We start from the raw sequence: 57671 nt of genomic DNA, 5'->3' as shown, positions 1-57671 counted from the left end.
CCTGACTGAGACGAAACTCATAGAGACTGCCGTTATCCCGCGACAACTGAATGCTCTCGCTGTCCTGCAGAATATTCAATTGGCTCATCTGTTGATAGGTATAGTAGGCCAGTTTCAGGTCCCTACGAAAGGTTAGAAAATCCTTCAGGTAGCGTATCGCGTAGCCCTGTTGCTTGATTGCCGGCATGCGGCGGATATACCCATGCACCACGTCAAGTGCCTTGACAACCGATGCACCTTTGTCGGCTGTTGATGAGAGCTTTTTCAGTAGCGTTCTTTTCGGAAGCGCATCCACCAGGTAGTGATAAATATCCCGATTTGAGATCAAACCGTTAAATTGCCGATAGAGTTTTTCAGTACGATAGGCCGCAATCGCACGACGCGTCAGTCCGGATCGGTCAAACTGTTTAAGCAGGTTCGACTTCAACTGTTGCTGTACTTTGTTGTACTCGGAATTATCCCAAAGCCCTTTGTCCTGTTTCACCGGAGCACGGGAAAACCATCCACTCCTGGCGTCGCCACTCTGCTTAAGCAGCATCTCCATATTTCTCGGATCATCCAACCAACTGACATAAATCTCTTTGAACTCTTCTGCAGAGAGATTGCGTTCCAGCAATCGTTGACCCTCAAGAAAATCTGAAAACCCGCTATGACGCTCTCGCTGGGTGATTTGAAACTGAGTCGTATCGCCCGATTTCGGGTTATCGGCTTCAGACGCTTGAGGCTTTGCCCATTCTGGAAGATAGTCGCTGTAGGTTGTGGTGATATAGCGATTGGCCAGATCAAAGTAGTTGCCGCCTTCCCGGTCGACACAAAGCAACGGATAGTGATTTAGCAGATACTCTTCGCTGGTAAGGTCCGGAAGATGCAGTAACGGATTGAACAAAATTCGTTTGGAAACCACCCAGGAGCTACCTACAACGGATTTACGCATTTTGCGCAGCTCCTTCGATTCAAGGCGCTGTACGATCTTGAACAGTCGACTCAAGGTACGGTAACGAATCCCTGGTTCGAGGCGGGCGAGACCGACAATCCGATCATGCATCTCCATGGCTCGGCCACTGTGCAGATCGGCAGCGGATTCGACGTCCTGCTGTAACTGTCCCCGCAGCTTCGATAGCGCACTCTGCGGTGCATCCAACATCAACTTGATTAGCACCAGATGCAGCAATTGCAGCAGTTCCTTGACTGCCGCATTCGCATGAATCTGTTCCAGCGCACCTTGCAGAACATTGCGATAGTTTGATTTAAAACTCTCGATATCCGCACCGGACGAGAATTGTCCGGTATGGGCCCAACCATGTTTAGCCAGATCTTCGTGGACAATCTTCTCAACCAATGATAACAACGAGCTACGGAATTGATGACTGATCGCCACATCGATACGGCGATTATCGATGCCGATTTGAAACTGCTCCAGACTGACCTGCCATGAGGGACAGCGTCGTAGCGGCGCAAGAAATTCTCCAACATTCGGTTGAACGCCCAAGGTAATACAAATCCTCAATGTATTGGTGGATTGACGGTCTGGTGGATCAGCCCAAAAAGCATTTGCCGATATGAACTTCGTATCCAACCAGGCTAGGGCCTGTTAACACTAATCCAATATACCCTGCTGGGACTGTTTTTGTGCCCAGCAAGGCAGAATGAGCGTGGTGTAGTGATTCTACATGAGCGAATGATAACGCCGCTGGGTGCAAAAACAGACCCAGCCCTTCGGGTTGCGCCTGAAAAAGCGCCACTCGGCGTTGCTCGTCACTCATTTGGAACAACCAAACTACGCTCCTCGCGCCTTGATTGGCGCTTTTTCAGGCACAACAGGGCATATTGGATTAGTGTTAACAGGCCCTAGAGTAAAACTATCATGAAACTCAGCAAGTTACATAGAGTGAGTCTAGATGAAGAGGTTAATTAATTAAATATTACAAAATGAGATTTATTCACATCGGAACAGAAATGTGAACAGCGTTTTAATATTACAACGATCAATTATTGTTCCGACTACCTGCTTTGCAGGCAGCTCAATAGCTTACGGGGAGTAATCAGATGGATGAGTGGCAGTTCTGTGATGTCATTTATCCCAAGTAGGGCATCACTTTTTGTACAAGCAATGGGTTACACCAAGGCTTGGCCAATCCGGACTATCGATCAAGCATGGTTGCCAGAAGCTGATCTTCCAGTTCGATACGCACAGCCAGCTCTTCACCAAGTTGACAAAGATCTTCCGATAAATGGTCCAGCTGTAACTCATGGTCAGACAGATCATAGCGGTCATTGAAACTGACTGCGACTTCACTCGCCCTGACAAACTCCGGATAGATTTTTTCGGCGACCTGCAGGACGCCGCTGCGTCGCTCATTGCCGTTACTCACATAACCGAAGACTTCAAAGTGGCCAAATGCGGTATAGTCGATCAGTACCTGACAAAAGGTCTGTAACTGCTGATCCAATGAAGCAGACCGATGGTATGGCTCCAGACCGGCCACTTCACAAAATAAGACCAACATCTCTTGTCGCTCTTTCAAGAGCTTGTCAATCAAATCTCGAGTGACGGTTCTGCGCTCTTCTGCTGCTCCCCCTTGAGAACTCATCAAAAGCCTCCGTAACGGCATAGTATTTTGGGCAATCTCAAACTGGCCAGATCAAAATGCAGCCACCGGCCAGAGTGAACATTCGATTGCGAAGCGCATCCTGTATCGAGGATGACACTTCACACAAAACCAAAACCCGTAGAAATCGTCTAAAAGACAGGAACAGGCTCTGAAAGAAATTACAATATCACAACAATCGTCATTAATGTATGTCGCGAACTGTAAAGTATAATCCGATGATATCATGCATTTTTGCAGTGTGGCGACCGTTATTAGGTCAAGTTAACGCCAATCCAACAGACCCAGCTGCATCATCGCTCGCTCATCCGGCCGGGCTTCACCGCACCCATCCCACCTGACTGGACATTAAACGACCCCAGCGGGATCGATTGGATTGGTGTTAATACCCCCAAGTCCATAACCTGGCCGATGGATTGCAATTATCTATCCGCAGCCATAGTATGTTCAGAGTGTGGCTTGCTCATCAGTATGAAACGATTGGCGTGACAAGATTGTGCTGCAATCGGACTGAACTGATGCGAAGCTTCATACAGGCGCTTGTTCAGCGAGTTACAATCCAGCGAAACCTATCGATTTCATCGCGGAATATCGGAATCTCAAAAAATGCCCTCCATCACCATCAAGCTGGATCTTGTTTAAGGAATCTGCGAACAAGTCATGGACCATCATCCTGTTGAAAAAAAAGTGTGTTTGTTGCCTGTAAATCTTGACATAAACGGGCAATCTCATGGCTTGTACAACGCCAAACGTTCCAATTTGAAACGCAAAAAGTGTGCTATGGGTTGGCTGAGGAACAGCTTGATCTGGTTGATCCTGCTGCTTCCGATGGGCCTATCCCAAAGCCATGCGGGAAGTTCAGCAGCAAGCATCATGAGCAGCGCCATGCTCACCATGATGGACACCATGGGTGATCTGGCTCATCGCTATAAACGGGGAGACGACTGGCATAGCGATAACTACCGGGTCAACCCGAATCCCTACTCCTACTGGGCCTCACCAACCTATCCGGAGTACTATCCACCGACACAACCTCCCGGGCCTTACCCCATGCCTCCCCATTACACAACCGAGCCTCGCTCTGAAGTCGATGGCATCTGGATTGGTCAAGGTGGAGAGATCGTACTGGTGATGTATGGCTATTTTCGGGTCTATGCCGACACTGAGACATACCGTGACGGGCGTTACCAGATCGATGGGGATCTTTTACACATGCACGACCTGGAGAATGGTATGAGCCAGACCTACCAGTATGCACTCGATAGCGGCCGCATGATCATGCGTAACCGGGAAGGTGTATTGCTGCTGTTCAAACAGCTGCCTATCCCGATTCCCCCGCAAACCCTGATCCCGCCCCCCCAACCACAAATCGAACCACCCAGTGATACGGATCTGCTCGAAGAGCCCGACAATCTTCCGGAAAAGTAACCTGTCAGGCAACAATCCGGACAATCAAAACGATCCAGGCAATCAAATAGTTTGATTTCTACCGGGTTGATTGGCCGTCTGGGTATTGCCATCTTCGTCAATCTGGTTAATATTTCGCAGCCAAGCACAGGTTGTCTTGCCTAGCCTGTCAAACTATTCACAACTCTGTAAGAGCCTTTCCAGGCACAGATAAAGAGACCAGGCTCTGATTATCAACCCGCTATTCCGATATCAAGGAACAGACTATGAATCGAATTTGTATACTTGGTGGTAGTGGATTTGTCGGTCACCGACTGGTATCGGTATTGAGTAAGCGGGGTTACCCATGCCGCTTGCTATCCCGCCATCCACAACGCCATGCCGGATTGAAAGTCTACCCAGGTGTGGAACTGGTTAAAGTCACTCAATTTGACTCACCCAGCCTGCAGCAACACTTTGCCGGTTGTCAGTGCATAATCAATCTTATAGGCATCCTCAACGAGACAAACAAAGCCAGTTTCATGGATACTCATGTGGCACTGGTGGATCAGATCGTTGAGGCTGCGATCAAAAGCGGAGCGACCCGGCTGCTGCATATGAGTGCACTCCACGCCGATGCAGGCAAGGGTTCCAGTGAATATCTACGTAGTAAGGGAGAGGGTGAAAATCGCGCTCATACCCATGGTGGCTCAGCGCTGACTGTAACCAGCTTTCGACCGTCTGTGATCTTTGGCCCGGGAGACGGACTTTTCAACCGCTTTGCCTCTCTGTTGAGCCTTTCTCCCGGAATATTTCCACTCGCCTCCCCTGACAGTCGTTTCGCCCCTGTCTATGTAGGTGATGTAGCGGAAGCCTTTGCCCGCGCACTTGAGGACTCATCGACGGCCGGGGCCCACTATGACCTGTGTGGTCCGGAGGTCTACAGCTTGAAAGAGTTGGTCCGGTATTGCGCCAGACAGCTGGGGCTCCGCCGTTTGATTATACCGCTCAATCCCAGCCTCTCGCGCCTGCAGGCCAGGCTGCTTGGCCTGCTACCTGGCAAGCCCTTTACCATGGACAACTACCTCTCACTGCAGACAGACAGTGTCTGCAAAAACAACGGCCTCCTTACCTTGGGCATCTCGCCCCAATCCATCCAGAGTCATGTTCCTCGCTACCTGGCCGACCAGGGCTACCGAAAGCGCTTCGACCGTTACCGGCAAGTCGTTGAGTGAATCAGGGCTGACAGCCGGGCCTGACTAAAACGGCTCAGGGATTCCTGCGGATACCTGCACAAGTTTTACCACGATGCTCATCAGCTATAGCATACTGCTATCTTTTTAACACCGATACTTCAATAAAAGTGAAATGTTTCACATACGGAATCAATACTGAGTATATATAAACCGTATATATTGCAATATTAGAAAATTTGTATATACTACCTTTCCAAGTCATCAATCATGTAGTAAATTCTGATGATAAAGAAGTTATTGATCTCGATGTTTCTTCTCTTCGGCAGCGGTCTGAGTGTTGCCGAATCCCTCAACTCCACTATCAATTGGGCGGATACCTCAGCCCTGGCCCGACAAAACCATACGGTTATCATGGTGGTGTTCGAATCCGAGGATTGCGGCTATTGCGTCCGCTTGAAGCAGGAAGTTCTCAAACCCTTTTCGGATTCAACCGAGCAAAATCCACCGGTGATCAAAGAGATTGATATCTATGCCGGTGGAAAAATCACCGACTTCAACGGTGATCTGATTCGCAGCCGTCAATTCAAGGATCGCTACCAGGTGTTTGCGGTACCGACTCTGCTGATTCTGGATCCGGATGGAAATCTGCTCGCCGACCCGATTGTTGGTTATAATTCCCAGGAAGAGTACGAGAGGCTGTTGCAGGACTCTCTGCTGGTATCCTACGAAGCCCTCGACTGACCGGGCGAATCAACAGGCGCTTTGCTGCATCGGGGATTCCTGAAGCCCAAGCTTGTTGATCATCTGTGAGGACGCCGCACGCCTGTCTGTACACGGCGGCTGAAAGCGATATACTGATTTTCCCGCCCTATACGCCATAGCAATCATTCAATCCATGCCAATCCGATCCAAGTTGCCTCTTTCGATCACGCTCATACTCTGTTTGTTGCTCCTTAGCCCGGCGTTTGCGGATCAAAGCGCCATTCCACAGGTCCACGATTTTCAAAGACTCGCAATAGAGGCCAACCAGAAAAAGCTACCCATTGTATTACTGATCTCACAATACCATTGCGGGTATTGTGACCGGATGAAAGAGGAGGTGCTCTACCCGATGAGCATCAGCGGAGACTTTGAACAGACAGCCCTGGTGAGAGAGCTGTTGATCGATGAGGGTGAAATGGTCAACGACTTCCAGGGTAACCGTGTCGCCGCCTCGGCTTTTTCGCAACGATACAGCGTGTTTGTCACCCCTACCCTACTGTTTCTCGACAGCCGCGGAGAAGAGGCGGCAGAGCGGATACTCGGCATCAACACCATGGATTATCTGCTGTTTTATATTCTCAATGCTGCGGAAACCGCCGCCGAAAAGCTCACTGACATCTGACGGTGCCAGCCACACCCCAGAGCTATTGAGCGGATTGCCAGCTCTGCAGGGATTTCGGCAACGGATAGTCAGGATAGGTCACCATAAAAGCATCCAGTGATCGCCTGGCTGCCTGATCCTGACCGGCTTCGATCAGCGCTTCAATCTCGGTCAGCCAGAGTTGCGGCGTCCTGTGGGCTTTCTCAGAATCAATCGACTGCAAGATTGTCTCTGGCGCTTCTTGCAGCTGTTTTCTTTCAGCTGCGCCTTCCCGGGCTTTTGCCCTGGCGCGTTGCTCCATCAGGGGGGGTCTAGTCAACTCGGCCTGAGGAACCGGCTCAGACCGTTTTTGCAGCTCAATTGCACTGCTGGCTGGTGCTTGAGCGGGTATTTGTAAGGTTTGATCACTTTCAAAGCGCGATTCAGCCTGCGGTGCCGGGGCTGGTAGACGCGGTGGTTGATCGTAAATGTCATTGCGCAGATCGATCAACGGCAACGACAAACCGATCCCAAGCAACAGCAGAGCGGCTGATGAGAGCGGTACTATCCAGCGGTTGCGATGCTTTGCTGTCGCTTTGCGTGCCTGGTTCAAAACAGCCTGATCAAGTGCTTCACTTGGCGCTTCATGCCGACCGGCATGATAGAGTCTGTTGAGCCCCGAATCCTCCGGGAGCTTGTCTGATTCGCTCACAAGCACTCCTCCAGCCGTTGGCGTAACTGTTTCAGGGCATATCGCATTCTACTTTTTACCGTCTCTCGACCCGTATCAATCATTGCCGCAATCTGTACCAGTGTTAAACCCGCCTCCTCTTTCAGCAGAAACACCTCCCGCTGCTCAATCGGGAGTTGACCGATATGACGTTTCATGCGTTCACTGCACTCCTCATCCTGCATCTGCTCTTCCACAGACTTACCCGGCTGGACCGGCTCATGCAACTCTCCCTGATCGGTGACCAAGGTGAGATGTGCACGACGATGTCGATCGATGATCAGGTTACGGGCAATACGAAACGCATAGGCCTTGAATGAACCGCCATCAAACGGTTTAGCGGCAGAGATGATTCTCGACCAGACATCCTGATAGAGCTCATCCGCATCCCCCGTGCAGTGGGTGCTGCGTAACAAAAACAGATAAAGCGTTTGACGATAGCGCTGATAAAGGGTTTCGAATGCTCTGTCATCCCCGTTGCAGAACAGTCGAAACAGCGCTTCATCACTCTGCTCCTTGTCACTCATGCCTTTGAGACCTTATTCATGGGATTTTAAAACTAAAATATAGTCCGCCGATGAACCCTAACCGATGCAAATCCTTTACTGCCTTGTTTCAACGATATGGAATTCGCCACTGAGCAGGAGCAGATCATATCAGCCGAAAGCAAATTTGTGATCATTAGCGTTCATTTGCGGACGCAACTCAAACATTCACTCGTTCAGGCTCAGAGGTGCTGCAAGTGAACCCGCCAATCTGACCAATCGGATAAACTCACCGCGATAGCCAAACCGATCCTCACCCCGGGCCGAATTGGCCAACGCCACTGCATCATCAAAATCGAAAGCTTCGGTATAGCGCCCACCCCTGAGCAGTTGGGCGAAGCCGGCAACCGCAGCACTGAAGCGATAGGCTTCACTGGTAGTCGACAGTTGCTCTCGATCGGATAAAAAAATCGGCTGGGTGATCAATTGTGACCGGTGTTGATCGGGCTGTTTGTAGCGCAGCCTTAAAAAGGCGAGTTCCCCCGCCTTCTCATGACTTTCGGCAGGGGTCGAATGGTAACGTCGTGGTGAGAGACGCTGCCCATCACTGTCATGCAACGCAATCTCATACAGAGCTGTCACGTTATGTCCGGCACCAATATCTCCTGCATCAACCTTATCGTTATTGAAATCCTCAGCAGCCAATAAGCGGTTCTCATATCCGATCAGGCGATATTCAGCCACCAGTGCCGGATTCCATTCAACCTCGATCTTCACATCCTTGGCAATGGTTTCAAGGGTCGCACTCAGCTCCTCCACCAGAACTTTTCTGGCCTCGTTGATGTTGTCGATGTAGGCGTAGTTGCCATTGCCTTTATCTGCCAGCTGCTCCATCAGATGGTCGTTGTAGTTACCCTGCCCAAAGCCCAATGTGGTCAATGAGATGCCCCGTTGGCGTTGCTGTTCGATCATCTCCACAAGGCGCCTGTGATCCACCGTACCGACATTGAAGTCTCCATCGGTCGCCAGAATCACCCGGTTGATGCCACCCTCGATGCGGGCCTGATCCGCCATCTCATAAGCGAGTTTGATACCGGCCGAGCCATGGGTCGAGCCACCCGCCTCCAACTGCGCCAGGGCTGAGACGATTTTGCCCCGCTGATCCCCGGCCGTCGGCTCCAACACCACACCGGATGCACCGGCATAGACCACCAGACTGACCCGGTCTTCCGCGGTGAGCTGGTTAAGCAGAAGTTTGAAGGCGGATTTGAGCAATGGGAGTTTGTTTTGATCACTCATCGAACCGGAGACATCGACCAGAAACACCAGATTGGCGGCCGGTCGCAGATCGGCGGCCGTGGCGATACCCTGAATACCGATATGGACCAGACGGGTATCCCTGTTCCAGGGAGTTGCTCCCACTTCGGTAGTCAGGCTGAAAGGGTGCTCTGCCGAATGAGGAGCGGGATAGTGATAGTTGAAATAGTTGATCAGCTCTTCCGCTCGCACCAGGTCTCTGGGCGGCATCCTCCCCTGATTGAGAAACCGCCTGACCAATGCATAGGCACCACTATCCACGTCGACACTGAAGGTGGAGACAGGCCTATCGGCCACCGAATGAATCCCATTTTCATCCAGTTCACCATAGCGTTCCCGGTCAACTTCGGCGGTTGGCCTGTGCCGCTGCGGCAGGGCTGCGATTTTTGCCTTGGAGTAAGCCTGTCCGGTGAGAGATAACCGGGCCGGGGCCTGTGTCGCCATCTCGGCTTGATCCTGATGCATGGATTGAACAGGTGCCGGACTCTGTACCGCTTCATTTAACGTCTGCTGATGCCGCTTCGCAGAGGCATCGGTAACCCGATCCCTTTCCGCCTCCGGTGCCGAACCACAGGCCGCCAGCAGCCCGCTCAATATGGCGGCAGAGAGAGTTAGGCTCAATTGTCGTAATTTCATTGTTTGCTCCCAAACGAGTTGTGTTTCATTAGGGCTAACGCAGAGAAGTCGACAGTGGGGTTAAATTAATTTAAAAAACACGAATGGGTCTTTTTTCAGTCCGTAAATGGATAATCTTTGATTACTTTTTGCCAGGGCGGTCAAGACGAATTCAATTGACCCTAAAAGGCTGATCAGAAAAAAATAACCAATCAGTGAGATGCTGACACAGAATGTGCCCGGAACATCCGGTAAAAAACACGCGCGTTCATTTGAGGTAAAAAAACAATTGATCGTCAAACAGCTTGTGACTACAGACGCTCGCACATATCCCGCATGGAGAAGCCCTGAAGATTGAGTTGTAACCCTTTCAGTAGGCCCAGCACTTTGAAGCGCTCGCCCATTTCGGCCGGCAATGTCAGCCGTTTGACCCCCTGCATCAGAGACATGTGTCGGGCTACATCCTCAGGATCGGAATCCGCCAGCAGGCTATCGAGTCCGTTGGCCAGCAGAAAATGCGCCTGGGTTGTATAACCCCCAAGGCTGAACCCCGACTCAACCGCCACTTTGGCAGCGGTGGTAAAATCGACCTGGCAGGTAATATCCTGAATACCGACCCAACGGAATGGATCGCTATGGGCACGATGCCGGTAATGGCACATCAGCGTGCCCTGATCACGTTGTGGATGGTAGTACTCGGAACTGCTGTAGCCATAATCGATCAACAACACCACCCCCTGACTGATGGCCTGGGCCAGGCTTTTTATCCAGGCACTCTGACGCAGGTTCACCTCAGAGTGATAGCTGGATTTGAAAGGACCATACTGAGCCTGCAACTGCTTTATCGCAGCCTCAAGCCCCGGAGTGACCGGTTCACGATAGCTGGCCTTCAGTTGCTCCCCATCCTGAACGACGAAACACTCCTGTATGGCTCCATCCTCAACACGAAACCGGCTTACCGGAAGTGCATCCAGCAGCTCATTGGCCAACACACAACCGCAGAACTGCTCAGGCATGTGTTCCAACCAAACAACCCGCTCCAGCAGATCAGGCACTCTGGCCTCGAGCGTGGCTTTCTGGCGGCTCTTCAACTCCGGGCTGACCTCCAGAATCTGGTAGCGATCCGGAAGTTGATCAAGCGCTGCAAGCGCCTCCAGCAGGTCGGCAGCCAAAATGCCTGAGCCGGCACCAAACTCAAGTATGTCGGCTGAGGGCAGTAGATCGAGTATCGGCGCCACCTGGCGGGCAAGACACTGGGCAAACAGGGGTGAGACCTCAGGTGCGGTGATGAAGTCCCCCTGATCACCGAATTTTCGGCTACCTGCCACATAGTACCCCAGGCCAGGTGCATAGAGGGCCATATCCATGAATCTATCAAAAGGTATGGCGCCACCGGATTGCTCTATGGCACGTACAATCTGTCGCATCAGACGCTCACTGACAGCCTGCGCTTTGGTATCCGGCATGGGTAGTGCCCGCGTTGAATTTCCTGCTTGAGCGCTGAGACAGTCCGGCATAGTTCAGAAACCTATATGAATCCGTTAGAGTAGAGGACACCATTCAAACATGGAGTCACCAAATGACGCAAAGTCATTCCTCTCTGTCGGGCCAAACCGCCTTGATCACCGGTGCGGCACACCGGATCGGTGCCGCCATTGCAACCGAGCTGCACCATCAGGGTATGAATATTCTGCTGCACTACAGAAATTCAAAAACCGGAGCGGAAAAGCTCAAACAGCAGCTGGAACAACAACGGCCCGATTCGGTACGGCTGGCCCAGGCCGACCTGAATGACACCGCAAGTTTGGGCAAGCTGGTCGATCAGACCAAACAGATCAACAACCGCCTCGATCTGTTGGTCAACAACGCCTCCAGTTTCTACCCAACACCGCTGGATGAGGCCACAGAGGTCGAATGGGATGATCTGATCGGCAGCAACCTGAAAGCCCCCTTCTTTCTCTCTCAGGCGGCAGCGCCACTGTTGCGTGAGCAACAGGGCTCGATTGTCAATCTGGTCGATATTCACGCCCTGAGACCCCTCAAAGCTCATCCGATCTATTCGGTGGCCAAGGCAGGCAACGCCATGCTGATCAAGTCGCTGGCGCGGGAATTAGGACCCGACGTGAGAGTCAATGGTATCGCCCCGGGGGCGATTCTCTGGCCGGAACAGGGATTGAGTGAAGCCGCGCGTCAGACCATCCTCGAACGTACTGCACTGAAACGCCCGGGCAGTGAGTCGGATATTGTCAACACCCTGCTGTTCCTGCATCGAGATGCACCCTATATCACCGGCCAGATCATCCCGGTTGACGGTGGCCGAACCCTACAACAATAAAATACTGGAGAACGATCGATGAATGAGCCAACCACAGGACTGACATTCAGACAGAGTGTCGACCACATGGTGGACAGAGCCCTTGCCTATATGGATCTGGAGCCGGGTATCGCCAATGCCATCAAGAGTTGCACCTCCGTGTTACAGGTCAGCTTCCCGGTGGAGATCCGTGGCAAGATGGAGGTATTCACCGGCTGGCGTGCGGTCCACAGCATTCATCGGCTACCGGCCAAGGGGGGATTGCGTTATTCAGAATCGGTTGATCAGCAGGAGGTCGAGGCGCTGGCTGCCCTGATGACCTATAAGTGTGCCATTGTGGATGTACCTTTTGGTGGCTCCAAAGGTGGTCTCTATATCAATCCGGAAAACTACAGTCGCAGTGAACTGAAGCTGATCACCCGGCGATTCGCCCGTGAGTTGGCAAGTGCCGGTTTCCTCAGCCCCTCCACCAATGTACCGGCACCGGACATGGGTACGGGTCAACGGGAGATGGCCTGGATTGCCGACACCTATAAACATCTGAACCCGGAAGATATCAATGCGCTCGCCTGTGTCACCGGCAAACCGGTCGCCCACGGGGGCGTGAACGGGCGTACCGAGGCAACAGGTCGTGGGGTCCAATACTCCCTGCAGGAGTTTTTCCGCCACAAAGAGGAGTTGCGTGCCTGTGGCCTGGATGGGGAACTGGAAGGCAAACGGATCATCATCCAGGGCCTGGGCAATGTGGGTTACCACGCGGCGAAATTCCTATCCGAAGAGGATGGTGCAAAGATCATCGGTATCATTGTACGTGACGGCGCCATCGTCAATGAAGAAGGCATACATGTCGAAGAAGCCTACTATCACCGCTGTTCCCATGGTGGTTTGAAAGGTTTTGCCGGCGGCCGGTTTATCGAAGATGGCGCCTCGGTACTGGAACATGAGTGCGACATCCTGATACCGGCCGCCATGGAGTCGGCGATCACCGAGAGCAATGCGCCCAATATCCATACCAATCTGATTGCGGAAGCGGCAAACGGCCCAATCACTTTCGAAGCGGATCGAATCCTTCGCAGTCGCGGAATCACCATCCTGCCGGACGCCTATGTGAATGCAGGTGGTGTCGTGGTCTCCTACTTCGAGTGGATTCGCAATCTGAGTCACATGCGGTTCGGTCGTATTGAACGACGACTCGATGAATCGCGGGGACGACACATTCTGGCCGCCTTGGAGCATACCAGTGGAGAGAAAGTACCGGACTGGATCAGCGACAATCTGTCCAGAGGGGCCGACGAACTTGATCTGGTGCGTTCAGGCCTTGATGACAGTATGCGACTCGCCTTACAGGAGATTATCGATGTTCGAAAAAGGATGCCTGAAATTGAGGATTATCGAACGGCTGCCTATATCATTGCACTACAGAAACTAGCCCGCTCCTACATTGATATTGGCGTTTAAAACAAGTCATTCTCAGCCCCGCTTAGCAACTTGCTACAGTGTAAAATTTAACTGCTTTACATGCGCAGATTTTTATATAAGAATCTCTTTCCCATCGCGATAGCGGATTGAATATAAAAGTTATCGTTCATTTAATCGCCTACTGATTACATCATGGATTGTTATATTGAAAATGGAAACCCAATCTAACTATTCCCGTTATTCCACTACCGCAATCTTAGCGATTTCGCGGACAACCCAGTTTCACTCAACGCGACTGCAACCACTCATTAATTGTCACTCTGAATAAACTGACCAGCAAAGCGCCTGTAGTCGTGACACTCTAAACAACAACTAACATGAGTGAATCGCATTGCTGTTTATAAAAGACGGTAAGGGTTGGCTTCTTATTACTATTCCACAAATGAAGCCAGCGGCAATCATGACAGAGATGTTCATTTAATGAATCAACATATGGAAATAACCTAAAAGAGGAAGTAAAGCATGGCTTTAATGCAATGGATAGATGAAAAATACAGCACCAAAGTGGATGTTTGTGATACACAGCATAAGGAGCTTTTCAATCGCGTAAACGCTTTGAACGATGCGGTCTCCACCGGCGCACGCCAGGATATTGGCGCCACACTGGACAACCTGATCGATTACGTTGTGGTCCACTTTGAAACTGAAGAGCGTTTAATGGAGGAGCGTGGCTACAAAGGGCTTGATGCCCATAAGGAGGAGCATAAACAGTTGGTACAAACCTGTGCCGATCTTCAGGAAAAGTTTCACGCCGGCGAAGCAGAAATAGAAGATGGAACTATGGTATTTATCAAGAACTGGCTGGACCACCATATTCCTGTGATTGACAGAAGCTACAGTTCCGCTTTGAGCAACTGATTACGATAAGATGAGTACGGATACCTGAGCAATATGAAGAATAGATACTGGAATAGACCGAATACTCATGTGATTCAGTCATACAGTAAATCAAGGTAATCCTTGTTTTATCGTTTGATACCCTGGGGGACCCCCGCCCAGGGTATTTTTTGGACCCTTACCTGACTGAGAAGAGGTGATGATAATCAGATAGATTCTGTGTAAGCGAGATAGGTACCGCTTTATCCGGGACCAGCTGCTCAAACTCCTGTCTGTCCTTACACGCAGCGCTATTACTTTTTCTATCCCCTTGAAAACCACCCTCACCCTTGAGCTCCTGCTCTGCACAATACAGGGAACAGATCACTACCAGCGCCTATGACTGGCTTGATATGACCACTTCGCTCAATCAGCACCTGACTATAATTCATACATCTTGGAACGGACCTGTTGCGATCTTAGCGCTAACCTCAATTTAAATTAAGAAGTTCGCAACATTCTGATATTTAGAAAGATATTCATTCGTTCAGAATTCCCTGCTGCAGTCGCTATGATTAGAACATAAGCGAATTTTCCAGTTTTGAAATGGATTTCAGCATTTTGCATGGGCTCAACCGTACAACGCTCTGATTTAATGACTGATCTCTCTTTTCCATCGGTACAGACACTACTCCTACTTGTCCTGTTGATATTACTGGGACTGGTCATCTACCTCTGGTTTTTCCATACCACCAGAGCCAATCTCAAAGATCACAAACGCAACGAGAAGTACCGTAATCTGTTCGAGCAGGCGGGTGACGGCATCATCGTCCATGATCTGCAGGGAAAGATCCTCGACGTCAATCCCGCAGTCTGCAAACTGTTCGGCTACTCACCAGAGCAGTTCTGCCGGCTGCATATCTCACAACTGCACCCCGACAAACCTGATGTTGTGGAAATAAGCCGGGCGGCATTCAAGATGATTTCCAGGGATACTGAGATCAAGTTCGAAAACGAATTCATCACCAGCAGCGGTGAAATCCTCATCGGAGAGGTGACTTCAACCATCATTCACGAACCTGATGGAAACTACGTCCACGCCGTCTTCCGCAACAGTACCGCAAGGCAACAGGCTGAAAACACACTCCGCAAGCAGAACCGTATCTATCTCTCCCTGCTGGAGAACGTGAATGCCATCACCTGGGAGTTGGAGTTGAGCACAGGCCTGTTCAACTATGTCTCTCCCAATGCGAAACGTATATTGGGATACCCCCTGAGTGATTGGGCCGATATGCAGTCCTGGCTCGATATGGTGATCGAAGAGGATCAGGAATTTGCCAGCTCATTCTGTTCCGCGGAAACCAAAGCAGGCAGGGATCACTCATTTGAATATCGAATGCGCAAGCAGAATGGGGATGTCATCTGGGTTTTGGACCTGGTCAGAGTCGTAAAGAACGAAGCGGGTAAACCGATCAAACTGGCTGGTGTCATTTTTGACAACACCGACCAGCACCATATGGCGACCGCACTGAAAGAGAGTCGTCGCGCCTACAAAGAGGCGCAGGAGACAGCCCATCTCGGCTATTGGCAGATAGATATCAAGTCAGGCAAGGCCTTCTGGTCTGACGATATCTACAACATGCTCGGTCTCAATCCGAAGCAGGAGGTGGGCCCCGAATTCCTCTCGACGATCGTCAATCCTGAAGATTGGCCAGCGGTATCCGACTCACTGAGAAATGCCATCGACAGTGGCCAAAAACACGAGATAGAGTATCGCGTCAAGAGTCAACTACCTGAAAGCCATGAACTCTGGCTCTACTGCAAAGCCGAACGGGTACTGGATGATAAAGGCAATCCGGAAAGGCTTTCCGGTATCGTCCAGGATATTACCGAACGCAAGCAGACCGAACTTGCACTACGCGACAGTGAAACTTTTCTGCAGGATGTTTTCCATGCCATTCAGGATGGCATCATCGTGCTGGACACCGACTTCAATATCATCAGAACCAATCGCTGGATGGAGGAGCACTACAGACATCTTATGCCTTTGGCAGGCCGCAAATGCTACCAGATTTTTCGTGACCGGGATGAGCTCTGCGATAGTTGCCCAAGCCATCAAGTCATCAACAGCGGTTTGCCAAAAACGGATGTTATACCGGTAACCCTGAACAATGGAGAGAGAGGATGGTTCGAGCTCTCAGTCTATCCGGTCAAGGATGATTCAGGTCAAGTGATCAATATCATCGAATATATCAAAGACATCAGCGACAGGAAAAACGCCGAACAGAAGCTGGAACGCTTTCGGAAACTACTCGACCAATCCAATGATGGTATCTATATCATCAATGCCGAAGATGGCACTTTCCTGGATGTCAATTCTGCCGCCTACAGCAGTCTCGGTTATCGTCTCACAGATCTGCATCAGATGCGTGTCTGGGAGATTGATGGAAAAATCGATGATAAAAAGCAGTGGCATGAAATGATTCACCAGCTTGAAGCGACTAAAACCTCTGTCTATGAGAGCAACTACCGACATCAAAACGGTGAGCTGATCCCGATGGAGGTCAATGCCCAGCTGGTCGTACAGGACAGCGTCAAATACCTGATCGCAATCGCCCGGGACCTGACAGATATCGAAAGAGTCCGTGAGCAGCTGATCAAAAGCGAACAGGAGATGCGCACGATACTCGACAATGTGGACGCCTTCATCTATCTCAAAGACATGGATGGTAACTATCTGTTTGCCAATCGGCAGGTGCGTGACCTCTGGCATGCCGAGATGGATGAGATTATCGGCTACGGCGATGAGAAGTTCTTTGATGAGTCTAGCGCCTCAGCCATACGCATCAATGACAAAAAGGTTTTACGGCAGGGTGAGGCGGTACGCGCCGTTGAAACCAACACCGTACCACAAACCGGTCAGACCGCAGTCTATCAATCTACCAAACTGCCGCTCAGGCATGATGACGGCACCACCTACGCGCTCTGCGGCATCTCACTGGACATTACTGAGCAGAAACGGGCTGAAGATGCCTTGAAGGAGAGTGAACAGCGCTTCAGGATTGCGGGTCAAGCAGCCTTCGATCTGATTTATGAGTGGAATGTCGAGACTGATGAACTGAAGTGGTATGGGGATGTGGATCAGATTCTTGGATACAAAAAAGGCTTTTTGACTGACGACATCCAAAGCTGGCTGCAACTGATCCACCCGCAGGATCTGCAGCTGATGCGGAACAGTGTCGAGTTACACCGCAACTCGACCAAGGAGATCAGGTACGAGTACCGTATTCGACATGCCGATGGCAGCTATCGCTATTGGAAGGATCATGCCCTGCCGTTACTCGACCAAGATAACAAACCCTATCGTTGGGTCGGCGTCTGTACCGACATCACCCTGCAGAAAGAGCACCAGCTGCAACTGGAACACCACGCCAACCACGATCTGCTGACCGGACTACCAAACCGAGCGCTGTTGAGTGACCGTCTGACCCAGGCGATGCATCAGGAGAAACGCCGGGAACAAAGACTGGCCGTGATCTATATCGACCTGGATGGATTCAAGGAGATCAATGACCGATACGGGCATGATGTGGGCGACCTGGTACTGATCGGCATGTCGAAGCGGTTCGAGAGCGCTCTGCGGCAAGGGGACACCATCGCCAGATTCGGCGGTGATGAGTTTGTCGCCGTACTCAGTGATATCGAAAGCCGGGAAGCCTGCTATCCCATGTTGCGCCGTCTGATGGAAGCCGCCATCCGGCCAATCCAGCAACAGAACCAGCTGATACAAGTCAGTGCCAGCATCGGAGTAACCCTCTACCCCCAGGATGAAGAGGTGGGTGGGGATCAGCTGTTACGACAGGCGGACCAGGCCATGTATCAGGCAAAACTGGCGGGTAAGAACCGCTACAGCTTCTTTGATACTGAGTATGACAGGAGCCTGAGAGGCAAGAAGGAGGACCTGCAGCGGATAAGAGAAGGTCTGTTCGACAATGAGTTCGAGCTCTACTACCAACCGAAGGTCAGTATGAGGAGCGGTCAGGTGATTGGTGTGGAAGCACTGATACGCTGGCAGCACCCGCAACAGGGGCTACTGATGCCGATCAGTTTTCTACCGGTCATTGAGGATCATGATATCGCCGTAGAGATGGGCGAGTGGGTTTTGGAAAATGCACTTGCCCAGCTAAGCCAATGGGATGACCTTGGATTGAAGACTTCTGTCAGCGTCAATATCGGTGCCAGACAGCTGCAGAGAACTGACTTTGTTGATCAACTGAAAAAGATCGTGCAGCGCTATCCCGCAATCGCATCCGATCGCTTACAGCTTGAAATACTTGAAACCAGTGCACTGGACGACATGAATCATGTTTCCAAGATCATACATGAGTGTCTCGAATTCGGCGTCAGTTTCGCGCTCGATGATTTTGGTACCGGCTACTCCTCACTCTCCTATCTGAAGCACCTGCCCGCCACCACCATCAAGATCGACCGGTCGTTTGTGCGGGATATGCTGATCGATCCGGATGATCTGGCGATTCTGGAGGGCATTCTTGGCATGGCCACAGCGTTTCGTCGCAACGTCATTGCCGAAGGCGTGGAAACCCCTGAACATGGAGAGCTGCTGCTCAAACTGGGATGTGATCACGCTCAGGGTTATGGAATTGCCAAACCTATGCCGGCAGCTGAGTTTCCCGCTTGGGTTAAAGAGTGGCGTCCCTTCGAAACCTGGCAGCATCAGCTAAGATTGAGTCGCGATGACCTGTCGCTACTGTTTGCAGCCAGTGAGCACCGCGCCTGGATCAACACACTGGAGGAGGCCCTGCGTAGTGAGGAGATTGAGTTTCCGGAACTGGATCATCACCAATGCCGCTTCGGCGACTGGCTCTACAGTGACGGACAACGCTATGACCATCTTACGGCCTATCAGCAGATTGTCGCCCTGCATCAGCAGATGCATGAGCAGGCGAAGCAGCTCTATCAACAGAAACAACAGGGTAACGAAGAGGATCTGACAGATGGCCTGGCGAAGATACGTGACAAGAAACAGCAACTGTTGCAAAGAATGGATCTACTGATGCGCAATAGTCACGGTACGAATTGAAGCGGATGAGCTCTCAGCCCCGCAGAGACAGTAACCTGGCAAAGATCATTATCGACAGAACTATCAGCCCAAAGGGATAGGGAAAAATCCCGTACAGAAAGGCGGCCAACGTTATACCCAGTAGGGCGGCCAGTAACAGCAGAAATTTGTCATCGAGCAGCTTCATGATCATCGATCAATGTGGATTGAACTTATAGACAACTGATCGTGGTCGACGTTTACCAGTGCTTGTTAACCCGGTGATCTAATCATTACTCTGCCTGTTTTTGCAGTACCCCCATCAATGAGAAAAACCGCTGCACAACACTCAGATCCCGGGTCTTGGTCATCGGCGGCAGACTGCGGATGAAGACTTTACCGTAGGGCTTGTTCAGCAATCTCGGATCACAGATCACCAGCACCCCACGATCAGTCTCATCCCGGATCAGACGACCCGCTCCCTGCTTCAGGGCAATTGCCGCCTGGGGCAGTTGAAAGGTCATGAAAGGATTACCACCCTGCTGGCGCAGCGCATCGATGCGGGCCTGCAATACCGGATCGCCGGGAGAGGCGAAGGGCAGCTTGTCGATAATGACACAAGAGAGTGCCTCACCACGCACATCGATCCCTTCCCAGAAACTGGATGTCCCCAACAACACCGCATTCCCCAGTTCACGAAACTGCTCCACCAGCTCGGTGCGTGGGGCCGTACCCTGCACCAGCATCGGATAGTCGAGTTTATCCTGCAGATACTCCGCCGCCTCCTGCAGAGCCCGGTGGCTGGTATAGAGCAGAAAGGCCCGTCCGTTACTCGCTTCGAGGATCGGCAGAGAGAGATCCGAGACGGTCCGGTTGAAGTTCGCATCCGAAGGCTCCGGCAGACCCTGCGGGACATACCAGACAGCCTGCCTTGGGTAGTCGAAGGGACTGTCCCAACAGTGGGTCTTCGCCTCCTGCAGACCCAGCTGGTTGGCGAAGTGATCAAAGCTGTCACCAACCGCCAGGGTCGCCGAGGTAAAGATCCATGCGGCATGGTGAGCCTTCATCACACCACGAAAGATATTCGCGATATCCAATGGGGTGCGATTCAAGCGAAAGCTCTGGCGCTGGGTCTCATACCAGCGGATCGACTCCTCGGCCTGATCATCCAACAGCCCCTGTAACCGCTGGATCTGAACTTCACAACGCTCCTTGATACTGTCCAGCCCCTTACCCCGACCTTCGATGGCAGTCAGTGCTTCAAGCAGATCATCCAGCGCCTGCTGTAGATTTTCCAACTGCACATTGACCGATGGATTGTCTGAGAGATCGGACCAGGCGCCACGTCGCACCTCCAGACCGAAAGCCAGCCGCAGATTCTGGGATGCCCGCTTCAGCGCCTCTGCACGATCCATCAGTTGCGGGGTATCCTTGGCCTCCTTGTGATACTCGGTGATGCAATCCTTGGCCAGCTCATTCAGCTGACGACCACTGAGGGTGACGCCGAAAAAGTTGCCGGCCACCTCCGGCAGCTGATGGGCCTCATCAAGAATAAAACAGTCGGCGCTGGGCAGCAGTTCACCAAAGCCCTCCTCTTTGAGCGCCAGGTCTGCACACAGAAGGTGGTGATTGATGACTACCAGATCCGCCTCCTGGGCCCGTTTTCTTGCCTCTACCAGGTAGCATTTGCTGTAGGCGCTGCACTCCTGTCCCAGACAGTTGTCCGTGGTGGAGGTGACCACCGGCCAGATCGAGGCATCCTCCGGAATCTCCGACATGTCGCCGATATCACCGCTTTTGGTTGCGGTGGACCATTCGCGGATCTCCTGCAACTGTCCGAGTTGTTGTTTGGTCAGACGTATCTCTTCCACCAGGGTGTTTTCCAGTCGATGGATACAGAGATAATTGGAGCGTCCTTTCAGCAGTGCCGTACTGACCGGACTGGAGAGGCTCTGACGCACCTTTGGCAGGTCGCGGTGATAGAGCTGATCCTGAAGATTTTTTGTGCCGGTGGAGATGACCACCTTGCGCCCGGACATCAGTGCCGGCACCAGATAGGCGAAGGTCTTGCCGGTCCCGGTTCCCGCTTCACAGATCAGCACACCACCCTGTTGCATGATCTCAGCAACCTGCTGTGCCATCTCCTGCTGCTGCGGCCGATAGGAGAAACCCTCGATACGACTGGCAAGCCAGCCTTCAGGAGCGAAGATCTCGGCAATCTCTTTCATGATTCAGTGACTGGAGGATGCATTGGATTGAAAAGCTGGGTACTGCGATAAAATGTGTCGACCTATCGGGTGAGAAAACTCAATCTGACTGGTTATCCCAGACTTCCTCTTCAAGACCACTCTCTCTGGTCCAGGCGAGTCTTCCAATGATTTTGAATCGGGCCACTGACATCGCCCCCCGTTTGGCCCGGTTGCTACTGCTCTCCTCGATATATTCGAGAATCTCTTCCCGTTCCGCTTCATAGATCTCATAGGGTTCATAATCTTCATCCATGAGGACCAGCACCACACTGTCCCAGCTCTTCTCCAGCTTCAGCTGACCAATGCGCTGTCCCGATTTGCTCTCATCGAAAATGGTACGGGATTTTATCTGGATGCGTTTACCGTCACGCTCAGGATCAATGGCGTTAAAGCCCCCCTCTGGCGTGTTGTTGGGCTCCAGCTGCAATAATTTGATCGCATCGAATTCGGCAATTTCATTACTGATGCCAGGCAGCGGCTTACCCATGGTACGCCGATACTCGGCAGCCAGTACCCTGGCCTGACTGATCAACTTGTCAGCTTCGTATACGCTCAAGCCTTAACTCCCGGAATTGAGATTGAGGTCCAGGCGGGATTGTAGCCTATCTTCCACTGCTTTCGCATTTCGCATCACTCAATCCATCAACAGAATAAAATCCAAGGGTGGCCGTTTGTAAAATGTAATACAGTAAACTATACGACCGGGCCAACACACAGGCTAGGGCCGAATGGGGCTTACTTAAGCGTTATTTGGTGGGGCATGGCCCCACCCTACTGTTGAATTCATGGTGTAGGGTGGGGCCATGCCCCACCAAAACCCTCTGATAAAACGAGATGCAATGAGTATTAGTGCTTAAGTTAAGTGCCATTCAGGTTAGGGCCTGTTAACAGGTGCTAAGACTATCTGAACAAACCCTGCAACCACTCCACCCCGTCATCCATGAGTGAATGGCTATTGGCACAGGGCGCGTTATCCAGTGTGATCGACCCGCTGATAACAGGATAGTCTACCGCACCCCGACACCCCTCACCCCGCAGCCCGGAAACCGGATCTATGGCCACCATCTCAACGCCTCTTGGCAGATCCTCGAGCAGTGACTGGATACCGATACTGTTCATCAGTTCTGCCCAGACCCGCATAGCGCCGGATGAGCCTGTCAATCCGGTTGGCGCATTGTCATCACGACCGATCCAGGCCACCGATACCCGCCGACGGTCAAAGCCGGCAAACCAGCTATCGCGTAGCTTATCGGTGGTACCGGTCTTGCCGGCGACTGTAATGTTAGCCGGCAATAACCATTGTAACGCCTTACCGGTACCGCTGCGGGTAACCTCCTGGAGCGCCTGTCGCAACAGATAGACCGCTTTGCTATCGGCTCTGGACTCGATCTCCAGAGGGTAGCGGGAGAGCGGTTCGCCCTGGCTGTCGGTAACCTCCCGAATCGACTTCAGTGTCGCACTGAAGCCTCCGTTTGCCAGCGTCTGGTACATCTGGGTCATCTCAAGAGGCGACAGTGAGACCGCACCCAGCAGCAGGGAGGGATAGGCGGAGATCGGCCGTCTGATACCCAGCTGGTAGAGGCTGTCGAGCACCGATTTCAAGCCGACAGTGAGCCCCAAATGGACCGTCGCCAGATTCAGCGACTCCACCAAAGCTTGCTGCAGATTGACATCCTCATGGATCAGATTGTCGTAATTATCCGGCGCCCAGATCTCACCATTGGCCCCTTTGATGCGAATCGGCTTGTCTTCCAGGGGTGTAAACAGCTGATAGCGTCCCGGCTGGTTCAGGGCACTGAGATAGATCGCTGGCTTGATCAGCGAACCAACAGGCCGTACCGCATCGAGTGCCCGGTTGAATCCTGCGTAGCGGGGGTTTCGATCACCGACCAGTGCCGTCACTTCACCCGTCTCCACATCGGCCAGGGTAACGGCACCCTGCAGACTGCCTGCGGCTATCCCCCGTGCCTTTTCCAGCGCTTTGAGCTGTTTTGACAAAGCCAGTTCCGCGCGCTCCTGAAGCCAGGGATCGAGGGTTGAAAAGACCCTTAAGCCACCCGCATTCAGATCCGCCTCTTTGTAGTCCCGACGCAATTGGCGCTTCACCAGATCCATGAACGCCGGGCTGCCGGAACTGTGCAGACTACCCTGCTCAACACCCAAAGGAGCCTGTTGAGCCTTGGCCGCCTGCTGGGCATCGATCACCCCCTGATCACGCATCAGCTGAAGCACCAGATGGCGGCGCTGTTTGGCCTGTTTCGGGTGACGCCTGGGATCGTAGGCCGAGGGTCCACGCACCAGCGTCACCAGCATCGCCACACGAGGCAGATCGAGCTCCTCGAGCGGACGGTTGAAATAGAAACGGCTGGCCAGCGCAAAACCGTGGATTGCGCGACCACCCTGCTGCCCCAGATAGATCTCATTAGAATAGGCCTGCAGAATCTCATCCTTGCTGTAGCGCCAATCGAGAATCACCGCCATCAGCGCCTCATTGAATTTACGCCACAGACTCCGCTCCGGGTTGAGAAAAAAGTTTTTGACCAGTTGCTGGGTCAGGGTACTCCCCCCCTGCACCACACGTTTGGCTCTCAGATTGGCCCACAGAGCTCTAGCGATCGCGATCGGATCGACACCGAAGTGGTGATAAAAATTCCGATCCTCCACAGCGATCAGGGCAGCAACCAACCGTTCAGGGAGCTCATCCCGGCTCATCAGGATACGATCCTCACCATGGGCGGACCTGAGACTGCCGATCAGCCTGGGTTCGATGCGATAGTGGCCAACTGGTTCACCGCTCGATGCCCGTTTCAGGGACCTAACCCCCTGGCTGCCCAAAGTGACCTCCAGATAGTCGCTGGGGCGATCGATATCGGGAAAGCGAAATGCCCGGGTACGCAGCAGCACCCGACCCCGGTAGCTGGAGTATTCACCGGGCCGATCCGGGTGTTTGGCCTGACGGTACCCCAGTCCCAACAGGGTCTGCTCCAGGTGGTTCAGGGTCACCGGTGCGCCGGGATAGAGATCGAGTGAACGACCGTAGACTTTGGCTGGTAGAGACCAGCGCTGCCCCTCAAAGCGGGCCTGAACCACCCGATCCAGGTAGAGGGTGTACAACAACATGGCCAGCATCAGGGTGATCACCATCAGCCACAGCCAACGCCGCCATGAAACACCCCGTTTCGGCTTGCGCTGTTTACGAACGGATTTTTTACGGGGCTTCGCCATGCTGAATCAGGTTTCCGGTACTATCAGTCAATCAGTCGCGGCTGGAAGGTTTTCCACTGTGCACGCGTTCCAGGCGGCATGATACCCTAGCCGACAGGCAAAAAAGCCCGGCAGTTCCCGTTTATGGCTTTGCAAAATTGAATTAAATCGATGATTTCAGGCAATTAATGCCTAAAATTCAATTTCGTGAATCAAGTCTCAAAAACGACGGTCGCTAAATACTGACATGGACACTGAACAGCGTTAGGAATAAGTATGCAAGCGATGTCTAGCTATTTTAAGCCATTACTCTCTATCCCCCTTCTGTTTCTGCTGTTGTCGGCGCAACAGGCAGTGATCGCAGAGGTGGATTCCGATCAGGCGATGCAGCTGAGAAACATGCTCGAAAAGCGCATTGCCGAGATTGCCAACAATGAAAAAATGAAGAAGCGTATGGCCAAAGAGGGCCGCAACAGGACGGTATTGTGCAATACCTGCCATGGCGATGACGGTATGGCCACACAACCTTTGACGCCCAATCTGGCAGGTCAGAATCCAGTCTATATCGTTGATCAGTTTCAACGCTTCGGCGATGGTCGTCGCAACGACTATCTGATGAGCAATCTGGCCAAAACCTTCACCCTTGAGGATAAGATCAAAATTGCCATCTACTATGCAGAGATGGATATGAGACTCTCCGGCGGTGGTAAACCGGAGTTGATGCAGGAAGGCCAGCGGATCTACAAAGAGGTCTGTGTGGAGTGTCATGGGGATAATGGCCGGGGTCAGGAGGGCTATGCCCGATTGGCTGGTCAGCGCTACGACTATGTGGTGAAGATGCTGAAAGAGTTCCGGGATCGTACCGGCAAACGGACCAATGTCTGGATGACTGGCGTTGCCATCCGCCTGAATGACCAGGACATGGAGGCTGTGGCGACCTATCTGGCGAATTTGAAGTAGTCTGCAGCGCGGCTAGTCAGCCCGTTCAACGTCACACGCAGTGAGCCTGCCTGAGGTGAGTTTTACAACAAACGCCGGGTAGGCTCAATTTGGTGCCAATTGCGCTCCATAGCCAACCCTGGTGCAACCCAAACCACAGCCTAACCGCTTCTCTGACAACGGAAACTTAGCCAGGCGCAATTTCAGATAGCCGTAGAGATCATCCAGCCAGGCAGGCTCTTCTGTCGCCGTGATTGCCCGGCTGCGGAAATCATAGGGGACGATCAGCACAGCGGCCTTCTCCACACCCAGCCTGGCCACCAGGTAGAAAAGTTCCTCGATGTAGTGATTGCCGATGGCCAGGCAACCGGCCGACCAGGCACTACCGTGGATATAGATGTTCGAGCCGGGTTTATGACGATCCTCACGACCCGCCTGCACCCAATCGAAGGCGTTTGGGTAGTTGAGCCTCATCGACAGATGAAAATGGCTGTTGGGGTTGAGGCCGACGATGCGGTAAAAACCTTCCGGCACCTGTTTGTCACCCTCCCGCAGCTTGGGTCCAGCCTCACCGCTGGCGGCAAACATCGCGTAGTCGTGGATGAACCACCAACGCTGTTGTGAATAGGCCCACAGCTCCAGACGGCGGCTCTCTTTCAATGCGATCAGCTGCACCCGCTGGGGCGGAAAATCGACACCGACCTGTTCGAAACGGGCGGCGATACGCTGCCCGGCATCCCCATCCAACCGCTCCATGACAGCCTCAAGTGGCGCATTGGAAGAGGCCTGGGCAGCCAGTGCCCAGCCAGAAACCAGTAGTAGAATCCAAAACCTCATACCCTGCATAGCACTCTGTTCAGCCAGTTACCGTAGATAATAGCGGAGATCTCATGCAGCCGGTCAATCTGCAGATCCAGATTCTTCAAGATAGTCTCGACAGATTGGCGACAGGTCGTGTGAGTCTCCAGATCGCTGCCATATCGTTCAATCCAGTTCCTGATCATCGGCTGTGTCATCTCCAGATGAAACTGCAGGCCCAGATGATCCCCCAAGGCAAATCCCTGGTGGGGGTAGCAGTCACTCTCCATGATCCATCGGCTGCCGGCAGGTAAAGTGAAGGTATCCGCATGCCAGTGAAAGGCCATGAACTGCTCCGGCAAGCCCTGCAGCCAGCCCGCCTGGTCATGCTGCGGAATCCCCCGCACCGGATGCCAACCGATCTCCATGTCGTCACCCCGGGTCACCTCACCACCCAGCGCCCGACTGATCATCTGGGCGCCGAAACAGATCCCCAGGATCGGCAGATCCTGTTCAATCGCCTTGCGGATCAGTGCCAGCTCCCCCTCCATCCAGGAGAGCTGGTCATTGACACTCACACCCGCCCCCATAAAGACCAGTGCGGAGACATCATCCGTGCTCTGGGGGACCGGATTGGCCTCATCCACACAAACCAACTCCCAGGGTATGGATCGTTGCTGCAGATAGTCCCCCAGATAGCCCGGAGGTTTACAGACCATATGGCGGAAGATTCGGATCGGCTTCATCGACGGTTTTTTAACTATTTGACGATTCCAGTGCGACACCATCGGAGCGGATAGCCGACCCGATGGTGACGGATACTTGATTCTAACCTGAAACGCTCACAAATGTGGATTCAACCGGTGATTTCAGCACGCACAATGTAGCGAAGAGGCCCTCCAGGCATCAGGGCATCAAACGGGAAGCAAGTGATCAGCAACAGCTCCTGAGGGCCAGTCAGGGGGATCTGCCAACCGGCCCGCTGATCCACCACCAGGCGCTCAACCACCCGATAATCCATCTCTCTGCCATCACCTCCCTGAAGCTTGAGAATATCACCGATCTGCAGATCTTCGAGAAAACGAAAATGGGTATCACGATGGCCGGAGACAAAACTGCGCCCCACTCCACCGGGCAGGGTACTCTGTTCCGCCCAGCCCGGACCAAAGGCCAGCGTTGAGCCACTGTCGCCACTCAGCACCAGACGACTCACCCCAAGGCGGGGTGATTCGAGCCGGGCTACCGGCCAGGTATCGGCCCAGGGCCAGGGGGTCACCTGCCGCTGACCGTTCAGCGTCCGCTGCCAGGCAAGATCGATCAACCCCTCGGCGAGCCAGGCCTTGGCTTCGATCCAGAGCCCGTTTACCACCATACCGCAGCCAAATAGCGCCATCAGCAAGGCCATTGCCTGAGCCACTCTCAAACCCATCGGCCAGTGATCCTCGAAGCGAAACGCAGGGTTATCCAGGCCAGGCCCAACAGACCGATACCGAGCAACAGATTGAGCGGTGCACCGGTAGCCGTCCTGGGCAGGCGACCAAATACCGCCTGCGCAGACCAGCCGGCGGGCAGACTGACCGGTAGATCACCACCGTGAAGTGACTCGTTCTGAGGACGCACCGGGGTCTTCTCAACGGCCACCAGGCTGGTATAGGGTGAGATCAGTTGATGCTCCAAGGCGATTTTCAGGACCGCTTCACGCCGCTGTTGAGGCGTGGTCGTGGTGGTCGAGGCCATGATCGATCTGATCCGCTCCCTGGCCCACAGGGCATGAACTCCTGGACGCTGAGTCTCACCCTGGCCAAGATCGACCAGTCGTCTCCAGGCCACACCATCCCGCTCACCCACGACCTGCAGCAGACCATCGAGGTCGCTCCCTTTAAGGGCCAGTAGCAGAGGTTCGCCAAGATAGAGGTCGGGTAGGCGCCCCGGCTCTACATCCAACTCTCCCCGGCCCTGCCAGCCGAGCCGAATATCTCTCATGCTGGGGTGCTCAAGCTTCGTAAAAAGTGCCTGCATGGTGCTTGAGACCTCGGAAATATCCCCAATGTAGCTGAACGAGCCACGGCCAAAATCGGCGGCGCGTTGCATGAAGTGGCTGTTCGGCGCGGATCCGATACCGACCGTGAAGAGCCGGCTATCGCCCAGCTTGTCCTGGATCAGGGAGAACAGTTGCGGCTCATTGCCCACACTGCCATCGGTGAGAAAGACAATCTGGCGCAAGCGCTCCATCTGGGCCTGCTGGTTCAGCGCCAGCTCAAGGGCCGGCATCATCTCGGTTCCTCCATCGGCTCGCAGCCGATCGATAAAAGCCAACGCCCGCTGCTGATTGGTGTCGGTTGCGGACTGGGGATTGGAGAACAGGGATTGACTGCGATTGTTGAAGGCGATCAGATTGAACCGGTCATCCGGCTGCAGACGGCTGACCGCCAGTCTCAGGGCGGCTTTAGCCTGCGCCATGGAAGGACCGCTCATCGATCCGGAACGATCGATAATGAACACCAGCTCCCTGGAGAGCGCTTCCGCTGCTGTTGCTGACGCCGGTGGCATCAGCATCAGCAGGGCATAGTCCTGACCCTGCCACTGTTCGCGAAACAGGGCCAGTTCCGGCTCTGCACCGATCTTAGGTCGCCAGTTGATGACAATATCCCGATCTGCCTGCACCTCACCGTCCGCCAATCGAAGATGGACCACGCCCGGCTCTTTCCGCTCTTCCACTATACGGTGATAGCGGCTGACCACCTGTGACAGTGGCATACCGGCATCGATCCGAACCTCCATCGCCAGGGGATTGATCAGGCCGGCGCCTTCAGCAATCACCGGTGGTGATAGGGAAGCTGCCTCATCCAGCGACAACTGATTCGGGATATAGCGGGGTGCAACCACCATAGGGAAGCGCAGTTCAAACTCCTCTCCGGAGTAATGCACGGTCTGCTGAAATTCGATCGTTACCCGCACCTGCTCACCTGGTGCAATATTGGTTGCTGAAAGGGTAAAAATATTAGGCCTCTGCTGAGACAGCAGACTGGCCTTTTTGCCCGCCTCTCTGGCCTGCCTGAAGATCCGTTTGGCCGCCGCCTTCTCCTCGATCACCCCTTCAATGTGCCGCTTGCCGATCTGCATCCTCATCCGTTCCACAGCACTCCCTTCGGCCAGAGGAAACTGGTAGTTACCCTCCATCCAGAGCTGGCTGGGATTGGTAAAGACCTGCTCCACTTTCACCCAGGCCAGCATACCGGCCACATCGATCTCGACTCGGGTGTTGAGCAGTGGTGCCATCTCGATCTGACGACCATCCAGGCTCATCAGCTGCAGCCCCGCCGCGGTTTCACCGGCTGGATCCGCCTGTGCACTACTCCAGCCGAATACCAGCAGGATCAGCAACACGCCAGCGGACAGTCCGGTCATTACCGCTGCCAGCAGGGTAAACAGCATATCGACGATAAAGGCCCGGCTGAATTGAACCTTATTTGGTGGTTTAAAATCAGTTTCTGTGCTTACACCCATTGCGACCTCCCAGTTGCACTTTTTTCCCCTTTACGGCCCGCCGGGGAGCGGCTGCAACCCGGCGATAGCTAAAGCTGAGGATCTGTTCCGGCGAGCCGTAGACAAAGGCTTCGCTGATCGGCTGAAGCCTGCCTTTCATGAGGCATCGCCATGCAGCAGGGTGAGCTGCACCATACGGTCAAAGGCGAGTCCTTCCACATCGGTCAGCGGGTAGATGGCTGCCGACTCCCCCTGATAACGCAGTTTGATGCGTTCTGATGAGAGTCCTGCATCGATCAGCATGGTTGCCACTGCTTCAGCGCGCTGACGGCTCAGCTGATGATTGAACGACTCCGTACCACGCTGGTCGGCCCCGGCTTCGACCAGCAGCTGAAACTGGGGAAAGGCTTTGAGCATCTCCGCCAGGGAGTTCAGTTGCTCAACCATCTTCGGTTCAATCTGACTGCTGCCGGTACGAAATCCCAGACAGAAACTGAATCCCTCCTGCAGTGCCAGCAGCGAGCCATCCTGCTGCTGTTGCTCGAACTGCTGCTGATGGGCCTGAGCGAGAAGGAAATCCGACTCAGACTGGGATTTTGGCGGGGCTTTCGCGGCCAACTCCAACTTTTCATTCTCGGCATGAAGGTCGCCGATTACCGCTCCGCTGGTAAAACCGAGTACCGCTCCCGGCGGTCCACCCAGCAGGCCACCGGCCAGCATACCGAGCAGCGAACCGTAGAAGCCCTCTTTTGGTGCCGTTTCAACTTGCTCCTGGGCAAACGCAGGTGTCTGCAGCAGCAGACCGGCAAGGGATACGATGATAAGATGTTTTTTCATTTTGCTAACTCCTGGATGTTGAACCAGCGCACCATCCATGGTGTTTATTGGCACTCCGTGCCGGCGCCGGAATTCTTTGCTTTGCGGGAGTAATTACACGCCAGAGAAATGGCCTGCATGGAGCAAAATGGTGGCGAATGAGTGGCGAAATGTGGCAGAAATATGGCAGCAGTCAAAACCTTGCCTACAATAGACAGCGGAGCTGTGAGTCGATTCAAGGGAATACGGGGAGGTCGACGCGCACCTAGGACGTCTGGGGAGATGGCATGGAACTGCGCTTCCTGAAAGCTGTGACGGAGTGGCAGTTCCATTAGCTGTTTAAAAAACCATAATCTAATTATGGACTAAAGTTACTGATGGAGAATGCCGACATGGAATAGCATCTGCAAGGAACTGCCCTTAAAAAAATGACAACCAACTATCGCGCATTTGCAGTCGGTTTGCTGCTCTGCCTAACCAGTTCAGCAAATTCCGTCGATCTGGTGATCAATCGGGACATCGATTACGAGAGTCTTTCCCGCAATACCCTGCGTTCCATTTTTAGTATGCGTATGACCCAGTGGCCGAATGGCAAGCCGATACGCGTCTTCGTTATGGGGGATAAAACTTCACAACACGCCGACTTCAGTAAACATGTACTTGGGGTTTTTCCCCACCAGTTGCGTCGCGCCTGGAATCGGCAGATCTACTCCGGAATGGGACAGGCCCCCATGAAGGTCAATACTGAATCAGAGATGCTGGAACAGATTGAAAATACACCCGGCGCTATCGGCTATCTTACCGAGGACTATATCAATGAGCGTGTACGGAAGCTCTCCGTTGAATAAGTGCTGGGCCATGAGGCTGCTGGCGCTACTGCTGTTATCTGTCAATGGTTTATCAGCGTCTCAACTCGACCAGTTGGACGGGGCTCTGCAGGTGCATGGCTTCCTGACCCAGGCCTACGTGAAGACAACTGAGAACAGCTTTTTCGGTGACAGCCAGGATGGCAGCTGGGATTTCCGGGAGCTGGGGATCAACAGCTCCTATCGGTTCACACCGAGCACCATGGCATCAGTCCAACTCCTCTCCCGCCGCGCGGGAGAGATGTACGACGGTTCCCTGGACCTCGATTATGCACAACTCGACTCCACGATCTATACAGCGGATGCCAATCGCGTTGGCATCATCGTAGGTCGTTACAAGAACCCTTTCGGTCTCTACAACGACACCCGGGATGTGGCAGCAACCCGTCCCGGCATCTTCATGCCCCAAGCGATCTACTGGGACCGGGTGAGAAACATGGTGCTTTCGAATGACGGCGCTCAGCTGTTTGGCGATATGCAAGTCGATGAGCACCGTTTTTCCATCCGTTTGATTGGAGGAAAAACCCCAATCGATGAAAATGTTGAAAAGTCTTACCTCAACCCACTGGTCGATCCAGAAATGGAACAGGATGGGCTGACCTTGGGTGGCCGTCTACTCTACGAGTGGGATGGAGGGCGCTTCAATCTTGCCTACAGCAGCGCCCAGTTAACCCTCGATGCCGAGACCAGTATGTTGCCGGATGGTGAGATAGAGATCGATTACCGAGTCCTTTCGGCACAATACAACAGCGGCAGCTGGAGTCTGACCTTAGAGTATATGCAGGAGCCACTTAACTACTCCGGTTTCGGCGGAGTGATGGATGCCGGTGATACAACCCTGGATGGCTACTACCTGCAAGGCACCTATCGTCTATGGGATGATCTGGAACTGTTTGCCCGATATGAGGAGAGCCACTACGACAAGGAGGACAAACGAGGTAAAAAGACAGCTCAGCGTCTGGGATTGGAAGCGCACAATTTCTATAGCAGGGTCTCCACTCTGGGTCTACTCTGGGAGGTAACGGAAGGATTGATCGTTCGGAGTGAATTCAGTCAGGTGGATGGCACGATTTTTCTCTCCAACCTGGAAAATCCACCACCGAATGAGCGGTCACGTAACTGGAACCTCTTCTCATTGCTCGTCTCCTACAGTTTTTGAGCAAATCGATGCCGCAACAGAATCTGAATGGCATAATAGAAGAACACCAGGCAGAGAAACAGCCCTACTTCCTCAGTCTGAAGTGGAAGGTCATGCTGCTGTTCAGTCTGGTGGTGCTGATCATGAATGCCGGCCTGGCTGGCATGGGTTATCTGCAGCAACTGAAGTTGTTCGAGACCTATCAACAGCAGATTCATGAACAGCAGAACAGGCAGGTCAAGTCGTTACTGGATACCAGTTTCTTTCGTCTGGAACAGATTGCGCTGATGATTCCCTCCCTGGCAGAAGCGGCCAGCCAGGACACGAATATTCCACTGAGTGAAAAACTGCAGACCTTCTTCCTGCACAGCGCAGTCACCCTGGAGATGGAGTGGGGGCTTGAAGAGGCGGCCTACTACAGTAATGAAAATGTATTAGAGTTTAATTGGCAGACCGGCAGTCTCGGCGCCCCCTTCACTGAACTGGTCAACTCGGTCAACAGGCTGGAAACGCCCATGACTATGCTGCAATGTAATATCCGCTGCAGCCAGTACGTGGCCACGCCTCTGTTGTATAAGGGTGAGCACGCCGGAGTCATCCTGGTGGGACGATCCATCGCCGACCTGATTATTGAATTCAATGAGCTGGCAAAGACCGATATTGCGGTCATCAGCCATCTCGATCAGCCCTCCCAATTTGCCCACCACTCCCGTTTTTTAGGTAATTGGCAGCGTCACATCAGCGCCTCAAGCAACCTGAAAAAACTTTTGCCTCTGTTCCAGGATACGGCTGAAAAAGTTGATCTGAAAACCCTGATCGATGAGGGACACACAGCCAGCTACAACGGCAGGGATTACACCTTCAATCTGGTTCCGGCCAGCAGTGATGCCTCGGTGCTTTCAGCGGATTTCATTCTGGTGAGTAATATCACACCGGTGGTACGGCAGATCCGTCAGGCAACCACCCAGTCGGTATTGATCGGCATCCTCGGCTTCATTCTCTCGGAACTGATGCTGGCGGCCGTACTCTGGAATCCGATGAAACGTCTGCTGATGATCTCAGACAGCCTGCCTCTGCTGGCAAAAAACGCCTTCGATCAGGTCCGCCAAACACTCAGTCTGAAACACCACGACTGGTATCAGGATGAGATCGACATCGCCAGTGACTCCGCCATTGAATTGACCTATACGCTGGAGAGTCTCAACGAAGAGATCGCCCACAATACCAACAGCCTGATCAAACGCAGCGAAGAGCTGGCGCGGGAGCGGGATTTCCTCAGCACCATCATGAACAGTGCACAGGTGATCATCCTCACTCAGGATATGGATGGCGCGATTCTGACGATGAATACCGAAGGGTGTAAATTTATTGGTATCAATGATTATCGACGGGCTAGCGGCTACTTCAGCGACCTCTACATGAATGCCGAGGTCGCCGATGAGATGTTGCCGGTAATGAATGGATTGAGGCAGGGTATGATCCATGTCTACCAGCATGACGCTTCAGCCTTCTCATCGGATGGGCAGAATAAAACCATATCCTGGGTTCACTCCAATCTGATCGAAAAACCGGTTGCCGGCATACCGGTCGTGCTCTCAATCGGGCTCGATATCACCGACCGGGAACTGGCGGAACAGCGGTTGGCCTGGCTGGCCAATCACGATCCGCTCACCGAACTCAACAACCGGCGTTACTTCCAGACAGAGTTTGAAAAGATCATCACGCTGGCAGAGCGTTACAACCACTCCAGCGCATTGCTGTTTTTCGATCTGGATCAGTTCAAGTACATCAACGACTCCAGCGGACACCACACCGGTGACGCCATGTTGCAGATCGTAGCCCGTAAACTGCGTGAGATCACCCGCTCAACCGACCTCATCGCCCGACTGGGGGGGGATGAGTTCGCGATTGTCATACCGGAAGCCGATATACCGGCCGCCACTCGCTATGCGGACAAAATTCTCAGCGAGCTGAAGAAGATCACCATTCCGCTGAAGGGGCACAGCCATCGGGTCTCCGCCAGCATCGGTGTTGTTGCCTACCCAAACCACGGTAGCAATGCCAACGAACTTCTCTCGAATGCGGATCTCGCCATGTATCAGGCCAAAGAGTCGGGCCGTGACCAGTGGCATCTCTTCTCCAGCAGCGAACAGGCACGGGAACAGATGAGTGCCCGGGCCACCTGGAAAGACAAGATCGAACAGGCCCTCTCCGAGGATGGCTTCATACTCTACTTCCAACCAATCCTGGAGATCAGCAGTGGCATCATCTCCCATTACGAAGTACTGATCAGAATGGTGGAGAAGGATGGTTCGATCGCCATGCCCGGTGAGTTCATCCCGGTTGCCGAGCGAACCGGACTGATCCACCAGATCAATCGCTATGTTTTGCGGGCATCCGTCGCCAAGCTGGCCAGTCTGAACCAACAGGATATCGATATCACCCTGTCGATCAACCTGTCGGGACGGGTGATCGATGACCCGGAACTACTGCCCCAACTGACCCACCTGGTCAACAGCAGCGGTATCGACCCGACCAGACTGGTATTCGAGTTGACCGAGACCGCTGCATTGGCCGATGTGAATGCTGCCGAGCGGCTGATGAAAGAGCTGCAATCGATTGGCTGCCGCTTTGCACTGGATGATTTCGGCGTCGGCTTCTCATCCTTCTACTATCTGCGTGAACTGCCGTTGGACATCGTCAAGATCGACGGCTCCTTCATCAGACAGCTACCCACCAACTCCATGGATCAGGTTTTCGTCAAGGCACTGACAGAGATGGCCACCGCACTGGGCAAGGATACAGTCGCCGAATTTGTCGAAGACGAAGCGACTCTGATCCTGCTGAAAGAGATCGGTGTGATCTATGCGCAGGGATATTATATTGGCAGACCTTCACCGGAAATCCCGGTTAAGAACCTACCCACACAGAAACGCCTGGCAGAGACACTGCAAAGCTAAAGCTGATTTTTTCAGCCGTACATGGACACCAATGATCTGATTGATTTACGGACTTGTAAAAGTAGACGATTGGCCACCAAACTCGACCAACTACCGAGTTTCCGAACCCTGGAAACAGCTCAAGCAATAGTGAGAAACCCGCTCTACAGGTATAATCAAACACCTGAGCCCAACCATGGGTCGATAGATTTACCCTAACTCAACTGATAACCAGACTGCACTGTGGCCAAAAGAGAAATTGCCATCATCGAGGACGAGCAGGCGATCCGGGACAATACGATCGACTTTCTGACCCGCCAAGGATACAGCGTCATGGGTTTTGCCAGCCGTGCAGAGGCTCTTTCCGCCTTTGCCGGCAACCTGCCTGACCTGGTGATTCTGGACATCGGCCTGGCGGATGATGTGGATGGGGGATTTGAGCTCTGTCGTGAGCTTCGCAGTCGCTCCAGCACGCTGCCGATCATCTTTCTAACCGCCAGGGACAGCGATTTCGATAGCGTCGCCGGGCTGCGCCTGGGTGCTGACGACTACATCAGCAAGGAGACCAGTCTGCCCCATCTGGTGGCACGGATAGCCGCTCTGTTTCGCCGCATTGAGGCGATGCAGGAGCCACACGAGCCACAGCAACCGCTGCAACGCAATGATCTTCGCATTGATGTCGAGCGGCTCATGGCTGAGTGGCGTGAATCCCCTCTCCATCTGACGGTCACCGAATTCTGGATGCTGCATGCCCTGGTTCGCCACCCGGGCCATGTACGCAGCCGGGACAAGCTGATGGAGGAGGCCCATATCTACGTCGACAGCAGCAGTGTCTCCACCCACATCAAACGCATTCGACGAAAATTCCTCGAAATCGATCCCGAGTTCGCTCATATCGATACGGTCTACGGTGCGGGATACCGCTGGAAACCCTAAACAGTGCAGACGGCTCCCGGCTTCCTTCGCTCACTACGCTTCAAGCTGCTGCTGGCCTCACTCACCCTGTTACTGATTCCCTGGGCCGGTTACCAATATCTGCAGGGGATGGAGCAGACATTGAGAGAAGCGCAACAGCAATTGTTGATGAACCGAGCCGAAATCATCGCCAATCTGCTGGCTGTGCAATCGGTGAAATGGCTTTCGCAACAACCGGTCAATGCCGGTATCACCCCCTCACTCTACGCCTTCCCGCTGAACAATCCTCCAGTGATCGATGGGTATGCGGATGAGTGGCTCAGCCTCAAGCCACAGGCAGAGAGTTTCAACTCAGTTGGCTCACAAAAGCGGAAACTCAGCTTGGATTGGCTGGCCGGTTTCCATGACAACGACCTCTATCTGCTGCTGGAGGTCAGGGATCAGCAACTGAGCTACCCTCCCAATGAGCAGAACCTGGCCGCAGGCGATCATTTAATACTTGCACTACCCGGTGACGGGGGTGACACCAGACAACTGCGGCTCGGGACACCGGCACCCGGCTGGGTGCATGTTCAGGAGCAGGATAACGCCCGGCCAATTCCGGGGTTGTCCGGTGAGTGGCAGGAGACAGACGCGGGCTATCGTGTCGAGCTGCGCCTGCCCCGCCACCTGACAGCAGGCAGAATCTCCGTAGCGGTGATCGATTACGACCAGGCGGCGCAAAAGCCCGCTGTAAAACTTGCCACCTCAGGCCTGCAACGCAACACTGGTCTTGCCTATCTCACCCTGCCCACACCAGAGGTGGAGACTTTACTACGCGGGCTGGCCGACAACACTCATCGCTATACGCTGCTCAATCCTCAACGCCAGGTGATTGGGCGTCATGGGGTGGTCCATAGGGCCAACCACGAGCTGGAGAGTCTGCCACAGCGGCTGATCTCCCTGATCCTTGCTGAGGATCAAGCTGAACCCTTCAGCGAGCGTGAGAGACTCGGCCGCCTCGATGGCCCGGAGATTCGACAGGCTCTCTCCGGTGAAGGCTCCGTCTATCGCTATCAGGCAGCGGGCACCAATCTGACCATGCTCTCAAGCGCCTATCCGATCAGAGTGAACGGGGAAATCATGGCCGCGCTGGTCGTCGAGCAGAGCAGCCAGGAGATATTGATACTGCAGCAGAGCGCGATTGAGGATCTGCTGTTGATCAGTCTGGGATTGTTCATTGTTACCGGCGGCAGCCTACTGCTGCTGGCCTCATCCATCACCAGCCGAATCACCCGTCTCAGTGGTAAATACCAGCAGGCGGTCAGTCCGGATGGCCGACTGCTCAAACCGATAACCGCCTCTCGACAGAAGGATGAGCTGGGCCAGCTCGATGCCAGTCTGAGTGCCGTATTGAAGCGGACCAAGGAGTACAGCCACTACCTGGAATCCATGGCCTCAAGATTGGCACATGAGTTTCGAACCCCGCTGAGTGTGATCAGATCCTCTCTGGAAAATCTGGAGGCAGAGATCGGGGCGAATCCACAAAGCGATAAACAAACCTCGGCCGCATTACTCTATGCAAAACGTGCCCAGGAGGGGACCCACAGGCTGAACCAGATTTTGACCCGCTTGCGGGAAGCCACACGACTGGAGCAATCCCTGCAGCAAACCGAAGTGGTTGAGACCGATCTGACGATGCTGATTCAAGGACTTTCGCAAGGATACAGTGATAGCTATCAGTCGATCAGCTTCGAAACGAACATACCGGCAGATGCAATCAACAGTCAGGTCTCCCCGGAACTGATCTGCCAGGCAATGGACAAACTGGTCAGCAACGCCGTGGATTTCCACCTGCCAGGAAGCCCCATACGGATTGAGCTTGATTCCGCAAACGCAAACAGAGTCACCATCAGTGTAATCAATCAGGGACCAACGCTGGATGAGAGGACACAGCAAAACCTGTTCAGATCGATGAGCAGCCATCGCTCATCATCTGCTGATCAGCAACCCCACCTCGGTCTCGGGCTCTATCTGGTAAGGCTGATTGCCGAGTTTCACCATGGCATGGTGTGGGCGGTGAATCTACCGGATGGGGTCAGCTTCACGATGGAATTACCCCTTAATCACAACTCCGAAAAGTGAATCGGGAGATGCGTGAAGGATCGACTCTGTTGGAATTCCGTCGTCAGCCATAACACAGTCCAAGCATCGCTTTTTTGACTACAACAGATCCTGTCTGCCCTAATGTTCAAGACATCCAGTGTTTCATTCGCACTTTGAAACGACGCCCCTTGATGTTGTTCTCGGACAAAATGCGAAGTGCTATTTTACGCACACTGCGATCGACAGCGACATAGGCAAGATGATCGAAGATGTCGATCTTTCCAACCCTATTTCCAGCGATCGCACCATTGGCAGTCAATGCGCCGAGAATATCACCCGGACGGACTTTTTCTTTGCGGCCGCCATCAATACAGAGCGTGACATTTGGCGCGGTTATGCTGAAACTCTCTGGCAGTTCGAGGCCAGGTGGTTGCTCCAGGCGTACTTTGGAATTCAGATAGGCTTCGATGGCATTCACACGATTGGCCTCTGATGCGATGAACAGATTGAGCGCCAGACCTTTGTTCCCGGCTCGTCCAGTACGACCGATTCGGTGAACATAGATCTCTGGATCCCTTGGCAGTTCGTAATTGATTACCGCCCCAAGCTCTTTGATGTCGAGGCCGCGAGCGGCCACGTCGGTGGCTACCAGAACAGGTACACTGCCATTGGCGAAACGCACCAATACCAGGTCACGCTCTTTTTGTTCCAGATCCCCGTGCAGCGCCAGAGCCTGAATGCCCCGTTGCTGTAACTCCTCAGCGACTTCCTGGGATTGTAATTTGGTATGACAAAAGACAACGCTGGATATTGGCTTGTATTGCGCCAGCAGGGCAGCCAGAGTTTGAGTACGCTTGCCTTTTCCGACCTCGTAGAAGTGCTGGCTGATCTTGAGATCGCTGTGATGTGAGTCGACAGTCACTTCAATCGGATTGCTTTGGAAAGCACTGCTCAGCTCTCGTATGGTCTCCGGATAGGTAGCGGAGAAGAGCAGCGTTTGCCGCTGTGATGGGGTAACTGAGAGGATCTCGGTCATATCATCATGAAAGCCCATGTCGAGCATTCTGTCTGCCTCGTCGAGCACCACGGTACCCACACTGTCGAGTGAGAGGGTACCCTTCGCCAGATGCTTGAGGATACGCCCCGGCGTACCGACCACGATGTGCGCTCCATGTTCCAGCGAACCTATCTGTGGTCCAAAGGGGGTGCCACCACAGAGTGTAATGATCTTGGTATTTGCGCTGGTGCGGGCCAAGCGACGCAACTCCTTGGCTACCTGGTCAGCCAGTTCTCGGGTTGGACATAGCACCAGTGCCTGTACCGAAAAGGATTGTTGTTTGAGATGGCTAAGCAGACCAAGCCCGAAGGCAACGGTTTTGCCGCTACCGGTCTTGGCCCGGGCAATAAGATCCCTTCCGGCCAGCACATGGGGCAGACTCTCCGCTTGGATAGGCGTCATTTGAAGATAGCCCAGGGATTCAAGATTACCCAACAAGGCGGGGGCGAGTTTTAGTGAGGAAAACCGGGTAGTCATGGAGCGCAATTCAGACTGAAAAAAATCGATGGAACACGGGGATGGGAGTAATGATAACAGCTTGTCTCTGCCATTGATGCAATCGGTTTATTTTTTTGAGTTGTCATCATGTTTTTAAGACAAACACGAATTGTAAGTATTGCGGATTTCCTCGACTCTGAAAATACTTCAATCACAAAATTCAATAAAGCCGTATTGCATATTCGACTTGAACCCCGATATCAACCCTTTTCCATCTCAATTGAGATGCCCTTTTCCCTCAGCCATTCCTTGAAGCGGGCAACCTTCATATCCAGAGAGCAGGTCGGAGGCAATGTATCAAGATGGTGGCCAAATTCCTCGCGGAGTTTGATCTGTGCATCCCGGTCCAGAGTTTCCCATTTGATCATCTAAATTATCCCGGCAGCTGCATTGATTGATTAACACTAATGTAACAGCACTGGGTTAAGATCTGTTTACAAATTAAAGTAGGATCGAGCAGTAGTTCAATATAACAGCCTCAGGCTGTATCTTATGATCTTAACCAGCTGGTGATACTGACCGATAACACCCTGTTGAATAGAGTTGAATCAATTGACGATATGATTAGATTTAAACAACAGCGTTTCGCCCTCAAAATCTGGCTGCTCTCCTTGGTCAGTAGCCGTTTAAAGACTGCCACAGATCGAACGACCATCAATCGATTTGATATCTTTTTGCTGGCTGTCGCCTGGGGTAATATCGGCTATGCTGCCGGTATCTCCTATCTACGCCATGTTGGTGATCGGGTAGTGAATTCGAAAGGCCCTATCCTGGAGTGCGGATCTGGCGCGACCACCCTGCTGATTGCCATGCTGAGCCAGAACAAGCAGCGGGATTTCGTTGTCTTCGAACACAATCTGGAGTGGTACAGACACCTGCAACTGATCCTCGAACGACTCGGATTTCAACACGTAAAACTGATTCATACACCACTGAACGACTATGGAGATTTTCGCTGGTACACCCCCCCAGCTCTCGACCTCCAAACCCCCTTCGAACTGGTTATCTGTGACGGACCACCAGGCTCGATTCCCGGTGGACGTTATGGACTGTTGCCGATCATGGGCAAGCAGCTCTCAACGACCTGCCTGATACTGCTCGACGACACTCACCGCAAGGCGGAACAGCACATCATCACGAGTTGGCGTCGACAGCGCTGCCTGAGGTTCAACCGCCTGGGCTATCTCGGCAGCTATTCAGAAGTGGAGTTTTGTTAAGCACAGCAGACCATGCCATGAATGGGCGCCCATCACCGCCATTAGCCGCTGACGACAATAGAGCGAAGCAGAGTTCTTTAAGAATTAAGTCCGCAAATGAAGGCGAATAAACGCTAATGGTTGTTGAGTGACGGATCGGCCCGGAGCCGTTGAATCAAGCCGTGAATGGCGCCAATCACCATCTATTGCCATTAAAAACGTCACTGAGCATGTTGCTGCTAGGATTGAGTCCAATCCAAACACTATTTCAATTTGCGACTCTTAATTTGCGTTCATTAACGTTCATTAACGTTCATTTGCGGACCAATCAAAAACAGGGCGCGGCAAAGCCGCACCCGATAACAATCAGTAGGGATAGTCAGCCAACCCAGGATTGTCCTTTACACCAACCAACTTCGGTGTATTGAGTTTCTTGATCTTAACGGTCTTCTGATCGCGCAGATATTTGGCAACCACATCCCAGATTGGCTCACCAGGGGCTTTCGATCCAACCGTCGCCCAACCGGACACGGTGTAGCTCTTATTCGCCTCGACCTTGGTGCCGTCGTTGAGTGCCATATCGGTGATTCGCTTACCAAACCCCGCACCCGGTTCACAAGCGTAATCGAGACCACCCACACGCACCATATCACCACCCTGCTGATAGTAGGGGTCCTTGTTGAACAGATTGTCGCAGACATCCTCCAGGATCGCCTTGATCTCTGAACCCTTCATCTCTCTGCGATAGGTTTCAGGATAGGTGATACAGGTCTGATCCATCACATTGTCCATGGTGATCTTCTGCCCCGGTAGAACACTGGTACCCCAGCGGAAACCGGGAGAGAGGGAGATCTGGGCATCATTCACCGTGGTCAGAGCATCACAGATGACCTGATCGAAGGTGCCGTTGAAGTTACCCCGACGATAGAGTGTCTCCTCGGCGACTGCCAGCTCTTCATTGAGCTGTTTCGCATAAGGTGCACGCACCTCATCGATATAGGCCTGCATCGCTTTGTCTGCCGGCAGAATATTGGAGAAGACCGGCAACAGACGATAGCGGAAGTCGCGTACCTTGCCTCCCTTCACATCCAGATCCATGACACCGAGGAATTTTCCGTTGGAACCTGCGTTGGTCACCAGGGTCTTTCCGCCAGAGTTTTTAACCACTGTGGGTGCCGGCATGCCATCATGGGTGTGACCACCAAAGATCACATCGATACCGGAGACCCGGGAAGCCATCTTCAGATCCACATCCATACCGTTGTGGGAGAGCACCACCACCACATCCGGTTTTTCATTCTCCCGCACCATATCGACCACACCCTGCATCAGGTCATCCTGGATACCGAATGTCCAGTCGGGGATAAAACGCTGGGGATTGGCAATCGGCGTATAGGGGAACGCCTGACCGATGACTGCCACACGGGCGCCACCGACCTGCTTCATCACATAGGGCTTGAAGGCATTACCGGAATCTTCGTCAAAGCCTTCGAAATCGGCAAAATTGTAGTCAAACAGCGCCTCGTCTCTGACCAACACATTCTGTGCAACGAAGTCACCCTTGAAGGCATTGATGTTGTCAATCACCTCTTTATCGAGATAGGTGAATTCCCAGTGCCCGGTCATCACATCGACACCCAGTCGGTTACAGGCACCGACCATATCCTGTCCGCGCGTCCAGTAGGCGGTACCAGAACCCTGCCAGGTATCACCACCATCCATCAGTAAGCTGTTACCTGGTCCACGATCGTCTCGAATTCGCTGCACCAGGGTTTTCAGGTGGGCAAAACCACCGACCTTACCGAATTTGCCTGCCGCACTATCGAAATCGAGATAGCTGAAGGCGTGGGATTCAACCGTCCCGGGCGTGATACCAAAATGTTTGAGTAGATTATCGCCAACCAGATGCGGAGCCTTGTTGAAAGCGTAACCTATGCCCAGATTGACATTCGGCTCTCGAAAGTAGATGGGATTGAGTTGTGCATGGGTATCGGTTATGTGAAGCAGGGAGACGTTACCGAACTTCGGAACCTCATAGAGATCCGCTGGCTGCTTGGCTGCGGCGAACACAGACGAAGGCATCATACCGGCGGCACCGGCAAAGCCCATCATTCGTAGGAATTCACGACGTGAAATACTCATTCTTGTATCACCCTCCGGTTATTGTCGCCTGTTTACAGGCCCTAGGGATGGTCTACCCGGCGGTTATCGATCTGCCGCTTTGGGTTACAACCCGTTCAGCGTTTGAGAAACTGGCATCACCGGTTCCCCGGCAAACACGCTGACTCACCCTGATTTTGTGTTTTCTACAGCTTGTCCGGCAAGCTAACGGATCGGACGCATTACTGCCATGGCATCGGATCGATTAGGTTGCCGGATTTAAAAAAACCAGTTGAATCACCGGAAGGCGCCTGTCTATACCTGCCTTCCAGCCATCCAACTGGCGATGATCTCCCCGATATCCGCTCCGGACGTAAATGGGGAGACGCTATTATCCAGCCCTTTAAGTGCTGTTAAAATTCCAACATACGCGACCGGTGGTTGTGGTTTTCCACAACCCTGATATTCAGAAGCCTCAGTTCGCCTGGTAGATCGCTACGGGTACCACCGGATTTTCGCCACTATCCCCCTATCACCGAACTCTACCGATACCATAGCCGGTGACTTTAGCCGCTTCAACACTGGGGCGGTATGTAAGCCACTATGCCGCCACAGGAATAACTACTCATTCTCCAGGGTAAGCATCATCCGCATAAGATGAGAGAGTGAGTCAGCCTGCATCTTCTCCATCACCCGGGAGCGATGAGCTTCCACGGTCGACAGGGTAATCCCCAGCTGCTCGGAGATATTCTTATTCCTCATACCGCTGATAACCAGGTCGAGCACCTCCCGCTCCCTGGGTGTCAGCTGATTCAGATGCTCACGGATCTCAGACAGCCGAGAGGCCTCACCCCGCTTCTCCGCATCCATCTCGATCGCCCGGTGGACACTGTCGAGCAGAATCTGGTCGCGAAACGGTTTTTCGATAAAATCCACCGCACCCGCCTGAACGGCACGAACCGCCATTGGCACATCGCCATGCCCGGTAATGATGATCACCGGAGGATGCAGCGGCAGCTCATTCAACTTCTCCTGCATATCCAGGCCGCTCATACCCGGCATGCGGATATCCACCACCAGACAACCCGGCAGGGACTCATCGAAGCGATCGAGATACTCCAGTGCAGAGGCAAAGCAGACCACTGGCAAGCCAACCGATTCGAATAACAACTTCAGAGCACTGCGCACCTCTTCGTCATCATCCACTACATAGACTGTTGGCGTGGTCTGATCCATGGTTTTTACGCAACCTCCCCGATTGGCAAATTGAAACTGAACTCGGCACCGTCCCGATAGTCACGGTTGATCGACAGTTTACCACCGTGTGCCTCGATGATCCCGTAGCTGATTGAGAGCCCCAGCCCCATACCGTCCGACTTACCGGTGACGAAGGGATCGAACAGGGTTGTTTCCAGCTCCGGTTTAATACCGGGCCCATTGTCCCTCACCCAGAGATGGATTGTCCCACCAGGTTGCAGCCGGGTACCGATATGCAGCACCCGTTCCTGATCATCCAGTTCAGAGAGGGCCTCAATCGCATTCCGCGCCAGGTTGAGTATCACCTGTTCGATCTGAATCGGTTGCACCAGCACCGTTGGCAGCGGCTGTTGCATATCCAGTATGAGCCTTACATCGGCACGGGTGATATCGGGGCGGATCAATACCGCTACCGCATTGACCAGAACATTGACGTCTACCTGAGAGCTCTCCAGGGGCTCTTTGCGTACAAACCGCCTCAGTTGACGAATAATCTCACCAGCCCGATCGGCCTGGGCGGCAATCCGCTCCATCACATCCACACAGACAGTGGTGTTGGTTGGATCGGACTCCAGGATTCGCATACTCGCCTGGGCATTGGTCGAAATGGCCGTCAACGGCTGATTCAGCTCATGGGCGATGCCTGATGCCATCTCGCCAAGAGTACTGAGCCTGCCAGCCCGCGCCAGCTCGATCTGATGTTGGCGCGCCTCTTCCTCGGCCCGATTACGCATCGTGATATCCCGAAACACCACCACGCTGCCGATGGTCTTGCCCCCTTCATCCTTGATCGGAGTACTGCTGTATTCCACCGGAAAACTGGTGCTGTCCTTACGCCAGAAGACATCGTCTGAAATAAAGCGTGGCTTATTATCACGAAAGGTCTGATAGACCGGGCAGTCGACCGCTCGATGGGGTGAGCCGTCTTCATGGGAGTGGTGCAGAATCTCATGTTGGTTATGACCGATCACATCTTCCGCCCCCCAACCGGTGATCCTCTCTGCCGCCTTGTTGAAAAAGGTGGATCGTCCATTCATATCCACCCCATAGATACCGTCCGCCACCGAATCGAGAATCAACTCATGTTGCAGCTCGAGACGATCCTTGGCCTTTTTCAACTCCTGATTGAGACGCATCACCTTGAGAGTCATCACCACCATGAAAAGCAGCATCAGCAGACCGCCCAGCAACCAGTAGCGATAGCGGCTGATCGCGTCCACCAAGGTTATCTTGCCCAGATACTGATAGGGCGGTAGCTTCAAAGTCATGAACAGATCATGCACGGGTTGATAGTCGAGCGGGATGGTCCAACCTGCATATTTGCCGGCCAGCGCCGCATGGTGATCATGGGGCATATTCAACAGTGCAACCGCAACCTGTTGGGCAAGCGTGTCGGCTGTATGCGCCACTTTACTGAAGGGCCACTCAGGATAGAGCCGGGTGCTTAGCGCAAATGGAAACTCTTCGACCTGTTGGGGGTTGATGATATGGAAATCCTTCAGCTCGATGGTACCGGCGGATGCCATACGTTCGAGGATATCGGTACGCACCGTACCCACATCGACCTCACCATTCAGCACCGACATCACCACATGGTCATGGATACCACCCCAGCGCAGCGCTTTCAGATCGGTGTAGGGATCGATGCCCTGCTCGATCATCTCCCGCATGGCCATCTGGAAACCACCCAGCGAGGTATCGTAGACAGCCATCATGGTATGACCGCGAAGGTCTGCCAGGGTATTTATCTCAGCATGATCCTGGCGGGTGAAGATTACCCCGCCAAAGATCTTGTAGGGGACATCGTTGCGTCGATTGTAGAGGGTGGCGATGCGTGAAACCCGGTATTTCACCTCCAGGTTGACATAGATTCCGGGATTGACCAGCACAAAATCGACTTCACCGGCAGAGACAGCGGGATTCACATCATCGAATTTCAATGGCCGGATGATGAAATCGTGAGCGGGAATACTGCTATGGAGGTACTCTGCAGTTGGCCCCCACATCCTCAGCGTTGCCTGGTCCCCACGATGACTCAAGACACCGATACGCACCATATCGGCATACAGCAGTGACGGGATTGTAAACTGCAGCAGCAACAGCCCAGCAACGACCCACCAGCGTAATGATTCACCGGAATTGACCATTCCCTGAGCCTATGTGAAAAAGCGCTAGCTGACAAGTTGGCAAGGGAAGCCAGAGAAAGCCATGCGAGGGTTGAGCGAAGGCAATAACAGCGGCAGTTTGTGATGCAGCATTAAAGCCTATCGGCCAGGGATTTCAGCTTTCCAAGCAGGGATTTGCTGGATTGCTGCTGCTGTTCCAGCTGCTCTCGGGCGAGCGCCTCCTGTAACTCTAACTCCCGTTGCCGTTTAGCATCCTGGAGACGTTGGCGAATCGCATCCTTGGCCGAATCATCGATCTGCAGATCGTACATATCCGCCCGGTTGCGCAGGATATAGTGCCCCAGATTGTCGAGCCAGGCATCATCCACCTTGTGTGGCTGGATTAGGCTCTTTTCAACCTTGAAACTTCTGAAATTGGAGATATAGATCCGAATCGAACCCAACTCCGGATCGGCCTGAAAAACAAAATTCACCTTGACCACCACCGGTAACTGCAGATTCAGCCCGACCACCTGCTGATGCTGATCCCGAATCGGCCACTCGGTATAGCGCATGGTCTGGCTATCGAGGAAGGCGCACGCCTCATCCGCTTTGGTCTTGGGGGTAATGGCAAAGGTCTGTTCACTGTCTGAAACACACTGGAAGCGCAAGCGGACAACCCGGGTGTTCTCTGAACTGTCCGCGTTGACCACATACTCGGTATGGCGCAGTCCGCCTACCGGCCCCAGTCCCGGCATCTCATACTGGTGGCAAACGTCATGTTCGAGAATTTTCAGCTGATCCGTCAACTCGGAGAGATACTTCAGAATTGACTGCATCGAGGGTTTGAATTGTGACTGGTAGAGGGATTCCAGCCTGGTCGCCTCACAATCGGCGCTGTCGTCCTCTTGTCGTTTACGAGCTTCCTGTTTCAAATTTTCCAACAGAGACATCACAACATCCTGTAGCTTCCTATTGATCCTAAACGGGCAAGTCTACATATAATTGTTCTGGCGGCCAAATATTTTAGTTCTGAAATCCATACAGGCTGGCGATCTCCTCGGCCCATAGGCTGTCGTCAATCGTCTCAAGAATCAGTGGGATATCATTAAACCGCTGATCCTGCATGATATATCGGAACACCTCCCAACCCAGCTTGCCCTGCCCCAGGCTATGGTGGCGATCGACCCGCGCGCCCAACTCCGGTTTACTGTCGTTGAGATGCATACCGCGCAGATAACCGAAACCCACCACGCGATCAAATTCAGCAAAGGTTTTATCACAAGCGGAAACCGAGCGCAGATCATAACCGGCAACAAATGTATGGCAGGTATCGAGACAGACACCCACACGGGATTTATCTTCGACCCGGTCGATAATCTCTGCAAGATGCTCGAAGCAATATCCTAAGGTACTGCCTTGACCGGCGGTATTTTCAATGACCGCAGTCACACCCTGGCTCTGCTCCAGGCTCCAGTTGATAGAGTCGGCTACACGTTGCAAGCTCTGCACCTCATCAATCTTCCTCAGGGTTGCGCCGGGATGAAAATTCAGAAGCGAGAGTCCCAACTGTTCACAGCGTAACAGTTCATCAAGAAAGGCCGCTCTCGATTTCTCCAGACCTTCCGCCTCCGGATGGCCGAGATTGATCAGGTAACTATCATGGGGCAGGATAAATTTACTCGCAATACCGACCTGCTCAAGATTCTCATGAAAACTATCGATCGTTTCGGTAGACAATGGTTTCGCCCGCCATTGACGTTGATTCTTGGTAAACAAAGCAAATGCCTTGGCCCCGATCGCCTGAGCGTTAAGAGGTGCGTTCTGAACACCACCGGAAGCACTAACGTGTGCGCCTACATACTTCATATTCACAGCTCTTTTATTATCTCTAAGGAGGATCTGATAATTTGATGCTTTGTCACATAGCCTCTGTTGAGGCCAACCATCACAAAACTTCGCAGCGATCAGCTAGCGTCAATTTGCGCCAGACTTTTTCCAAAGATGGTGCTATTTCAGGTTGGAAACAATCGACTTCAACTTCATACCTTTCGACCGCTCTATCTTATCGACATACTTCACGTTGATGATAATTTTATTACCCAGCCTTTTTGCCAGTTCATTGACGATCTCATTCTCTGTAGTCTCACCATAACCGACATCCTTGACCAGAAGCACATCCACTTCCTCCACAATACTCTGTCTGTATTGCGCCTCTTTAACCGGAAACCCCTTAAGGACAGGACTCAATCTGCCGATTTTATTCCCTTCCGGGGTAAGTATGTAGTCGTCACACCTTCCGATAACCCGCTCTACCGTAGGGAAGTGAGAACCACATTTACAGTTATTGTCACCTACCACCACTTTATCACCAATCCTATATCGTATCAGCGGCATGGTTCTGTTGACGAGACCGGTACAGACCACCTCGGCCTCCTCACCCGCAGCGGCTGGTTTTGCATTTTCATCGAGAAATTCAACAATCGCACAGTCCGAATGGACATGGTAGCTTCCATGCTCGCACTGCGCTATGAAAACGCACATTTCTGCAGCCCCATATTGATCGTAGACACGACAGTCAAACTGTTTTTCGATCAATGCTCTCTGATTTTCGTAAAGCGTCTCAGCTGATGTGACCACCGCCTCTGTTATCCCGGATAGGGAGTTATCGTGATCATCGGCATACTTGGCAATCGTATAGACACTTGACGGATAGGCATCGATATAGGACGGTTTGATGCTCTTCAATTGATCGATATAGAAAGGAAGCCACTTATCCGATAAGTGGTAGGAAGAGAAAAGATGGTTTTTCTGAAAATAGCTGTTACGCCAGAACGGCGGCCTCTCCTGCCAGCTTGGAACGACAATTCTTCCGCCAATCGTCACCCGGCTGTCTTTATAGGTTACCCCCACCTGATGAAGATAGCGGGAAAAAAAGGCGTAGTTAAGTTTTCTAGCCTCAGCGGTACAGTAGATATTGAGGGGCGTACCGGTTGTGCCTGTCGTATGGATGACATGAAGTTTTTCGGGATCTTCCCGCTCATCCACCAGGTCTAACGGGTTCTCCCTTATCGACTGTTTCTCCAAAAGCGGAAGTTTTTCAATATCAGCTAGCGTTTGAAACTGTTGTGGCTCAATCTCTTTGAACCGCTCTCTGTAGTAGGGCACATGGGCTTTTGCCAAACCGACCAGATCACGCAATTGATCGACCAGGTATTGGTCAAACTCCACGCTACTCAATGCCAGGTTTGACTCTACTTTTTCAAGCGCCTGGTGAAATTTTTTACCATGGCGTATCTGGTTGATATATAGCCCGTACGCTGAGATAAGAACATTCTGCAGCCACACTGGCAGATGGTAATAAATGTTATTCAGGCTCTTCTTTTTACCCATAATTTTGACTCGGTAACCGGCTTTAGGATTAGACCATTGACACGCAAGCTGTTACGCCCCCGAAATACCGCACAACTAACCGGCTATCGAGTCTGTCCACAGCGTCGAAAACCGATCCTAATCCGGCAGCAGTGCGGCCAAACATTAGGGAGTGGATAGACTCACCTCTTGCAGCAGAATTTCACGTACTATAGCAACTCTGCATACAGTTTTTTAGTTGTGGTGAAACAACGTTCCGAAGAGAACTCATCGCCGACTTTTCGCCTCGCATTTTCACTCAACCCCGTTTTGACGCTACTGTCACCCAGAATCCGAGCACAGGCGTCGGCACACTCTGTGGGCGATTTTGCGGCAATCAGGAGACCGTTGACGCCGTCTTCTATTACCTCCGTTACACCGCCCACCGCTGTTGCAACAAGCGGCACACCTAGACAGGAAGCTTCGAGTATCGAAATCGGTACACCCTCATGCAGTGAGGTCATGACAAAAATGTCAAATGCGCTTAATATGTCGTACGCCTCGTCAACATGGCCAAGAAATCGGACCTGTGCTTCAATATCGAGCTCTGCCGCAAGCTGTTTTGTCTCCTCCATCAACGGACCGTCCCCCGCAATGACCACTACGCAATCGACTCCGGAACTAAGTAGCCGCTGTTGAGCCTGCAACAGATATTTATGTCCTTTGACCGGCACCATCCTTCCTAGAGTACCGACTACCCGGGTATGCTCATCGACACCTAAAGCGTTTCTGACCTCCTGTTTGGAACGAGCGGGAGTGACCGATCTGCAATCTATACCGTTATGGATGACACTAATTTTGGATTTCGGATGTCTCTTACCGATCAACTGCCGTTCCAGGTCTTTTGAAACCGCGATCAACGCATCGGAGAAGAGCATGGAGTTCAACAACTCGAGGGATCGCAGCAAACGATTGGCATTCAGCCTCCCTAAGCCGTGATGGGTTCTAACCACCTTGCAACGGCCGACCAGCTTCGCTGCGATTCCACCGATTAAGTGCTCTTTTATTCCATGAGCATGGATAATATCGATACGCTTTTGCTTCAATATCCGCCTTAGCTTCAGAACACTGAAGACGATGCTGTTACTGGCTTCATCAATGTTGAAAACGTCGACATCGCTGCGCTTCAGCATCTCGTACAGTTTTGTTTTATTGAACACAACCACACAGACGTCAATCCCATTTAGTTTCGATTCGATAATGAGCTTAAATGCCTGAGACTCGGCACCACCCCATAGATCGCCGCTAATCACATGGCATATATTCATCTACTGACACCAAACAAGTTATTACCATCACCAAACATTTTTTGCTAAAAACAGTGAATAGGCTCGAGGGGCTTTTAAAATATGCCGCTTATCCGTGTTGCAAACATCGGCACTGAGGAAGAGACATCCTGGTGCATACCGATTCGCTTAAGCATGGCCCGATCATCGTCAATTGTGTTCCACCCTCTCTGAGTCGTTACTGCAAGGTGGTAGCCGGAATCAGACACCAATTTGGATAGATCTTTTGAGTGATTACCGTTGGGATAGCAGAAGGTCATACAGAGACTATCCATGACCGCTCTGTCCAGCAACTCATCCCGGGAGTCGAGCAACTCACTTTGAACCACTCCCGTATCTTCGATATTGGTCAATATTTCATGATTCACCGTATGCGATCCGATAGTAACCAAACCGGACGCCTTCATTTCGTTCACCTGGTTCCAGTTGACGAAATCCGACTCCCTGCTACGACTCTCCTTCTCGATCAAATTACCAAACTGTGAAAGAATCGAATCGATCTCACTGCCACTATACCGCTTCAACTCGTTGATTCCGTTTTCGAGCTGACTCCGGTAGCTCCCCTTCAGATTTACCAGGTAGTCCAGTATCTGGCTGTGATTACTGGAGATGGTGAACTCCGGGCGTAGCCCGAGGTCCAGCTTGGCCGAAAGCAATTCGCCATACAAGTCGATCCACATCTTTCTATTGTGGTCGATAAACCCGGTTGGCAAGAAGAGTGCCGCCGGCAGATCATGCTTTTTTAGAATGGGAAAGGCGTTTTCATAGAAGTCATTCCAACCGTCATCAAAGGTAATGACACAATAGCGCTTTCCATCCCCTTGCCGCCAGTTACCGGAGTCTATGATCTCATTCAACTCACAGATCGACAGGACCGTAAAATTGTCCCTGATATAGCGCATCTGTGCATCAAAGGTATCGGGCAGAACATACATCCCGTCCTGGAGACTCTCCCGGTATTCCACGATCCGGTGGTACATCAATATAAAATATTGATCATCATCAACTTTTTCATCAATTTTTTTAATCGTATAGCCACTATGGAATAGCAGGAATGCAATAATTTTCTTGATGATGATCGATAGTTTCAAGCTGCGGGTGTCCTATGTTCTTGATGTTCTTTATCGTTGTAAACGCCCCGAACGCTACTACAAAACAATGCAAAAATAGAGTTGGCTTTCCCAGTCGTCAGGTGGCGATTGCAGCCTATCTTAATCATATTCAAATATATTAGGGGCTTTAAGCCTGCCCTTGCACTGCGCTGTGGCTCTGAACAAGGGCAGGCTTGCAGCCCTAAAAGTAAACTATTTGGTTCCCGGGTATAGAGTAGACTACTCCACTTCTGCTGGTGCGGTGCGAATGATTTGCGCCAACTCCTGAACAAAGCTCTTCGCAACCTGGAATTGACCGGTACTGTTCAGGTGCCCACCATCGCTCGTGTATTCACTGATCATCGAGTAGTAGGCCTTCCCGTCAACCTCAAAGGTTTCACGCCTACCGTCTGGGTAGGTCGATTCACTCTTGGCGATATCGATTATCGGGTCCGTGCTATAGGTCGCTCTCAGCAGCTCATTGAATTCGTTTCGCTTTATATTATCCAATTTTCGGGTATTCTCCCGGCCCAGCAGCTTTTTAATCCACACTTTAACTCCGCTCGGTGTGTGCATGAGGGGAACAGTCGTGTGGATAAAGGTGATGTCGGGGTGCCTGTCGATAAGATCGTCAATAGTACGCTGATAGTCACCGAAGACCTGCTTTACATCAGAACGCCGGGTCACATCAACGTAACAGAATTTCAGGAGTGCATAGTCAATTTTTCCTGACAGCTCCTCATCGATAATACGGCCGAAATCGGTACATTTCGATACCGGATCGGTATTTTCACCGACCTCGTTATGCAGCAGACAGCCTTTACTCTCTTCTTGATAGTTTTGGTAATCCGAGATAGCCAGCTCAACACCGCTGCTGCTCACCAGGGATTCAAGTCCCTCGATAATGTTGTTACCAACCGACTGATGTCCAAAGAACACCCTGGAATCCGCAACCACCTTCAAATCATCATCGATATCGACAGGCATTGAAGCCCCCCCTAGTTGATTATTCTCCTGACAACCGATAACCAGCATTGTCAACATAGCTAGAACAGTGCTTGTTGCAACTCTCATAAAATCACCCCTAATCCAATGATTTAATCGTGGAATATGACCTCAAATGCAGGCTTAAGTTCTTTCTGGATTCGCTCACTATCCATTAATTTGATAGTTGAATCCAGAGAGGCGCTCATGGTGATGCAACTCTTTGTTTTTAATATAAAATACACTCAGCACAACCACCGAAACCCCAAAGAGTTAAGGCACCACTATTTACATCGTCGCGATCGCTACAGGCAAACCCTATCCCAACTGATCCAAAACACCCTATTTTGAGCATCGCTTAGGAAAAATACAACATTCGGATGGGGCCGGAGCGATCACTCTGCTTGACACAAAAGTTAACAGGGGCAGATCGCCCGAAGATGTAAATTTGCCACTCGATCCATGTGAACAATCTACCAGCCACCATCCGGTAATACACCTAAGCTGCCGTCACCTATCCAGGTAACCGAAAGGGTGCCGGTGGCGCCAAAATGTTGGAAAATTTTACAATGTGTTTTACTTGGTTTTTATAAGTCATTGATATCATTATGTAGGCACGTATATTGCTTTTAATTCCTAGATGTGGATTTTAAACCTGTAACTGTAAAGTTTTTATGACAATGCAAAGGACTAACTCAAGGAGCTGTTTAGATGAAGAGGGTATCCGGAATAGTGCTGGCCGGCCTGCTTGGCCTGCTAGGGAATGCACAGGCAACACCGATGTACTACACCTTTCAAGGAACAATCAAATCAATCATAGATAGATCTGGCGCTGTAGCAGACTCCGGTTTGACCGTCGATGACAGCACCATGTACAGATTTATCGTGGACACAGAACAGGACGCAACCTACACCACCTTTGCAGGTGATGAATATACCTACACCGATACATCGGATATTGATTACTTCTATGCCGACTTGGCCAGCGACCACCATATCCAGCCTACAGACAGGGATCTTACACCGACCCGTCCGGCGGAATTCAAACTCGGTAACACCGAAATCGGTAGTGCATCCCTGTTTGGCGGTGCATACGACAACTATGTACGCATTAGTAACAGCTACTCAATCAGCGACTGGGTGGTAGGAATGACCGGCTTTACCGGTGTCGAGAGCGCTCAAAACTGGTTTGAAGAGTATAGCGCCATCACTTCAACCCTGACACTACAGTCGATCTCCGTAGTCAACCTGCAGTCATCAACCGATGATGACGACGGTACAATCTCTGTACCAGAGCCCTCCTCCATTCTCCTGCTGGCTACCGGAATATTGGGCATTGGCGCCAGACGACTTCGCAAGAAGCCCATTTAAAAGACTCCGGAAGCGGTTAAAACCACCAATAGGCTTTCACTTGAGGGAAGTTTCGACTTCCCTCACTAGCCCCCATAACACGAGGGCCGGTTAACGCCATCCTATCAGCCCGGCTGTGACCATTTTTCGCCCAGCAAGACAAAATGTGCGCGGTGTAGTTGCTCTACATGAGCGTAGGATAAAGTGCTAGGGGGGGTAATAGCCTCATCCCTCTCTTTTTTACCCAACTGGGGGGCGCCACTCTGGGCTGTGCATCGCTCATTTGGAATGATCTAACCTCTCTCCTCCCGCCTTGATTGGCGCTTTCAGGGGCAACAGGACTGATTGGATTACGATTGGCAGGCTCCTGGGGAGTATCGACTCTGCCCGTGGGATCTGCTCGCAACACCAATCGAAAGCCCGATGACTACCCCTTTCTTCTGATCATGTTTCGAGCATAGGTGAGAATTTTTCGATTAAAAGTGTAGATATAGGCAAAGTAGATGACCATCGACAGAACGATTTTTGTCAGCAGTTCGGCAATTTTATAATCAGCCAACACCACCACATGCTGCTCATAGAGTAAAACACCGATAACCATACAGATGGTTGCAGTCAACGGGTGCATTATAGAGCGAAAATATTCGACGATATTGATATCGAGTCTGCGCATTGTGAAATAGATCCAGGCAAACACGACAACCAGATAGGTTGAAATCCAGGGATAAATAATGGCATTCATGCCGTACTGAACAGCTATATAATATGAGACTGACATAGTTAGCGTCAGGATCAAATAGTAATACATCGAGTAGGATGGCTTCCCTTTCGACATGTGTACGAATGAGTTAATCGCACTCAGTGAGGTCAATATCTGTACCAGACACAGAAACTCGAAAAGCGTCGTCATCGGAAGCCACTTTTCGCCGAGGATGATTTCCACTAACTCATAACCCAGCAAAAACCCGCTTACAAAGATAGGTAATACAAGAAATGAAGTCACATGGATTACATTTAGATAGAAACTTTTCATCTCTGCTAAATTATCCTGTAACTTTGAGAACACCGGATATGAAACCTGATTGATTAAGACCACAATCTTTTCAGTCGGCAGTTGGGATAGTTGTAAGGCAAACAGGTAATAACCCAGCTCAGTCAGAGACCAGGCTCTTCCCGCAAAATATCTATCCGACATTTGGAATAAGTAGAAAAAGGAACTACTCATCGCAACCAATATCCCAAACTTCAGATAGCCTGCCGCCTCGGAGTAGTTAAAATGTCTCAGCGGCCTCCATTTGACGGCCTGGTATACCAAGATAAGTTTTACCGCACCTCGAATTATCCGTCCTCCGACCAGAGCCCAGACCCCCCCCCCGAGCATTGCGATAATTACCATACCTATGCTTGAAATGATCGTGCACTTCATCTCAATCAGGCCGACCATCTTGAAATTCAGCCGTCTTTTTAACAGATTGAGCGGGACGACCTGAAGACCGGAGAAGATAAAAAGGACCGCCACGGCCTGAGTTAAGGGAATTATTTGCGGCTCATCAAAAATATCAGCTGTGATATAGGAGATTGGAAAACACAATGCGGCAAAACCGATACTCACGAACAACGCAAACCAGAATACCGATGCGAGGTTTTTTCTAGAATTGAATTTTCTCTGTATGATCGAGGCACCGAGGCCGAGTTCGCTGAATATTTCTGCGTAACCGGTGATGATTGTCGCCATTGCAGAGAGGGCATAGTCATCAGGTAGGAGGATTCTCGCTATGATTATAGTGACAACCCAGGATATGATCTGACTGCTAAATTTGAATAAGGCTAGCCAGGATATGCTTTTTACCGCTTCTTTTTGTAGTGACATTTATTCCGGCTACCCTATTTTTGCCAATTGCTACCGGCCCAATCTACACGGCTTGGACCTTTCCCCCTTTCGAGTCAGTAAAAAACCGTCTCTTTTCACACTAGCCGCCGAAAGAAGAACCCTCTTGACGAAAATACCCTACTAGTTACTGGGATTTAGCTTGTAACCACCAAGACAGGTCATACCCCGTCCACTCAGAGTACGGCGTAACACTCTCGTCAAACACTAACCCTATTTGAACTTCAGGGGTGTTACTCTGCAGTCACAGTTAATTGATTTACACAAGTTTGTGCTGTTGATACTTACATCGGCAATATCAACACATTATAGTATTGTAATTTGTCTAATCCACAATACCAAACACTTATTTGCCGATCTGTGTTTCGGCCGACTTGCCTTACATTGAGCCGTCACACACAAGCACTGACTAGGGCCTGCTAACATGAACCCAATAGGCCTTGTTGTGGGGAAAAAAGCGCCAATCAAGGCACGTGGAGCCTAGTTTTGATTGTTCCAAATAAGTGACGAGCAACGCCGAGGGGCGCTTTTTCAGGCACGGTAGTGTCAAAAGTCTTTCGCACTTTTCATTGGCGGTGTCTCGTTGATCAAGCAGTCAATTGATTTTCCAGTTGCTGTTTTTCCAGTGGCACCATATTCAGATACCTGCGCAGTCCCCACTTGGT

Annotated in this window: 43 protein-coding genes (1 of these 43 running past the window's edge); 16 read left to right on the top strand and 27 right to left on the bottom strand. The window is 52.1% G+C overall.

From position 1 onward, the window contains the following. Together AC4IE8_RS12750 and AC4IE8_RS12745 are read right to left on the bottom strand one after the other, a co-directional pair. On the bottom strand, positions 1 to 1489 hold the 5' portion of the coding sequence (locus tag AC4IE8_RS12750) for a nucleotidyl cyclase domain-containing protein (RefSeq protein ID WP_068991189.1). It extends 926 nt beyond the left edge of the window; only the first 1489 of its 2415 coding nucleotides appear in the window; its start codon is at positions 1487 to 1489; the stop codon falls past the left edge of the window. 652 nt (positions 1490 to 2141) lie between these two features. Continuing rightward, positions 2142 to 2591, bottom strand: a complete 450-nt coding sequence (locus AC4IE8_RS12745; RefSeq protein ID WP_068991186.1) for an Rsd/AlgQ family anti-sigma factor — start codon at positions 2589 to 2591, stop codon at positions 2142 to 2144. Between the two features lie 819 nt (positions 2592 to 3410). Here AC4IE8_RS12745 and AC4IE8_RS12740 point away from each other — a divergent pair. The 4 genes from AC4IE8_RS12740 to AC4IE8_RS12725 all read left to right on the top strand — a co-directional run bounded on the left by AC4IE8_RS12740 (position 3411) and on the right by AC4IE8_RS12725 (position 6575). Beyond that, entirely contained in the window at positions 3411 to 4037 is a 627-nt protein-coding gene (locus tag AC4IE8_RS12740; RefSeq protein ID WP_490791177.1) for a hypothetical protein, read from the top strand. A 245-nt stretch (positions 4038 to 4282) separates the two neighbouring features. Next, positions 4283 to 5230, top strand: coding sequence for a complex I NDUFA9 subunit family protein (locus AC4IE8_RS12735; protein WP_068991178.1), 948 nt, complete (start codon positions 4283 to 4285; stop codon positions 5228 to 5230). Positions 5231 to 5473: 243 nt separating this feature from the next. Then, a complete protein-coding gene (locus AC4IE8_RS12730; RefSeq protein ID WP_068991175.1) occupies positions 5474 to 5932 on the top strand; it encodes a thioredoxin family protein in 459 nt (152 codons plus the stop codon). Between the two features lie 154 nt (positions 5933 to 6086). Further along, positions 6087 to 6575, top strand: coding sequence for a thioredoxin fold domain-containing protein (locus tag AC4IE8_RS12725; protein ID WP_083226041.1), 489 nt, complete (start codon positions 6087 to 6089; stop codon positions 6573 to 6575). 22 nt (positions 6576 to 6597) lie between these two features. Here AC4IE8_RS12725 and AC4IE8_RS12720 read toward each other — a convergent pair whose 3' ends face one another. The 4 genes from AC4IE8_RS12720 to AC4IE8_RS12705 all read right to left on the bottom strand — a co-directional run bounded on the left by AC4IE8_RS12720 (position 6598) and on the right by AC4IE8_RS12705 (position 11146). Next, positions 6598 to 7245 carry a hypothetical protein gene (locus AC4IE8_RS12720; RefSeq protein WP_068991171.1) on the bottom strand — a complete coding sequence of 216 codons (648 nt, stop codon included), beginning with the start codon at positions 7243 to 7245 and terminating at the stop codon, positions 6598 to 6600. Further along, positions 7242 to 7790, bottom strand: a complete 549-nt coding sequence (locus AC4IE8_RS12715) for a sigma-70 family RNA polymerase sigma factor (protein ID WP_490791176.1) — start codon at positions 7788 to 7790, stop codon at positions 7242 to 7244. Before AC4IE8_RS12715 ends, AC4IE8_RS12720 begins: the two co-directional genes overlap by 4 nt. A gap of 186 nt (positions 7791 to 7976) precedes the next feature. Continuing rightward, entirely contained in the window at positions 7977 to 9701 is a 1725-nt protein-coding gene (locus AC4IE8_RS12710; protein WP_490791175.1) for a vWA domain-containing protein, read from the bottom strand. A 290-nt stretch (positions 9702 to 9991) separates the two neighbouring features. Then, positions 9992 to 11146 carry a class I SAM-dependent methyltransferase gene (locus AC4IE8_RS12705; RefSeq protein WP_490791174.1) on the bottom strand — a complete coding sequence of 385 codons (1155 nt, stop codon included), beginning with the start codon at positions 11144 to 11146 and terminating at the stop codon, positions 9992 to 9994. Between the two features lie 113 nt (positions 11147 to 11259). On the opposite strand from AC4IE8_RS12705, the gene AC4IE8_RS12700 reads away from it, so the two are divergent. The 4 genes from AC4IE8_RS12700 to AC4IE8_RS12685 all read left to right on the top strand — a co-directional run bounded on the left by AC4IE8_RS12700 (position 11260) and on the right by AC4IE8_RS12685 (position 19390). Then, positions 11260 to 12015 carry a pteridine reductase gene (locus tag AC4IE8_RS12700; RefSeq protein WP_068991163.1) on the top strand — a complete coding sequence of 252 codons (756 nt, stop codon included), beginning with the start codon at positions 11260 to 11262 and terminating at the stop codon, positions 12013 to 12015. Between the two features lie 18 nt (positions 12016 to 12033). Next, positions 12034 to 13452, top strand: a complete 1419-nt coding sequence (locus AC4IE8_RS12695) for a Glu/Leu/Phe/Val family dehydrogenase (protein ID WP_068991159.1) — start codon at positions 12034 to 12036, stop codon at positions 13450 to 13452. A gap of 483 nt (positions 13453 to 13935) precedes the next feature. Continuing rightward, positions 13936 to 14331, top strand: a complete 396-nt coding sequence (locus AC4IE8_RS12690; protein WP_068991156.1) for a bacteriohemerythrin — start codon at positions 13936 to 13938, stop codon at positions 14329 to 14331. A 583-nt stretch (positions 14332 to 14914) separates the two neighbouring features. Next, a complete protein-coding gene (locus tag AC4IE8_RS12685; protein WP_490791173.1) occupies positions 14915 to 19390 on the top strand; it encodes a PAS domain S-box protein in 4476 nt (1491 codons plus the stop codon). A 251-nt stretch (positions 19391 to 19641) separates the two neighbouring features. Here AC4IE8_RS12685 and yoaA read toward each other — a convergent pair whose 3' ends face one another. The 3 genes from yoaA to mrcB form a co-directional block, all read right to left on the bottom strand. Then, complete coding sequence (gene yoaA / locus AC4IE8_RS12680) at positions 19642 to 21576, bottom strand: DNA repair helicase YoaA (protein WP_068991150.1); 1935 nt, start codon at positions 21574 to 21576, stop codon at positions 19642 to 19644. Between the two features lie 79 nt (positions 21577 to 21655). Continuing rightward, a complete protein-coding gene (locus tag AC4IE8_RS12675; RefSeq protein WP_068991147.1) occupies positions 21656 to 22153 on the bottom strand; it encodes a hypothetical protein in 498 nt (165 codons plus the stop codon). A 344-nt stretch (positions 22154 to 22497) separates the two neighbouring features. Next, the gene (gene mrcB / locus AC4IE8_RS12670; protein WP_490791172.1) at positions 22498 to 24822 is read right to left on the bottom strand and encodes a penicillin-binding protein 1B; all 2325 of its coding nucleotides are present in this window, start codon (positions 24820 to 24822) and stop codon (positions 22498 to 22500) included. Positions 24823 to 25086: 264 nt separating this feature from the next. Here mrcB and AC4IE8_RS12665 point away from each other — a divergent pair, with 264 nt between their 5' ends. Next, positions 25087 to 25761, top strand: a complete 675-nt coding sequence (locus tag AC4IE8_RS12665) for a c-type cytochrome (protein ID WP_490791171.1) — start codon at positions 25087 to 25089, stop codon at positions 25759 to 25761. Positions 25762 to 25845: 84 nt separating this feature from the next. On the opposite strand, the gene AC4IE8_RS12660 is transcribed toward AC4IE8_RS12665, so the two are convergent. The 6 genes from AC4IE8_RS12660 to AC4IE8_RS12635 form a co-directional block, all read right to left on the bottom strand. Beyond that, positions 25846 to 26577, bottom strand: a complete 732-nt coding sequence (locus tag AC4IE8_RS12660; protein WP_490791170.1) for a L,D-transpeptidase family protein — start codon at positions 26575 to 26577, stop codon at positions 25846 to 25848. Beyond that, positions 26574 to 27284 carry a type 1 glutamine amidotransferase gene (locus AC4IE8_RS12655; RefSeq protein WP_490791169.1) on the bottom strand — a complete coding sequence of 237 codons (711 nt, stop codon included), beginning with the start codon at positions 27282 to 27284 and terminating at the stop codon, positions 26574 to 26576. Before AC4IE8_RS12655 ends, AC4IE8_RS12660 begins: the two co-directional genes overlap by 4 nt. A gap of 110 nt (positions 27285 to 27394) precedes the next feature. Further along, a complete protein-coding gene (locus AC4IE8_RS12650; protein WP_083226040.1) occupies positions 27395 to 27967 on the bottom strand; it encodes a class GN sortase in 573 nt (190 codons plus the stop codon). Further along, positions 27958 to 30045 carry a marine proteobacterial sortase target protein gene (locus AC4IE8_RS12645; protein WP_490791168.1) on the bottom strand — a complete coding sequence of 696 codons (2088 nt, stop codon included), beginning with the start codon at positions 30043 to 30045 and terminating at the stop codon, positions 27958 to 27960. The genes AC4IE8_RS12650 and AC4IE8_RS12645 overlap by 10 nt, the downstream gene beginning before the upstream one ends. Then, positions 30023 to 30184, bottom strand: coding sequence for a hypothetical protein (locus AC4IE8_RS12640; RefSeq protein ID WP_490791167.1), 162 nt, complete (start codon positions 30182 to 30184; stop codon positions 30023 to 30025). The genes AC4IE8_RS12645 and AC4IE8_RS12640 overlap by 23 nt, the downstream gene beginning before the upstream one ends. After that, positions 30181 to 30861 carry an OmpA family protein gene (locus AC4IE8_RS12635; RefSeq protein WP_490791166.1) on the bottom strand — a complete coding sequence of 227 codons (681 nt, stop codon included), beginning with the start codon at positions 30859 to 30861 and terminating at the stop codon, positions 30181 to 30183. Before AC4IE8_RS12635 ends, AC4IE8_RS12640 begins: the two co-directional genes overlap by 4 nt. A 407-nt stretch (positions 30862 to 31268) precedes the next feature. On the opposite strand from AC4IE8_RS12635, the gene AC4IE8_RS12630 reads away from it, so the two are divergent. The 5 genes from AC4IE8_RS12630 to AC4IE8_RS12610 all read left to right on the top strand — a co-directional run bounded on the left by AC4IE8_RS12630 (position 31269) and on the right by AC4IE8_RS12610 (position 38822). Beyond that, a complete protein-coding gene (locus AC4IE8_RS12630; protein WP_490791165.1) occupies positions 31269 to 31688 on the top strand; it encodes a substrate-binding domain-containing protein in 420 nt (139 codons plus the stop codon). Continuing rightward, positions 31657 to 32865 (top strand): porin family protein, encoded by a 1209-nt coding sequence (locus AC4IE8_RS12625; protein ID WP_490791164.1) that lies wholly within the window; start codon positions 31657 to 31659, stop codon positions 32863 to 32865. The genes AC4IE8_RS12630 and AC4IE8_RS12625 overlap by 32 nt, the downstream gene beginning before the upstream one ends. Before the next feature lie 8 nt (positions 32866 to 32873). Continuing rightward, positions 32874 to 35804 carry an EAL domain-containing protein gene (locus AC4IE8_RS12620; protein ID WP_083226037.1) on the top strand — a complete coding sequence of 977 codons (2931 nt, stop codon included), beginning with the start codon at positions 32874 to 32876 and terminating at the stop codon, positions 35802 to 35804. Positions 35805 to 36026: 222 nt separating this feature from the next. Next, positions 36027 to 36719 (top strand): proteobacterial dedicated sortase system response regulator, encoded by a 693-nt coding sequence (gene pdsR, locus AC4IE8_RS12615; RefSeq protein WP_068991120.1) that lies wholly within the window; start codon positions 36027 to 36029, stop codon positions 36717 to 36719. Positions 36720 to 36722: 3 nt separating this feature from the next. Next, positions 36723 to 38822 carry an ATP-binding protein gene (locus tag AC4IE8_RS12610; RefSeq protein WP_068991115.1) on the top strand — a complete coding sequence of 700 codons (2100 nt, stop codon included), beginning with the start codon at positions 36723 to 36725 and terminating at the stop codon, positions 38820 to 38822. 106 nt (positions 38823 to 38928) lie between these two features. Here AC4IE8_RS12610 and dbpA read toward each other — a convergent pair whose 3' ends face one another. Together dbpA and AC4IE8_RS12600 are read right to left on the bottom strand one after the other, a co-directional pair. After that, positions 38929 to 40317 carry an ATP-dependent RNA helicase DbpA gene (gene dbpA / locus AC4IE8_RS12605; RefSeq protein WP_068991112.1) on the bottom strand — a complete coding sequence of 463 codons (1389 nt, stop codon included), beginning with the start codon at positions 40315 to 40317 and terminating at the stop codon, positions 38929 to 38931. A 221-nt stretch (positions 40318 to 40538) separates the two neighbouring features. Further along, positions 40539 to 40706 (bottom strand): hypothetical protein, encoded by a 168-nt coding sequence (locus AC4IE8_RS12600; RefSeq protein ID WP_490791163.1) that lies wholly within the window; start codon positions 40704 to 40706, stop codon positions 40539 to 40541. Between the two features lie 192 nt (positions 40707 to 40898). Here AC4IE8_RS12600 and AC4IE8_RS12595 point away from each other — a divergent pair, with 192 nt between their 5' ends. Continuing rightward, positions 40899 to 41555 (top strand): hypothetical protein, encoded by a 657-nt coding sequence (locus AC4IE8_RS12595; protein ID WP_490791162.1) that lies wholly within the window; start codon positions 40899 to 40901, stop codon positions 41553 to 41555. Positions 41556 to 41900: 345 nt separating this feature from the next. Here the strand turns inward: AC4IE8_RS12595 and soxB are convergent, their stop codons facing one another. The 9 genes from soxB to AC4IE8_RS12550 form a co-directional block, all read right to left on the bottom strand. Further along, positions 41901 to 43676: a thiosulfohydrolase SoxB gene (gene soxB, locus AC4IE8_RS12590; protein ID WP_068991108.1), complete on the bottom strand. Its 1776-nt coding sequence runs from the start codon at positions 43674 to 43676 to the stop codon at positions 41901 to 41903. 579 nt (positions 43677 to 44255) lie between these two features. Continuing rightward, complete coding sequence (locus AC4IE8_RS12585; RefSeq protein WP_068991107.1) at positions 44256 to 44870, bottom strand: response regulator transcription factor; 615 nt, start codon at positions 44868 to 44870, stop codon at positions 44256 to 44258. Between the two features lie 5 nt (positions 44871 to 44875). Then, positions 44876 to 47038, bottom strand: coding sequence for a PhnD/SsuA/transferrin family substrate-binding protein (locus tag AC4IE8_RS12580; protein WP_490791161.1), 2163 nt, complete (start codon positions 47036 to 47038; stop codon positions 44876 to 44878). Between the two features lie 110 nt (positions 47039 to 47148). Beyond that, complete coding sequence (locus AC4IE8_RS12575) at positions 47149 to 47949, bottom strand: hypothetical protein (protein ID WP_068991104.1); 801 nt, start codon at positions 47947 to 47949, stop codon at positions 47149 to 47151. A 73-nt stretch (positions 47950 to 48022) separates the two neighbouring features. Next, a complete protein-coding gene (nfo, locus tag AC4IE8_RS12570) occupies positions 48023 to 48865 on the bottom strand; it encodes a deoxyribonuclease IV (RefSeq protein WP_068991102.1) in 843 nt (280 codons plus the stop codon). A 141-nt stretch (positions 48866 to 49006) separates the two neighbouring features. Continuing rightward, positions 49007 to 50389: a phenylacetate--CoA ligase family protein gene (locus AC4IE8_RS12565; RefSeq protein WP_068991096.1), complete on the bottom strand. Its 1383-nt coding sequence runs from the start codon at positions 50387 to 50389 to the stop codon at positions 49007 to 49009. A 188-nt stretch (positions 50390 to 50577) separates the two neighbouring features. Then, a complete protein-coding gene (locus AC4IE8_RS12560; RefSeq protein ID WP_068991094.1) occupies positions 50578 to 51675 on the bottom strand; it encodes a glycosyltransferase in 1098 nt (365 codons plus the stop codon). Positions 51676 to 51749: 74 nt separating this feature from the next. After that, positions 51750 to 52784: a polysaccharide deacetylase family protein gene (locus tag AC4IE8_RS12555; RefSeq protein WP_490791160.1), complete on the bottom strand. Its 1035-nt coding sequence runs from the start codon at positions 52782 to 52784 to the stop codon at positions 51750 to 51752. A gap of 240 nt (positions 52785 to 53024) precedes the next feature. After that, positions 53025 to 53771, bottom strand: a complete 747-nt coding sequence (locus AC4IE8_RS12550; protein ID WP_490791159.1) for a hypothetical protein — start codon at positions 53769 to 53771, stop codon at positions 53025 to 53027. A gap of 708 nt (positions 53772 to 54479) precedes the next feature. On the opposite strand from AC4IE8_RS12550, the gene AC4IE8_RS12545 reads away from it, so the two are divergent. Continuing rightward, a complete protein-coding gene (locus AC4IE8_RS12545; protein ID WP_083226035.1) occupies positions 54480 to 55139 on the top strand; it encodes a PEP-CTERM sorting domain-containing protein in 660 nt (219 codons plus the stop codon). 406 nt (positions 55140 to 55545) lie between these two features. On the opposite strand, the gene AC4IE8_RS12540 is transcribed toward AC4IE8_RS12545, so the two are convergent. Next, positions 55546 to 56988 carry a lipopolysaccharide biosynthesis protein gene (locus AC4IE8_RS12540; RefSeq protein ID WP_068991083.1) on the bottom strand — a complete coding sequence of 481 codons (1443 nt, stop codon included), beginning with the start codon at positions 56986 to 56988 and terminating at the stop codon, positions 55546 to 55548. Positions 56989 to 57671: the final 683 nt, after the last annotated feature.

This window comes from Candidatus Thiodiazotropha sp. AKAK2, assembly GCF_058244685.1.
Note: the sequence above shows the minus strand (reverse complement) of the source record. Positions and strands in the feature narration are given on the sequence as shown.

Coding starts and splice junctions, on each gene's coding strand:
- AC4IE8_RS12640 (WP_490791167.1), bottom strand. CDS start 30,184: ATGAAAGGCAGGCTTCAGCCGATCAGCGAAGCCTTTGTCTACGGCTCG.
- mrcB (WP_490791172.1), bottom strand. CDS start 24,822: ATGGCGAAGCCCCGTAAAAAATCCGTTCGTAAACAGCGCAAGCCGAAA.
- AC4IE8_RS12585 (WP_068991107.1), bottom strand. CDS start 44,870: ATGGATCAGACCACGCCAACAGTCTATGTAGTGGATGATGACGAAGAG.
- AC4IE8_RS12645 (WP_490791168.1), bottom strand. CDS start 30,045: ATGGGTGTAAGCACAGAAACTGATTTTAAACCACCAAATAAGGTTCAA.
- yoaA (WP_068991150.1), bottom strand. CDS start 21,576: ATGAAAGAGATTGCCGAGATCTTCGCTCCTGAAGGCTGGCTTGCCAGT.
- AC4IE8_RS12725 (WP_083226041.1), top strand. CDS start 6,087: ATGCCAATCCGATCCAAGTTGCCTCTTTCGATCACGCTCATACTCTGT.
- nfo (WP_068991102.1), bottom strand. CDS start 48,865: ATGAAGTATGTAGGCGCACACGTTAGTGCTTCCGGTGGTGTTCAGAAC.
- AC4IE8_RS12650 (WP_083226040.1), bottom strand. CDS start 27,967: ATGGGTTTGAGAGTGGCTCAGGCAATGGCCTTGCTGATGGCGCTATTT.
- AC4IE8_RS12730 (WP_068991175.1), top strand. CDS start 5,474: ATGATAAAGAAGTTATTGATCTCGATGTTTCTTCTCTTCGGCAGCGGT.
- AC4IE8_RS12745 (WP_068991186.1), bottom strand. CDS start 2,591: ATGAGTTCTCAAGGGGGAGCAGCAGAAGAGCGCAGAACCGTCACTCGA.
- soxB (WP_068991108.1), bottom strand. CDS start 43,676: ATGAGTATTTCACGTCGTGAATTCCTACGAATGATGGGCTTTGCCGGT.
- AC4IE8_RS12690 (WP_068991156.1), top strand. CDS start 13,936: ATGGCTTTAATGCAATGGATAGATGAAAAATACAGCACCAAAGTGGAT.
- AC4IE8_RS12625 (WP_490791164.1), top strand. CDS start 31,657: ATGAGCGTGTACGGAAGCTCTCCGTTGAATAAGTGCTGGGCCATGAGG.
- AC4IE8_RS12575 (WP_068991104.1), bottom strand. CDS start 47,949: ATGTCTCTGTTGGAAAATTTGAAACAGGAAGCTCGTAAACGACAAGAG.
- AC4IE8_RS12715 (WP_490791176.1), bottom strand. CDS start 7,790: ATGAGTGACAAGGAGCAGAGTGATGAAGCGCTGTTTCGACTGTTCTGC.
- AC4IE8_RS12635 (WP_490791166.1), bottom strand. CDS start 30,861: ATGAAAAAACATCTTATCATCGTATCCCTTGCCGGTCTGCTGCTGCAG.
- AC4IE8_RS12655 (WP_490791169.1), bottom strand. CDS start 27,284: ATGAAGCCGATCCGAATCTTCCGCCATATGGTCTGTAAACCTCCGGGC.
- AC4IE8_RS12685 (WP_490791173.1), top strand. CDS start 14,915: ATGGGCTCAACCGTACAACGCTCTGATTTAATGACTGATCTCTCTTTT.
- AC4IE8_RS12600 (WP_490791163.1), bottom strand. CDS start 40,706: ATGATCAAATGGGAAACTCTGGACCGGGATGCACAGATCAAACTCCGC.
- AC4IE8_RS12660 (WP_490791170.1), bottom strand. CDS start 26,577: ATGAGGTTTTGGATTCTACTACTGGTTTCTGGCTGGGCACTGGCTGCC.
- AC4IE8_RS12545 (WP_083226035.1), top strand. CDS start 54,480: ATGAAGAGGGTATCCGGAATAGTGCTGGCCGGCCTGCTTGGCCTGCTA.
- AC4IE8_RS12580 (WP_490791161.1), bottom strand. CDS start 47,038: ATGGTCAATTCCGGTGAATCATTACGCTGGTGGGTCGTTGCTGGGCTG.
- AC4IE8_RS12665 (WP_490791171.1), top strand. CDS start 25,087: ATGTCTAGCTATTTTAAGCCATTACTCTCTATCCCCCTTCTGTTTCTG.
- AC4IE8_RS12710 (WP_490791175.1), bottom strand. CDS start 9,701: ATGAAATTACGACAATTGAGCCTAACTCTCTCTGCCGCCATATTGAGC.
- AC4IE8_RS12700 (WP_068991163.1), top strand. CDS start 11,260: ATGACGCAAAGTCATTCCTCTCTGTCGGGCCAAACCGCCTTGATCACC.
- AC4IE8_RS12735 (WP_068991178.1), top strand. CDS start 4,283: ATGAATCGAATTTGTATACTTGGTGGTAGTGGATTTGTCGGTCACCGA.
- dbpA (WP_068991112.1), bottom strand. CDS start 40,317: ATGACTACCCGGTTTTCCTCACTAAAACTCGCCCCCGCCTTGTTGGGT.
- AC4IE8_RS12595 (WP_490791162.1), top strand. CDS start 40,899: ATGATTAGATTTAAACAACAGCGTTTCGCCCTCAAAATCTGGCTGCTC.
- AC4IE8_RS12565 (WP_068991096.1), bottom strand. CDS start 50,389: ATGGGTAAAAAGAAGAGCCTGAATAACATTTATTACCATCTGCCAGTG.
- AC4IE8_RS12620 (WP_083226037.1), top strand. CDS start 32,874: ATGCCGCAACAGAATCTGAATGGCATAATAGAAGAACACCAGGCAGAG.
- AC4IE8_RS12560 (WP_068991094.1), bottom strand. CDS start 51,675: ATGAATATATGCCATGTGATTAGCGGCGATCTATGGGGTGGTGCCGAG.
- AC4IE8_RS12695 (WP_068991159.1), top strand. CDS start 12,034: ATGAATGAGCCAACCACAGGACTGACATTCAGACAGAGTGTCGACCAC.
- AC4IE8_RS12705 (WP_490791174.1), bottom strand. CDS start 11,146: ATGCCGGATACCAAAGCGCAGGCTGTCAGTGAGCGTCTGATGCGACAG.
- AC4IE8_RS12550 (WP_490791159.1), bottom strand. CDS start 53,771: ATGCCTGTCGATATCGATGATGATTTGAAGGTGGTTGCGGATTCCAGG.
- AC4IE8_RS12630 (WP_490791165.1), top strand. CDS start 31,269: ATGACAACCAACTATCGCGCATTTGCAGTCGGTTTGCTGCTCTGCCTA.
- AC4IE8_RS12540 (WP_068991083.1), bottom strand. CDS start 56,988: ATGTCACTACAAAAAGAAGCGGTAAAAAGCATATCCTGGCTAGCCTTA.